The organism is Streptomyces sp. NPDC005070 (assembly GCF_053600395.1).
In genome coordinates, this window is record NZ_JBSFZS010000051.1 from 1 (window position 1) to 57,384 (window position 57,384).

A 57,384-nucleotide genomic window follows, 5' to 3' on the forward strand; every position below is an offset into this window, starting at 1 on the left:
GGAAGCCGTAGCGAAAGCGAGTCCAAATAGGGCGATTCAGTAGCGCGCTCAAGACCCGAAGCGGAGTGATCTAGCCATGGGCAGGTTGAACCGACGTCAGTGGACGTCGCCCATGAGCGCCTTGACCTTCTTGCGGTACATCCACACCGCGACACCGGCGATCACGGCGAGCGTGGCCTCCATGGCGACGATGCCCGTCTTGTTGAGGTCGACCTCGGCGATGGAGAGCAGACCGGTCGTGGCGTCACCGGCGGTGACGGCCAGGAACCAGACACCCATCATCTGGGAGGCGTACTTCGCCGGAGCCATCTTCGTGGTGACGGAGAGGCCGACCGGGGAGAGCATCAGCTCACCGACGGTCTGCACGAAGTAGATCGCCACCAGCCACATCGCGGCCGCCTTGTGACCGCCCTCGGCGATCGTCAGCGGGGCCAGGAAGAGGAAGAACGACGCGCCGATCAGGATCAGACCCGAGGCGAACTTCGTCGCCGTGCTCGGCTCCTTGCCGCGCTTGTTCAGCCACAGCCACGCGAAGGCGAAGACCGGGGCCAGCGCCATGATCATGACCGGGTTGACCGACTGGTACCAGGAGACCGGGAACTCCCAGCCGAAGATGGTGTTCTTCGCCGACTCGTCGGCGAAGATCGACATCGTCGAGCCGCCCTGGTCGTAGATCATCCAGAAGACGGCCGCGGCCACGAAGAACCAGATGTACGCGGACATCTTCGACTGGTCGGCACGGTCCAGGGACTTGTCGCGCTTGATGCGCCCGATGACCATGACCGGGATGACCAGGCCGGCGATGATGATCGGGACCAGCAGCCAGTTCAGCGTGTAGTGGCCCGAGAAGCCGACGATCGCGTAGAAGACGACGGCGACAGCGGCCCACAGCGCGGACTTGCGCAGCGTCGCGGACTTCTCCTCGGCCGTCAGAGGCGTGGGGACCTCGTGCGAGCGGGCGTTGAGGTGACGGCCGCCGAGCAGGTACTGGATGAGACCCAGCGCCATGCCGAGCGCGGCGAGGGCGAAGCCCAGGTGCCAGTTCACGCTCTCGCCGACGGTGCCGATGATCAGCGGAGCGGCGAAGGCGCCGAGGTTGATGCCGACGTAGAACAGCGTGAAGCCACCGTCACGGCGCGGGTCGTCCGGGCCGTCGTAGAGGTGGCCCACCATCGTGGAGATGTTGGCCTTCAGCAGACCGGAACCGATCGCCACGAGGCCGAGGCCCGCGTAGAAGGTGCCGGAGGAGGGCAGAGCCAGCGTGAGGTGGCCCAGCATGATGATCAGACCCGCGACGGCGACCGTCTTGCGGGGGCCGAGGACACGGTCCGCGAACCAGCCGCCGGGCAGGGCGAGCAGGTACACGAGGGAGAGGTACACCGAGTAGATCGCGGTCGCGGTGGCCGCGCTGAGGTGCAGACCGCCCGGTGCCACCAGGTACAGCGGGAGCAGTGCCTTCATCCCGTAGTAGGAGAAACGCTCCCACATCTCGGTCATGAAGAGAGTGGCCAGTCCGCGGGGGTGGCCGAAGAAGGTCTTCTCGGAGCCAGGGATTCCCGGGGTCACCGAGTCCTTCGTCAGGCTGGACGCCATGGTCGATCCTTGCTGGTCGGGACGCGCTGTTGGGGGGTCCCCTCACTCACGCCGACAGCGAGAGCTCGGGGGAATTGCGCGCCCATGGGGGGCGGCCGGCACCGGCGGGGTCCGGCGCCCCTCCCCACGCCCATGGGGAGTCCGCTCCGGCATTGCCGGAGCGGCGGACGGCGACCACCGGGATCCACGCCCGTCACGCATCAGCGTGTACGGGCCCGGCCACAGGTCTTTCCTTCGAGGCTGGCTGACACCAGCCCGCACACAGAAGAGACCTTCAGCATCAAGTTCGAGCCAAAGGTCCCGATGTGGTGCAACAGGCGTCTGGTCACCATACGACATCGCAATGCCCCATATGGAAGGACTTGAGATATGGATCACAGGCAATCATGGAACCGCGAGCGACCTTTCGAAGGTGTCAGTAACGATCGCATCCCACACCCACAGGTAAGAAACACCCGGACGGAGGGTGTGAATCCCACGGGCGGATCACTGCCCGGGCGTGCGGCACGGCGGACTACCATCACCCCATGACCCGTGTACTGCTCGCCGAGGACGACGCGTCCATCTCGGAGCCACTGGCCCGTGCCCTGCGCCGGGAGGGTTACGAGGTCGAAGTCCGCGAGGACGGCCCCACCGCGCTCGACGCCGGCATGCAGGGCGGTGTCGACCTCGTGGTCCTGGACCTCGGACTGCCCGGCATGGACGGCCTGGAAGTCGCCCGCCGGCTCCGCGCCGAGGGCCACACCGTGCCCATCCTCATCCTCACCGCACGCGCCGACGAGGTGGACACCGTCGTCGGCCTCGACGCGGGCGCCGACGACTACGTCACCAAGCCGTTCCGGCTCGCGGAACTGCTCGCCCGGGTACGGGCGCTGCTCCGGCGCGGCGCCGCCGAGCCCCAGCAGCCGCCCGCCACCCACGGCGTGCGCATCGACGTCGAGTCGCACCGCGCCTGGATGGGCGAAGAGGAACTCCAGCTCACGGCGAAGGAGTTCGACCTCCTGCGGGTCCTGGTGCGGGACGCGGGCCGCGTCGTCACACGCGACCAGCTCATGCGCGAGGTCTGGGACACCACGTGGTGGTCCTCCACCAAGACGCTCGACATGCACATCTCGTGGCTGCGCAAGAAGCTCGGCGACGACGCCGCGAACCCTCGCTACATCGCGACGGTACGAGGGGTCGGCTTCCGCTTCGAGAAGAGCTGAGGCTCCGCGGCGGCCGGGGTCCCGGGGCGGCCGATCTCCGGGACCACCCGAGGCCCGGCCGGTCCGGTCGGTGGGGAAACCCGCGCGCCCGGACCGGTGACCGGCTCGGGCCGGAGCGGCGAACGTGCACACTGGTCCCGGTACAGCCATCTGCCCGGAGGGCCCCGTGCGTCGCCGTCTGATCCAGTCCACCCTCGCCGTCGTCCTCGTGGTGATCGCCGTCTTCGGCGTCTCGCTCGTCATCGTCGAGACCCGCACGATCAGCAACAGTGCCCAGGAGCGCGTGGACTCCGAGGCGCTGCGCCTGGCCAGCATCGTGGACAGCCGCATCCTCGGCGACGAGAACATCACCGGCGACACGTTCAAGAACCAGGTCACCGACCGGCGCTACGCCGTGATCAGGATTCCGGGCCGCGACCCCATCGAGGTCGGCAGCCAGCCCACCGGCGACGTCATCCAGTACACCGCCAGGGGCGAGTCGGGGGAGAAGGTCACCGTCCAGGAGCCCCGCTCCTCGGTGACGAAGGAGGTCGGCCGCACGCTCCTGGTCATCGGAGCCGTCGCCCTCCTCGCGATCATCGCCGCCGTCCTGCTCGCCGTACGCCAGGCCAACCGCCTCGCCTCCCCGCTCACCGACCTCGCCGAGACGGCGGAACGGCTGGGCTCGGGCGACCCCCGCCCGCGGCACAAGCGCTACGGCGTCCCCGAGCTCGACCGGGTCGCCGACGTGCTGGACGGCAGCGCCGAGCGCATCGGCCGCATGCTCACCGCCGAGCGCCGCCTCGCAGCCGACGCCTCCCACCAACTGCGGACACCGCTGACGGCGCTCTCCATGCGCCTGGAGGAGATCACCCTCACCGACGACCCCGACACGGTGAAGGAGGAGGCGACCATCGCGCTGACGCAGGTGGAGCGCCTCACGGACGTGGTCGAACGGCTGCTCACCAACGCCCGCGACCCGCGGACCGGCTCCGCCGTCTCCTTCGACCTCGACGAGGTCATCAAGCAGCAGCTCGAGGAATGGCGCCCCGCCTACCGCAGCGCCGGCCGCGCGATCGTCAGCTCCGGCAAGCGTCATCTCCAGGCGGTGGGAACCCCGGGAGCGGTCGCCCAGGTCCTCGCGGCACTGATCGAGAACTCTCTGATGCACGGCGGCGGCACCGTCGCGCTGCGCACCCGCGTGATCGGCAACCAGGCCGTCATCGAGGTCACCGACGAGGGCCCCGGCGTTCCCACCGACCTCGGCGCCCGCATCTTCGAGCGCACCATCAGCGGCCGCAACTCCACCGGCATCGGTCTCGCCGTCGCCCGCGACCTCGCGGAGGCGGACGGCGGCCGTCTGGAGATGCTCCAGGCCCAGCCGCCGGTCTTCGGCCTGTTCCTGTCCCGCACCCCGCACAAGCGCCCGCCCCGGCTCGCCGAGGACGACGAGGGGCACACGGTCAGGTAGGGGAACGCGGGATCAGGCAGGGGAACGCGCGGGCAGGCGGAGGAACGCGCGTCAGTTCACGCGGGCCCGCGGGCGGCGCGTCCCGGGCTCGGGCTTCTCGTCCAGGAACGATTCGGCACTGGCCACCGCCTCCCGGGCCGGAAGCGCCCGGAACACCCAGGTGCGGTAGGACCAGAAGCGGAAGAGCGTCGCGACGCCGATGCCGAGGAACTTGAAGATGTTGCTCTGCAGCGGGCTGTCCCAGTCGAAGCCGTACGTCGCCACGTACAGGACGCCGTTCTCGATGACCAGGCCCACCGCGCTGAACAGCAGGAACAGCGTCAGTTCCTTCGTGCGCCCGCCCTTGTCGCGATCCCGGTAGGTGAAGTAGCGGAACCCGATGTAGTTGAAGACGATGGACACGACCGTGGCGATGACACTGGCCCGCACGACCTGGAGGTCCGTGAGGTGGCGCACCAGGTTGAACACGAGCAGGTTGACGAGCAGCCCCGCTCCGCCCACCACGCCGAACTTGGCGACCTCGCGGAAGAGCAGGTCGAAGCGGCGCCGAACCGCGCTGCGAGGCCCGGTATGAGGCCCCGGTGTAGCACTGCCCATGGTCTTGCCAGCCCCCGTCGGTGGGTCTTGATCGTGTGCGCGCGGGTGAACGCGCGGTGGAATACTCCAGCCAGCCCATGCTAACCAGCCCTCCCGCACGGTGCCTGTGCATGTGCTCACAGGTAAGAAAAGAGGCGGTCAGCGGAAGGGAAAATCGGGCGAATCGCCGCGGAAATCGGCCATGGTGGCGCGGCCGATACTCTTGGAGCGTGACGTTCCCGGTAGTCGGCATGGTCGGCGGTGGCCAGCTCGCTCGTATGACACACGAGGCGGGCATCCCGCTCGGCATCAAGTTCAAGCTCCTCAGTGACACTCCGCAGGATTCCGCGGCGCAGGTCGTCGGCGAAGTCGTCGTCGGCGACTACCGCGACCTCGACACGCTGCGTGACTTCGCGCGGGGCTGTGACGTGATCACCTTCGATCACGAGCACGTCCCGACCGAGCACCTGCGGGCCCTGGAGGCGGACGGCATCCCCGTCCGGCCGGGCCCCGACGCGCTCGTGCACGCCCAGGACAAGGGTGTGATGCGCGCCAAGCTCGACGCGATCGGTGTGCCGTGCCCCCGGCACCGCATCGTGACCGACGTCACGGACGTGGCCGCGTTCGCGGCGGAAGGCCTCGCCGAGGGGGAGGAGGGCGACGGCTTCCCGGTCATCCTCAAGACCGTCCGCGGCGGCTACGACGGCAAGGGCGTCTGGTTCGTCCGCTCCCTGGAGGAGGCCGCCGACCCGTTCCGCGCCGGCGTTCCCGTCCTCGCCGAGGAGAAGGTCGACTTCGCGCGGGAGCTCGCCGCGAACGTCGTCCGCTCCCCGCACGGCCAGGCCGTCGCGTACCCCGTCGTCGAGTCCCAGCAGGTCGGCGGCGTCTGCGACACCGTGATCGCCCCGGCGCCCGGCATCGCCGAGGAGCTGGCCCTGGAGGCGCAGGAACTGGCGCTGCGCATCGCCAAGGAACTCAGTGTCGTCGGCCACCTGGCCGTCGAGCTCTTCGAGACCCGCGACGGACGCATCCTCGTCAACGAACTGGCCATGCGCCCGCACAACTCGGGCCACTGGACCCAGGACGGCGCGGTCACCTCCCAGTTCGCCAACCACGTCCGCGCGGTCCTCGACCTCCCGCTCGGCGACCCGCGCCCGCGCGCCAGGTGGACGGTCATGGCGAACGTCCTCGGCGGCGACTACCCCGACATGTACTCCGCGTACCTGCACTGCATGGCCCGCGACCCGCAGCTCAAGATCCACATGTACGGCAAGGACGTGAAGCCCGGCCGTAAGGTCGGCCACGTCAACACCTACGGCGACGACCTGGACGACGTCCTCGATCGCGCCCGGCACGCAGCCGGCTACCTGAGAGGCACGATCACCGAATGAGCCCCGTTGTAGGCATCGTCATGGGTTCGGACTCCGACTGGCCGGTCATGGAGGCCGCCGCCCAGGCGCTGGACGAGTTCGAGATCCCCTACGAGGTGGATGTCGTCTCCGCGCACCGCATGCCGCACGAGATGATCGCGTACGGCGAGCAGGCCGCGGAACGCGGGCTCAAGGCGATCATCGCGGGCGCCGGCGGCGCCGCCCACCTGCCCGGGATGCTGGCGTCGGTCACCCCGCTGCCCGTCATCGGCGTGCCCGTCCCGCTCAAGTACCTCGACGGCATGGACTCGCTGCTCTCCATCGTGCAGATGCCGGCCGGCGTGCCGGTGGCGACCGTCTCCGTCGGCGGCGCCCGCAACGCCGGTCTGCTGGCCGCCCGGATGCTCGCCGCCCACGACCAGGAACTCCTCGGCCGGATGCGGGAGTTCCAGCAGGAGCTGAACGACCAGGCCACCGAGAAGGGCAAGCGGCTGCGTGCCAAGGTCGAGGGCGCCGCCGGCGGCTTCGGCTTCGGGAAGTGACGCGGATGTCCTCGTCCTCCCTGCCCTCGATCGACCGTGCCCGCGCCCTGCTCGACGAGTTCCCGGTCGTCGACGGACACAACGACCTGCCCTACGCGCTGCGGGAGCAGGTCCGCTACGACCTCGGCGCCCGTGACATCGCCACCGACCAGAGCGCCCACCTGCACACGGACTTGGCCCGGCTGCGCGCGGGCGGCGTCGGCGCGCAGTACTGGTCGGTGTACGTCCGCTCGGACCTGCCCGGCGCCCTCACCGCGACGCTGGAACAGATCGACTGCGTACGGCGGTTGATCGACCGGTATCCCGCCGACCTGCGGGCCGCGCTGACGTCCGCGGACATGGAGGCGGCCCGCGCCGAGGGCCGTATCGCCTCCCTCATGGGCGCGGAGGGCGGTCACTCGATCGACAACTCCCTCGCCGCGCTGCGCGGGCTGTACGCGCTCGGCGTCCGCTACATGACCCTCACCCACAACGACAACATCGCGTGGGCGGACTCGGCGACGGACTCTCCCGTCGTGGGCGGCCTGTCCGCGTTCGGCCGTGAGGTCGTACGGGAGATGAACCGCGAGGGCATGCTCGTGGACCTCTCGCACGTGGCCGCGACGACCATGCGCGACGCGCTCGACACCTCCGTCGCGCCGGTGATCTTCTCCCACTCCTCGGCCCGCGCCGTGTGCGACCACCCGCGCAACATCCCGGACGACGTGCTGGAGCGGCTGCCCGCCAACGGGGGAGTGGCGATGGTGACGTTCGTGCCGAAGTTCGTCCTCCAGGCGGCGGTCGACTGGACGGCCGCGGCCGACGACAACATGCGTGCGAACGGCTTCCACCACCTCGACACCACCGCCGAGGCCATGAAGGTCCACCGCGCCTTCGAGGAGGACAACCCGCGCCCCATCGCGACGGTGTCGACGGTCGCCGACCATCTCGACCACATGCGCGAGACCGCGGGCATCGACCACCTCGGCATCGGCGGCGACTACGACGGCACGGCGTTCACCCCGGCCGGACTGGACGACGTATCCGGCTATCCGAACCTGATCGCCGAGCTCCTGGACCGCGGCTGGTCGTCCACGGACGTGGCCAAGCTGACCTGGCAGAACGCCGTGCGCGTGCTGGGCGCGGCGGAGGACGTCGCCCGCGACCTCCAATCCCGCCGGGCGCCGTCGAACGCGACGCTGGAGCAGTTGGACGGCTGAGGGACGACGGCCCACCGAGTCACCGGGCCCCGGACTCCGGGACCCACGAAGGCGTCCGGGCTCCCCGCCCGGGCGCCTTCCGCGTGCGCCCGGCACGGGTGCCGGGCGGCTTCCGGACCGGGGGAGCGGTGCGCTCCCCCGAACGCCGCACCCACCAGGAAGCGCCCCGGGCCCCGTGCCACGGTGGCGGTAACACCGCTGGTGATCACCGCTGCCCACCTCCCGGAGCCCGTCATGGCAGACCTGCAGGACGAACTGCACACCACCGTCGAGGTGGGAGAGCTCGACCCGCCCGCTGCCTGGCCCGACACCGAAGCGCTGCCCTCCAGGACTCTCCTCGCAGGCGCCACCGGCCTTGCTGCCGGCTCCGGCGCCACAGGCCTCGTCGCCGGCTCCGGCGCCCCGGACCGTTCCCCGGCGGCCGCCGACGGCTCCGACCCGCTGGCACGGGCCCGTACGTTCCTGGCCGGCACCCCCGTCGCCGACGGCTACAGCGGGCTCCCCTGGGCCCTGCGCCATCTGCCCTGGTTCGATCTGGAGCTGGGCGAGAGCGCCGTGGACACGGACCTGCCGCGCCTGCGCGAAGGGCACGTGGGCGCCCTGTTCTGGTCGCTGCACCTGCCCGAAGGCCTCGCCGGGGACCGGGCCGTCGGCGCCACCCTGGAACAGCTCGACCTGGTGAAGACCGTGATCCACGCCCACCCCGAGGGCCTGCGGCTCGCGCGCGGCGCGGGCGAGGTCGCCGACGCCCGCAACTGCGGCCGCGTCGCCGTCGTCCTCGGCCCGGCCGGAGCCGCCGCGCTCGGCGACTCGCTCGGCATCCTGCGTGTCCTGCACGCGCTCGGCCTGCGCGTCCTCACCCTCACCGGCGCTTCATGGGCGGGTGAGACGGGCCTGACCCGGTTCGGCGAGGAGGTGCTGCGGGAGATGAACCGGCTCGGCGTCCTCGCCGACCTCTCGGGCACCTCGGACGCCACGACCGGCCGCGCTCTCGCCGCCTCCAAGGCCCCGGTCCTGTTCACCCGCTCGGCCGCCCGCGCCCTGCGCCCCCACCCGTCGAACCTGTCCGACGAGGTACTGGCCGAACTGGGCATCGCCAAGGGCCTGTGCATGGTGCCGCTCACCGCCGAACAGACCGGCCCGTCCGTCCGGGACGTCGCCGACCACCTCGACCACGTCCGGGCGCTCGCGGGAGCGGACTGCATCGGGCTCTCGGGCACGTACGACTCCGGGACCGCCCATCCGCAGGACCTCGCCGACGCCTCCTGCTATCCGCATCTGATCGCGGAGCTCATCACCCGGGGCTGGTCCGCCTCCGACCTCGCCCTGCTCACCTGGGGCAATGTCCAGCGCGTGCTGCGCGGCGCGGACTTCACCGCCCGCGCCGCGCAGCACCGCAGGCCGCCGTCCTCCGCGAGGATCGCCGACCTGGACGGCTGACCGCCGCCGGGTCCGTTCAGCAGGCGCAGAGGCAGAACGGGTGTCCGGCCGGGTCGGCGTACACCCGGAACGAACGCGACCTGTCCTCGGTGTCCAGCGGCGTCGCGCCGAGGGCCAGCACGCCCTTCTCCGCCACGTCCAGGTCCTCGACCTTCAGGTCCAGGTGGAGCTGCTGCGAGCCGTCGGGCGACGGCCAGCGCGGCGGTACGTACCCGGGCGCGGCCTGGAACGCCAGCTTCCGGCCGCCGGGCACCTCCAGGTCGAACCAGTCGGTCTCCTCCGTGATGGTGCCGCCCAGCACCCCCGCGTAGAACTCGGCGAGCGCGCGCGGGTCGGGACAGTCCAGGACGACGACGTCCAGTTCGGCGAGAGCCATGACTTCCTCCGTGGTATCTCCGGCAACACCGGCGGGTTACCTGCGCACCGCTTCAATCGGTAACGGTTACCCCATGCTCCCGTATGGAAGGCACCCTGGACCTCGAGTCGGGCGCCGACTCCCTGGACACACCCGAGGGGCCGGCGCGCTCCGGTCCGGCGGCGGGCGAGGCGGCGGGCGCCCGCGAGTTGCGCGAATCTCTGCGGGCGGTGTGCCTGGCGCACGCGGGGCATTCGGCGCGCCGGAAGGTGACCCCGGTCACGGTAAATCCTGCGGGCGGCGGGGCCGGGAGCCGGACGCGGTCCGGCGGTCTCCGGTCACGGCACAGCGAAGTGGTGCAGAATGCAACCGGCGACGGTCCGGCCGACTGAGCCTCGGCCGGACCGTCGTCCACCGCCGCGCCCTCGGCCGACGCCCTGCCCGCGGCACCCGCCGACGCTCCGCCCGAAGCCGAAGCCCGCGCCAAGATCGGCGCCTCGCCTCGGGGCCGGAATGGGACCCTGCCGCCCGAAGCCGAAGCCCGCGCTGAGACCGGCGCCCCGCCGCGGGACCGGAACCGGAACCTGCCGCCTGAAGCCTGAGCCCATACCCCGGCCGGCGGCAGTGTCCGCCCGTCGAGGGCTCAGGCCGTCGGGCGGCCCATCGCCCGGTACGTCCAGCCGGCCCGGCGCCATGTCTCCGGGTCCAGCGCGTTCCGCCCGTCCAGGACCACCCGGGACGTCGCCGCCTCGCCCAGCACCGCCGGGTCCAGCTCGCGGAACTCGCGCCACTCCGTCAGGTGCAGGACGACATCGGCACCCCGTACGGCGTCCACGGCGGAGCCGGCGTACCCGAGCGTCGGGAACAGCCGCTTGGCGTTCTCCATGCCCTTCGGGTCGTACACGGTGACCTGGCCGCCCTGGAGGTGGATCTGCCCGGCGACGTTCAGCGCCGGGGAGTCGCGCACGTCGTCCGAGTCCGGCTTGAACGTCGCGCCGAGCACGGCGACCCGCTTGCCGAGGAACGAACCGCCGCCGAGCGCGTCACGCGCCATTTCCACCATCTGCCCACGGCGCCGCATGTTGATGGAGTCGATCTCGCGCAGGAAGGTCAGCGCCTGGTCGGCGCCCAGCTCACCGGCGCGTGCCATGAAGGCGCGGATGTCCTTGGGCAGACAGCCGCCGCCGAAGCCGATCCCGGCCCGCAGGAACTTCTTCCCGATCCGCTCGTCGTGTCCTATGGCCTCGGCCAGCTTGGCGACATCGCCGCCGGCGGCCTCGCAGACCTCGGCCATCGCGTTGATGAAGGAGATCTTGGTGGCGAGGAAGGAGTTCGCGGACGTCTTCACCAGCTCGGCGGTCGGGAAGTCGGTCACGACGAACGGCGTGCCCTCGGAGACCGGTGTCACATAGACCTCGCGCAGCAGCTTCTCGGAGCGCTCGCCGCGCACGCCCACCACGATCCGGTCGGGGTGCAGCGTGTCGTTCACGGCGAAGCCCTCACGCAGGAACTCCGGGTTCCAGGCCAGCTCGGCGTCCTCGCCCGCGGGCGCCAGCTCCGCGAGCCGGGCGGCCAGCCGCTCCGCCGAGCCGACCGGCACGGTGGACTTGCCGACGACGAGGGCCGGACCGTGCAGATGCGGCGCCAGCGCCTCGAAGGCCGCGTCGACGTACGACATGTCGCAGGCGTACTCGCCATGCTTCTGCGGTGTGTTCACACACACGAAGTGGACGTCACCGAAGGCGCCGACCTCGGCCCAGTCCAAGGTGAAGCGGAGCCGGCCCGTGGAGCCCTCGATCCCGGCCACGTGCTTGCGCAGCAGCTCCTCGAGACCGGGTTCGAACATCGGGACCTCGCCTCGCTGGAGCATCTCGATCTTCTCCGGCACGACGTCGAGCCCGAGGACCTCGAAGCCGAGCTCGGCCATGGCCGCGGCGTGGGTGGCGCCGAGGTAGCCGGTGCCGATCACGGTGATCTTGAGGGCCATGGGTGCTCCTGAGGTGTGCGGCGCGTAGGTGCGCGCCTGAGCATAGTCGGGGCTTTGGGGAGCGCTTTCACGGGCAGTTTTCCCCCTGTCGCCAACCTCACGTATCCGTCCCGCGGGCGGGGGCCTAAAATTTGTGTTACTTAACGGTAGTTAGCGCCGCCAGTACAGCACCTTTTGGAGCGTGAGAGACCTTGGCCGGATCGGCTGATTTCGACCTGTACCGCCCGTCCGAGGAGCACGACATGCTCCGGGACGCGATCCGCTCGCTGGCCGAGGCGAAGATCGCGCCGTACGCCGCCGCGGTGGACGAGGAAGCCCGCTTCCCGCAGGAGGCGCTGGACGCCCTGGTCGCGAACGACCTGCACGCCGTGCACGTCCCCGAGGAGTTCGGCGGCGCCGGTGCCGACGCCCTCGCGACGGTCATCGTGATCGAGGAGGTGGCCCGCGTCTGCGTGTCCTCCTCCCTGATCCCCGCGGTGAACAAGCTGGGCTCGCTGCCGGTGATCCTCTCCGGCTCCGAGGACCTGAAGAAGAAGTACCTGAGCCCGCTCGCCAAGGGCGACGGCATGTTCTCGTACTGCCTCTCCGAGCCGGACGCCGGTTCGGACGCGGCCGGCATGAAGACGAAGGCCGTCCGCGACGGCGACTTCTGGGTGCTGAACGGCGTCAAGCGCTGGATCACCAACGCGGGCGTCTCCGAGTACTACACGGTCATGGCGGTGACCGACCCGACGAAGCGCTCCAAGGGCATCAGCGCCTTCGTCGTCGAGAAGTCCGACGAGGGCGTCTCCTTCGGCGCCCCGGAGCGCAAGCTCGGCATCAAGGGCAGCCCGACCCGCGAGGTCTACCTCGACAACGTCCGCATCCCCGCCGACCGCATGATCGGCGAGGAGGGCACCGGCTTCGCGACCGCCATGAAGACCCTGGACCACACCCGCGTCACCATCGCGGCCCAGGCCCTCGGTGTCGCCCAGGGCGCTCTCGACTACGCCAAGGGCTACGTCAAGGAGCGCAAGCAGTTCGGCAAGCCGATCGCCGACTTCCAGGGCATCCAGTTCATGCTCGCCGACATGGCCATGAAGATCGAGGCCGCCCGCCAGCTCACGTACGCGGCCGCCGCCAAGTCGGAGCGCGGCGACAAGGACCTCACCTTCCAGGGCGCCGCCGCCAAGTGCTTCGCCTCGGACGTCGCCATGGAGGTCACCACCGACGCCGTCCAGCTCCTCGGCGGCTACGGCTACACCCGCGACTACCCGGTCGAGCGCATGATGCGCGACGCGAAGATCACCCAGATTTACGAAGGCACGAACCAAGTCCAGCGGATCGTGATGGCGCGGAACCTGCCGTAAGGCGTTCTCGCAGGTCGAAGCAGTACAAGTCGAAGCACCACAAGGGGCACCCTCGCGGGTGCCCCTTGTCGTTGGCGTCACCCGAGCAGGCGGCGGCCCTCGGCGAGGAACCCGGCGATCGCCTCGGCGTCGCCGAGTTCCTGGACCGGCCGCGCCGCGCCGAACGGCGCGTTCCAGAACGAGCCCGCGGCGGGCACCGCCTCCGGTCCCACGTACGCGTAGGGCTCGTCCAGGAACCCGTCCCCGGGGGAGATGCCGTAGCTGACCTTGTCCCAGGTGATGCCGAGGTCGAAGTGCTCGGGCCACAGCACGGGGTTCTCCCGCGGGGCGAAGTCGCGCAGCGCCTGCCGGCCGAGGCCGAAGCTCCCGGTGATCCTCAGGGCGGCGTCGGGGTCGATCGTCAGCGGGTCCGACACGGTCAGCCCGCAACCGTCCTTGTACAGATCCCGCGGCGCTCCCGGCTCCACGCCGGCCGCCTCGCCGAGCTCGGCGAAGGTTCCGCGCAGCGGGAGCCGGCGCCCGTCGGCCACGAGCTCCAGGCCGTCCAGCCGCAGATCGGGCTCCTTCGTCGTGGCGAAGCCGGTGGACGTCACGCCGAGGCGGATCGTGCCGGAGCGACGGTACTGGGGCCCGGCCATCATCAGCTCGGCCAGCCCGTGCAGGCTCTGCCGCGTCCGGCTGAAGGCTGTCTCCATCATGTGGTCCTCTCGACGACGGACGTGGGGTCCGGAGCCGGACCAGGACGAGTCGGCGCACCCTCCTCCGGCAGGGGCCGCGGTACGGCGCGGTGGCCGGCCGGTGAACCGGGGCGTGCCGCCACTGTCCCGCAGGAAGGGGCGCGTCGCACCAGCAGAAGCCGTCGGCCGCCACTCGTCGCGGCCCGGGCCTGCGCCGACCTCACGGCGTCGGCGTCGCGAGCCGAACACCCGGATCGGTGATCAGTCCTTCCGCATCCGGACCCAGGTGAGACCGAACCCGTAGGCGCTGTCCATCTGCTCCTGGACCGAGCGCCGCAGGGTGCCGGTGAACCAGCGGACCTCGCGGCTGACGGTGAGGCCGCCCTCCGCGGGTGTGGCCAGGGCGATGGCACAGCCCGTCGCGCCCTCGGGGGAGTCGTCGAGCGCGATGCGGAAACCGCCGGACGGGGCGGTCACGGTGGCCGTGGCGCCCAGGCTCCGGAAATCCACGGCGCCGCTGTACACGTACACGTGGAAGAGCAGGTGGCGGAACAGTTCGCGCCGTTCCAGGTCCACCCGGAGCGTCTCCCCGTCCGCGGACGCCCCCGTGCGGTCGTCCTGGTCGAGTTCCATGTACGGCCACCGCGACAGCGAGCCGAAGGTGTTCCCCAGCGGCTGTACGGCCGCACACGTGCCGTCCGTGAACGCGGCCATGCAGCCGAGGTCGAGGTCGGCCCCGGTCCCCGGCGGCCGGTTGAGGTTCACCTGAAGGACGCCACGCCCCGTGATGCGGGCCCTCGGCGCCGACCTGGTCAGCATCGTCTCGGCCCGCGCGACGGGAACCCGCGGCACCTCACGGGCCGGCGGGTCCGCGCGCCGCGCGCCGGTCCCGGGCCCGACGCCGGGCGCGGGCCTCAGGCGGATGGTCGCCCGTCGGCGTTCGTCGTTGCTCAACTTGTCCCCCTCGCGCCGCCGTCGGGGAGTGTGGCGGGTGTCGCGAGTTTATGCGCGGAGCGTGTCTGCTGGAGTACTCTCTGTGCCCTCGGTCGCGCGTCTGGTGCGTGTGAACCGGCGGGGGACACGACGGCACGTGACACGGGTGGGGATCCAGGGTCGCCGTCGACGCGCCCCCGCGTCCGTCGTGTTGTGGGGGTGGGCATGCCGTCAGGCGCCCTGATGGACCGTCATGTGATCGCGCAGAGCATCGAGGAACTCGCGGAGCGGCCGGCGCTCGGAACCCGGAAGGAAGAACTGACCGCGCTCGCCGCGGCACTGCGGAACCGGAACGCCGACGAGCTGGACCCGTGGTCCGAACTCGATCTCCTCGCCGCCTACGCCCGCCCCGAGAGCCTCCGGGCACCCGGCGGCCGGGCCGCGGAGCACGCGCTCTGGTCCTACGCCGAAGGAGCGCTGGGCGCGCTGGTCTTCGTACCGCTGATGCTCACCTGGTACGGCCTGACCCGGGCGTCGAGCGCCTACGGAGCGCTCACGGGCGCGGATCCGAGGGCCGCCTCCCGGCCGTTCCTCCAGCTCTGGCAGTCCGGGTTCGAGGGGCACCTGACCGGCGCCTTCACGTTCGGCCACGTGGCGATGAGCGCCACCGTCGCCATCGCGCTGCTCTTCGCCCTGGTGCTCGTGCACGGCCTGCGGCGGTCCGCCGTCGCCCGCCGGGAGGAGGACGCCGACCGCGGCCGCGAGGAACTGATGGCGGCTCTCGTCCCCGCGCTGACCCGCGCCCAGCTCGTGCTGAACGGGCAGCGGTCGAGTTCCCCCCAGCGCTTCGCCGCCGAGCTCACCGAGTCCGCCGCGACACTCAGGCGGCTCGGCGACAAGGCGGTCCGGGTCCAGAAGGAGCTGACGGCGGCGGCCTCGACCGTCGGTGAGGCGGTGCGGGGCGCGGAACGCACGCTGGCCGGGGTCGACACCTCCGTCAGGCCCCTGGAGATCGCGGTCGGCCGTGTCGAGGCCGCCGTCAGCGACGGCGGGGCGCGGGTCGGCAAGGCGCTCGACGACGTGCGCGAGGCGAGCGGTGAGGTGCGGCTCGCCGTGCACGGCGCCGGAGACCGCGTCGAGGAGTCCGTCACCGTGCTGGCCGCGTCCCAGCGGGCCTACGCCACCGGTATCGAGGTGACGTCGGACATCTCGGCCCAACTCCTCGGCCGGTTCGGCGAGGTGGCCGAGGACACGGCCCGCGCGGTCGATCAGTCCCAGCACGCGGTGCGTGAACTGAACGCCCAGAGCGGTGCGTTGCGGGCGGTCGCCGACGAGTTCGCCCGGCTGGTGGCCGAGTTGAGGTCGGGCGGCCCCGCGCACTTCGGCCCTCCGGGCCAGGGGGGCCAGGCAGGCTACGGGGACCAGGCAGGCCACGCGGACCAGGCGGGGCAGACGGTCTGGTTGGCGGGTGGCCACACCCACGGGTATTTCCGGTCCCCGGACGCGGGCCGTGCCTCCTCCGCCGACGCGGGCCACGCTCCCTCCGACGACGTGGGCCACGCTCCCTCGGACCGGTTCGGGTCGCCCGTGGAGCAGGCCGACGCTCCCGCCGACCGATTCGGGCCCCCCTCCGGTGACCCGGGCCACCCCGGCGCCTCGCGGCCCGACCCCCGTCGTCAGCCCCCGCCGCCTCCCGCGCCGCCCCTGACCGAGGCCCGATGAAGCGCGGCGGAAGGTTCCAGCCCCTGCACATGGCGGGCTGGCTGTTCGCGGACATGCTGCTCGTCCTCGCCCTGGTGGCCATGGGCGACCAGGGCGACCCGCAGGCCGCCGAGAAGCGCCCCGCCTCCTCGTCCTCGGCCCCGGCCGCCGGGAAGAAATCCCGGCACACCGGCCCGCGGGCGGTGGTCCGCACACCGGTCAAGGTGGCCGTCGACGCCGCCGAAGGCGACGACGGAGGCATCGTGCGGGCACTGCGCGGTGCGACCGCCCGCTACCGGGGCCGGCAGGCCGCCTTCGTGCTGACCTTCGGACGCCACACCGACCCGGGCGCCGGAGGCCGCTACGCCCACGAGGTCAACGCCCTGCTGGAGAAGGCCCGTCCGGACATGTTCCGTGCCGCCACCACCCGCGACTTCTGGAAAGGCGGCGCCTCCCCGGGGCACGCCGACATCGAGATCTACTTCTACACGTACTGACCCGGAGGTACGAGACCTTGCAGATCCTGCCCTTCTACCTGCTCTGCGACGAGTCCGGGTCGATGATCGGCGAGCCGATCGACGCCATCAACGGCGCGCTCCCGGACCTGCACCACGAGATCAGCACCAATCCGACCGTCGCCGACAAGACGCGCTTCTGCCTCATCGGTTTCTCCGACAGCGCCACCGTGCTGCAGCCGCTCGTCGACCTCAGCGACATCGACTCGGTCCCCGCGCTCGCCGCGGGCGGACTCACCTCGTACGGCGACGCGTTCCGCACCCTGCTGCGCTGTGTCGAGGCCGACGTGGCGGGACTCAAGGCGGAGGGCCACGAGGTGTACCGCCCCGTGGTCTTCTTCCTCTCGGACGGGATTCCCACCGACCCGGACTGGGACCAGGCGTACAAGGAGGTCACCCAGTCACGGTTCTGCCCGAAGATCATCGCCTTCGGCATCGGCGAGGCGCAGGAGTCGACGATCGCCCGGGTCGCGAACTTCCGGGCCTTCATGCAGCAGGACTCCTCGGTGTCACCGGCGCAGGCGCTGCGCGAGTTCGCCTCCAGCCTCACCCGGTCGATCGTCCGGTCCGCCGGGAGCATCGGCGCGGACGGCGGCAACGGGTTCACGCTGGCCGTGGACGACACCGTGCCCGGCTTCTCCATCGTCTCTCTCGACAAGATGTGAGGTGCCATCCATGGGGAACGACATGAACGCCCCCGGACCGTCCCGGACCGGCCCGCACCAGACCGCCCAGCACCAGACCGGCCCGCACCGGCCAGGTCCGCGCGAGCCAGGTCCGCGCGAGTCCGGTCCGCACGACCCGGCCGCGGTCGAGCCGGACCGGGCCGGCCCGGAGCTCAGATGGCCGGACGCGCGGCAGCCCGACCCGCTGGAGGCGACCTGGCAGAGCGTCGACCAGGTCTTCAACGACCAGTCGGAGTCCGACGCGCCCTTCGCCGTGCCGGGCACCGGGCCCGGGACGTCCGCGAACCCGCCCGCCGGGCCGCTCCCGCCGTGCGCGTACGGGCCCACCCCGCAGTCACCGCCGCCCTCGACGTACGAGCCGACACCGCTGTACGTACCCGTGCCCGCCCCTGTCCCCGTGCCCGCCCCTGTCCCCGCGCCCACACCCACACCCGCATCCACCCCCACGGCCGCGTACGCGGCCGAGGAGTCCACCGCCCGGACCGGAGCCGTCCGGACGCTCGGCGCGCCGCCGCATTCCGGCCCCAAGCCCCCGCTGTACGCCCCCGAGCCCCGGGAGCTTCCCTCGGTCCGGGAGGACCCGACCGCGGCGCTGACGCCCGACATGGTCGTGGACGGCGCCGGGTACGGCGCCCTGACCGTGCGGGCGGCGTCGGTGCGCGGCGACTCGCACCGCTATCAGGGCGAGCCGCGCCAGGACTCGCTGGCCGTGGTGCGCCTCGGCGCGGCCGGCCCGGACGGACTGCTGCTGCTCGCGGTGGCGGACGGCGTGGGATCGGCGGCGCGCTCCCACGTCGGCTCCCAGGAGGCCTGCCGGCTCGCCGCGATGGAGCTGGACGCCGTGTCCGCGGACCTCGCGGAGACCCTGCGCACGGGCGATCAGCCGGGGTTCGCCGCCCTCGCGGACACCGCGGTGGGCCGGGTCGCGACCCTGCTCGCGCACCGCGCCCGTGAACACGGCGACGACCCCGCCGCGTACGCCACCACCCTGCGCGCCCTGCTCGTGCCGCTCGATCCCCGGGTGCGCACCCGGGGCTTCCTGGCCGTCGGCGACGGCGGCACGGCACTGCTGCGCGGCGGGGAGTGGAACCTGTCCCTGACCGACCCCGAGCACGACGGCGACGGAATGATCGACACCCGTACCGCCGCCCTGCCGCACGGCCACCGCGCCCGCGCCCTGCTCCTCGCCCCGGCCCTGCCCGGCGACGTCCTCGTGCTGTGCACGGACGGCCTGTCCACACCGCTCGCCGGCGACGCGGAGATGCGGGAGTTCCTCGGGTCGGGATGGGGGCGTGGAGCGGCGCCGGCGCCGGCCGACTTCCTGTGGCAGCTCCAGTACCGGGTGAAGTCGTACGACGACGACCGCACCGCCGTCGTCCTGTGGGAGGCCGTGCCGTGAGCGCCGACGACGGCGCCGACGTGACACTCGGCTCGCTCACCCTCGGCGCGCGCGTCGGCGACGGCGGCCAGGGCGAGGTGTACGACGTCGTCGGTCCCGGCCGGCTGCTGTACAAGAGCTATCGCGAGCCGGGGAAGGCCGACGGGCGGGAACTGGCGGCGCTCGTGGCGCTGCGGCAGGGGCTCGCCCCGGCCGACCGCGAGCGCCTGGACCGGGAGGCGGCGTGGCCGCTGTGCCGGGTCGTGGACGGCGGCAGGGCGACCGGCTTCCTGATGCGCCGCGCGCCGGACTCCATGACCTGGCCGACCTCGCGCGGCGAGACCCGGCTGACCGACCTGTCCTATCTGCTCCGGCCGCCGAGGCCGGCCTGGCAGGCCGTCGCGCAGCCGTCGCCCGCCGAGCGGTTCGCGCTGGTCGTGGCCGTTCTCGGGCTCTTCCGGTGGCTGCACGCCCTGGGTCTCGTCGTCGGTGACGTGTCCCACGCGAACGTGCTGTGGACGGTCCGGCCCGCACCGGCCCCGTATCTCCTGGACTGCGACGGCGTCCGCATGGCCGGGCGGCCCCCGGTCCTGGAACAGGCGGACACCCCCGACTGGCACGACCCGCTGGCCGCCGCCGGCACCGCCACGGTGGACAGCGACCGCTACAAGGCGGCTCTGCTGGTGGGCCGTGTCGTGAGCCAGGACCCGTACGTGACGCCGGGCAAGCCGCTGCGGCCGCTGTCCGGTGTCCTCGACGACCGGCGGGCCGACGCGGTCCGTGACCTCTGGGAGGAGGCGTCGGGCCCCCGGGGCACCCGACCTCACCTGGGCCAGTGGTGCACCGCCCTGGCGGGCCGCGACACCATCCGCCTGATGGCCGCGGAGCCGGCCCCGAGGCCCGTCGTCGACCGGTCCAAGTTCGACGGCCCCCGCACGCGGGGCCGGATCACGCTACGAAAATGACCCGCCGACAGCCGGCGAGCGGCGGTGTCGGCGGGTCGGTCGGCCGGCGGTGACCCCCGGTGACGTGGGCCTCGTAGGCGACGGCGGTCGGAGGCGGGTCAGTTGCCCGAGACCGTGACCTTCTCGTCGTTCTTGAGCTCGTCCACCAGCGTCTTCAGCTTCGTCTTGTCCCAGACGAGGTTGCCGCCGACGGAACCGGAGATCGGCATGTTCATGGACTTGCCGTCGCCGCTGGTGACGCCCTTCATGGCCCAGAACATGTCGGCCAGGTCCCACAGGCTCATGTCCTTGTCGACGACCAGCGAGTCCAGGCCCGCGCCCATCGTCGGGTACAGCTTGAAGGGGTTCAGGACCGTCGAGGGGGTCGCGACCTGGTGGGCCAGGGCGGCCAGGAACTTCTGCTGGTTCTTGGTGCGCTGGAGGTCCGAGGCGGCGAAGGCGTGCCGGGTACGGACGAAGGCGAGGGCCTGCTCGCCGTTCAGCGTCTGCTTGCCCGCCTTGAAGTCGGCGCCGGAGTACTTGTCCTTGAAGCCCTGGTCGAGGTTCATCTCGACACCGCCGACCGCGTCGACGATGCCCGCGAACCCGGCGAAGCCGATCTCCACGTAGTGGTCGATGTGCAGGCCGGTGTTGTACTCGATGGTCCTGACCAGAAGCGTGGGACCGTCGAACGCGTAGGCCGCGTTCAGCTTGTTCTGGCCCAGCGGGCCCTTGATCTTGCCGGACTCGGAGCCCTGGAACTTGGGGATCGTGACGTTCGAGTCACGCGGCAGCGACAGCAGCGTGGAGCCGTTGCTGCCGGTGTGCAGGATCATCATCGAGTCCGTGCGCTTGCCCTCGGCGGAGCCCGTGTGGAGCTTCTTCTTCTCCTCGGCGGACATGCCGGCGCGGCTGTCGGAGCCGACGATCAGGTAGTTCGTTCCCTCGCCGGTCTCCGGCCGGTCTATGACCTTGGAGAGATCCACGTCACGGTGGAGCTTGGAGTCGGCCCAGAAATACGTTCCGACGGAGACCACGACCAGCGCGGTGACCAGCGTGATCGCGGTCCACTTGATCCGGCGCCGCCAGTTCGGCGCGGGGCGCCGCGGGTACGCGCCGTCCCCGCCGGGGCCCTGCGGACCGCCGGGGCCGTTCCCGTACACCTGGCCGCTGTTGTAGCCGGAGTCGTACCCGTTGTCGTAGCCCTGGCCTTCGTCGTAGCCCTGGCCGTCGACGTACGAGGGCTGCCGGGGAACCCCGGTCCCGTACGGCGGCGCACCCTGGCCCGGGGCGGGTGCGGCGGGCCCACGACGGACCTGGCGCATGACGCGGGCGCTCTCAGGCTGTGCGCCTGCGCTGCCGCGTCCGTAGCGGTTGCTGCGGTTGTCGTCGGACCACCCGTCGGGCCAATCATTCATGCGGACCAGTGTGCCGCTCTCCACCAGGCCCCTTACAAGAGAGCAGGGAGATCTGGGTCACGCCTGTTGCAGAGCTGATGCAAATCGACTGCCGCGCGCCCGGCATAAGGTGGAGGACATGACAGACCAGGCCTCCAACCCGGAAAGCGACATCCCGGGCAAGCCGACCTCCGCGTCCAGGACCACCCTCAGCCACATCATGACCCACAACGACACGAACCTTCTGGGGTCCGTGCACGGTGGCGTGATCATGAAGCTCGTCGACGACGCGGCGGGCGCCGTGGCGGGGCGGCACTCCGGCGGGCCCGCGGTCACCGCCTCGATGGACGAGATGGCCTTCCTCGAACCCGTCCGCGTGGGCGACCTGGTCCATGTGAAGGCCCAGGTCAACTGGACCGGGCGGACCTCGATGGAGGTCGGCGTGCGGGTCCTGGCCGAGCGCTGGAACGAGTCCACCCCGCCTCAGCAGGTCGGTTCGGCCTACCTCGTCTTCGCCGCCGTCGACGCCGACGGCAAGCCCCGCCGGGTGCCCCCGGTCGTCACCGAGACCGAGCGTGACGAGCGCCGCTTCCAGGAGGCGCAGATCCGCCGCACCCACCGGCTGGCCCGCCGCCGCGCGATCATGGATCTCCGTGAGAGGCGCGCCGCGGAAGGCCTCGCCGACTGAGTACGCACCCTCCGGCGAGCGTCCGGGGCCGGGCGGGCGTCGGGGGTCAGGAGCACACCACCTGGTCGCCCGTCACGACCCCGGACTCCCCCTGGGCGGGATCGTCGGCCCGTACCCGGGTGACCTTCCTGTAGTCCGCGCCGGCGATCACCTTCAGCAGCGGCCCCTGCCCGGGGACCGCGCGCAGCTCGGCGCCGGGCAGCGCGGTCGCGAGGGACTTCGCAGAGCGGTCCCAGCGGGGGTCGTACGCGACGACGGTGCGCCGGACCCCGGAGTCGTGGCCCGTCGTGGGCCGGCCCGTCGTGCGGAACCCGGTGGCGGCGAGCGCGCCGTCGACCCGCTTGCCGAGACCCGTCGTGGAGGTCCCGTTCTCGATCTGGACCCGGATCTGCTGCGGGGCCACCGCGACCCGGACGGCCTTCGGCCGCGGCGCCCCGGGCGTCGCGAGCGGCTTGTCCTCGCGCAGCTCCTGGAACAGCTTCCGCGCCTTCGGCTCGTCCCATTTCAGGGTGGAGCCGATGCCCTTGACGGCATAGGCCATCTGCCCGATCGGCACGGTCGTGAACTCGGACGAGGACGGCGAGAAGTTCCGCATCGCGCGGCCCAGGTCCAGCAGCTCGTCCGTGCCGAACTCCTTGTCGGCCCGCACCGAGCCCAGCACCGCCCGGGTCACGTCCCGGAACTTCATCGGGTTCAGCAGCACCCCGGACGACGTGGCATGGGAGACGAGGGACGCCAGGAAGCGCTGCTGGCGCTTCATCCGGCCGAGGTCGGAGGAGCCGTCGGTGTGCCGGGACCGTACGTACTGGAGGGCCTGTCCGCCGCCCAGCAGATGCGGGCCGGCCGCCAGGTCGAGGCCGGTGTAGCGGTCCTTCAGCGGCTGCGCGGTGCAGATACGGACGCCTCCGAGCACGTCGACCGTCTTCATGAAGCTGGTGAAGTCGACCTCCAGATAGTGGTCGATCTTCACGTGGGTCATGTTCTCGACGGTCCGCACGGTCAGGGTCGGGCCGCCCTCCGCGTACGCGGCGTTGAGTTTGAGGGCGTGGGGGCCGTGCCGCTTCCCGGTGACCGCGTCGGTGTGCTCGGGCGCCTCGGCGTAGGAGTCGCGCGGCAGGCTGACGATGCTGGCGCGCTCCCGGTCCTCCGAGATGTGCACGATCATGACCGTGTCGGTGCAGTGGCAGGGCGTGCCGCCGAGCCGGTACTTCCGCCGCTCCGCCTCGGTGATCTTCTCCCGGCCGTCGGTGCCGACCATCAGCAGATTCATGCCGTGCCCGCCCTCGGGCCGGTTCTTCATGTCCTTGAACGGGTCGACCCGGGCGATGTCCGCGTCCAGGCTGTTCAGCACCGCGTGCCCGATGCCCGCCGAGGCGAGGACCACCACGGAGACGGTGGTCAGCGCCCGCATGGCCCAGCGTGGCCTCCTGCGCCGTACGGGGCGTACGGGGCGTCCGTCGGAGCGCCGGGCCGGGCGCCGTGCGGGAGACGGCCGTGGGGGGCGCTGAGGGCGGACGGGGGAGCGGGGCGGCGTGGGCAAAGGGAACACCTCCGCGAGGCGGGACGGGGGAGGGAAGCGTTCCGCGGGCCGGACGGAGCCGCGTTCCGCTGGCGTGGGGATCCGTGAGCACGGTAGGCCGATACGATCTGCGGCCCGGTCCTTACGCCGGGCGGCGCGCGACCGTGTCCCCCGTTCGCGGTAACGTGAGCGCCGATGAGCGAGAAGTCTGACGTGCGGTCCCCCGCCGTTTCTGTGATCATGCCCGTCCTCAACGAGGAGCGGCATCTGCGCGGGGCCGTCCAAGCGATCCTGGCGCAGGAGTACGACGGCGAGATGGAGGTCGTGATCGCCATCGGTCCCTCCACGGACCGGACGGACGAGATCGCCGCCGAACTCGTCCGTGAGGACCCGAGGGTCCATACGGTGCCGAACCCGACCGGCCGTACGCCCGCGGCGCTGAACGCCGCGATCAAGGCGTCCCGGCACCCCGTCGTCGTGCGGGTCGACGGGCACGGCATGCTCTCCCCGAACTACATCGCCACCGCGGTACGGCTCCTGGAGGAGACCGGCGCGCAGAACGTCGGCGGCATCATGCACGCCGAGGGCGAGAACGACTGGGAGCACGCCGTCGCGGCCGCCATGACGTCGAAGATCGGCGTGGGCAACGCGGCCTTCCACACGGGCGGTGAGGCGGGTCCGGCCGAGACCGTGTACCTCGGTGTGTTCCGGCGCGAGGCGCTGGAGCAGCAGGGCGGCTACAACGAGGAGTTCATCCGCGCCCAGGACTGGGAGCTGAACTTCCGTATCCGTGAGGCCGGCGGGCTCATCTGGTTCTCGCCCGAGCTGAAGGTGTCGTACCGTCCGAGGCCGTCCGTCAAGGCGCTGGCCAAGCAGTACAAGGACTACGGCCGCTGGCGGCACGTCGTCGCCCGCTACCACGAGGGCTCCATCAACCTGCGCTACCTCGCCCCGCCGACCGCCGTCTGCGCGATCGCCGCGGGCGTGGTCGTCGGCGCGGTGCTGACGCCGTGGGGTCTGGCCGTCCCGGCCGGTTATCTCGCGGCCATCGGGCTCGGCTCGCTGCCCGCGGGCAAGGGGCTGCCGGCGAAGGCCCGGCTGCAGATCCCCGTGGCCCTCGCGACGATGCACATGTCGTGGGGCTGGGGCTTCCTGACGAGCCCGAAGGCACTGGCCCGGAAGGTCATCGCGTCCCGGCGTCCCGCGGTCCTCAGCGGCGCCAACTGATCCTTTCCGTATACGCGTCGGGCCCCTCTCGAAATCGGGAGGGGCCCAACTCTCTTTCGCCGTCGGCCGGTTCTACGACCAGGAGTAGTTCGGGTCGACGTGCATGCAGGCGCCGGTGTCCGAACCCTTGTCGAGCTGCGCGGACTTGGGCGTCGAGTCGTCGTCCTCGGGTGCCTTGTACGCCGTGCCGTCCCGCCAGTCGGCGCCGACGACGAGCGTGACCCCGGAGACGTCCGCCGACTTCTCCACCGCGTGGGTCGAGATCCCGAGGGCCTTGGCGACCCGCAGGGCGTCACCCTCCAGATCGGCGCTCGGGTAGCGGATCACCGTGGCGTCCTCGGACGTCGACGTCGACGGGTCGGCCTTCGCCTGCGTGAACCCCTCGCCGACGAGCAGCTCGCTCACCGCGCTCGCGCGTCCGGGCACCGGGGCGAGCGTGGTGGTGCGGGTGCCGTTCTGCACCTGCACCGCGATCTTGTCGTCCGCCGCGGCCGGGTCCGAGGAGGTCCTCTCCGCGGTCTTCTTCTTGTCCTTGCCGTCCAGCGCGATGTCCTCGCGCAGCAGCCGCCAGACCTTGTCCGCGTCCGTCGGCTTGGGCAGCACGCGGTTGCCGTCGCTGGAGTACACCCACGGCATGGTGGTCATGGTGATGCGCTTGGTCGGGACCTTCTTCAGTTCCTTGCTGAGGTCGTAGAGATCGGTGACCGAGCCCAGGCCCTGGTCGACCGTCAGCGCGCTGGTGGCCGTCTCGGCGAGGCCGCGCAGCTTGCCCGGGTTGCTCAGCGTGGCGTTCTCCCGGAGCTGGCGCACCATCGAGTTCATGTACTGGTGCTGGGCCTTGGTCCGGCCGATGTCGCTGCCGTCCTCGAAGCCGTACCGCGTCCGCAGCCACTGCAGGGCCTGCTTGCCCTTGACGGACGTCGTGCCCTTCTCGAGCTTGAGCCCGGAGCCGTGACCGGTGGAGGTGTGCGAGTAGATGTTGGCGTCCACACAGACGGGGACGCCACCGATCGCGTCGGCCATCGACACGACACCCGCGAAGTCGACCATGACGAAGTGGTCGATGTGAATGTCGGTCAGCTTCTCCCAGGTGGCGACCGTGCAGCCGGGGCCGCCGCGGCCCAGCGAGTCGTTCGTCATCGTGAGCGAGGTGCTCGCGGCGTAGGTCGTCCCGGTTTTCGGGTCGGTGCACTTGGGTAGCTGGAGCAGGGTGTCGCGCGGCATGCTCACGACCGACATGTTGGTGCGGTCCGCGGACAGGTGCAGCAGCATCTGGACGTCCGCGCGGGCCGGTGTGTCGAAGGTGTCCTTCGCGCCGCCGAGCTTCTGGTTCTCGGTGGAGTTCCGGGCGTCCGAGCCGATCAGCAGGATGTTCAGCGGGGTCTGGCCCGCCGCGTTCGGTTTGGTCTTCGCGGCGCGGTCCTTCGCGTCGCCGATGTTCAGGTCGTCCCGCTTGAGGTTGTTGTTCAGGTGCCGGTAGTAGAGATAGCCGGCGCCCGCGGTGCCGAGTATCAGGACCGACAGCACCAGCGCCGACCAGCGAAGTATTCGGCGTCTGCGCCGGGGGCGGCCCGGGGTCCCGTGCCGTCCGTCGTCCCCGTCGTGCGGACCGCGCCGCTTCGGGCCGGGTGGCACGCTGCCGTCGGCGGGGCGTGTGCCGTCACCGTCGGGCCGGGTGCGGACGCCGTCCGCCGTTCGAACGGACTCGCCGCCCTCGTCGTACATGCTGTCGTCCCAGCCCAGTTCGCCGGCCTGCGGGACACGCGGTCGTGCTCCCTCCCCGCGCACACTGCTTTGCGCCATCTCCCAGCCTCTCCCCACCCTGCGCCTGACAAACGGGTCCGTCGGGCGTCCGGCCGGGCGTTTCCACACCCGGCCGGACAACCGCTCGCGCCCTGTAGGACGCCTGACGAACCCGTTAGGTCACTTCGCGCACACCGTTTTGTCCGCCGTGGACTTCTCCACGTCCGGCGCCTTCGTCGCAGCGGTCAAAGGCACACCGGCGCCCTTGAAGTCCTTGCCCAGGGTCAGCACGATCGCGGGCAGCCCCTGTGAGTTCTTCTCGCTCTTGCCGGGCTTCATCGCCGAGCCGGACAGCCCCATGAGATCCGCCAGCTTGCGTGCCTGGTCGGCCTGGTCGGGAGAGTACTCCAGGGTCGTCCTGCCGAGTGTTTCGTCGGCGTTGCCGAGCTGGCTGGACTTGAGCACGCCCTCATCATTCTGCAGCCAGTTAAGAGTTTCCTGTGCGGAGCCGGCCTCGGCCCCGCCGTTGTAGATGTCGACGCGGATGTCGGAGGCGGCGGAGCGGGAGCCCTTGAGGCGGGCGGCCACCGCGGCCTTCTCCTTCTTCTCCTTCTGCTTCACGGCGGTGAAGGAGACGTCGTTCTTGATCGCGTCGAAGACCGACTGGGCCGTGTTCGGGTTGACCACGACGGTGGCGTGCACCTTCTCGGCCGGGTTGTCTATCACCGGAACCGTGGTGAAGGTGATGTTCTTCGTCGGCACCTTCTTCAGCTCCAGGGCCATGTCCTTGAGCGTGCTGACCTTGCCGATGCCGGTGTCAACGGTCAGTGCCTTGGTGGCGGCCTCGGCCAGCTTGTACAGCTTGGTGGGACTGGTGAGGGTGTCGCTGGAGCTCATCTTGCGCATCAGGGAGCCGATGAACTGCTGCTGCACCTTGATGCGGTCGAGGTCGCCCTGGTTGCCGAAGCTGTGGCGGGTGCGTACGAACGCGAGGGCCTGCTCGCCCTCGATGGTGTGCTTGCCGGCCGAGAGCTTGAGGTGCGAGTCGGGGTCGTTGACGTCCTTGGCGACACAGACCTCGACACCGCCGACCGCGGTGGTCAGCGTCTTGACCGCGTTGAAGTCGGCCATCATGAAGTGGTCGACCGTGATACCGGTGACGGCCTTGACCGTGTCCATCGTGCAGCCGGGGTTGCGGCCTTCCTGGCCGAGGCTGGTGTTGAAGCGGACGTTCTCGGAAGGGTTGATGACCTTCTCGGTGCCGTCCTCCTGCTTCGACTTGCACTCGGGGATGTCGACGATGAGGTCGCGCGGAATGCTCATCGCGGTCGCGTTCGTCCGGTCCTTGGAGACGTGCAGCAGGATGTTCGTGTCGGCGTGCCCGACGCTGTTCTTGTCTCCGTAGCCCTCGTTGCCCGCACCGGTGCGCTTGTCGGTGCCGATGATGAGGATGTTGAAGGCCTCGTCCTTGCTGAAGCCGTTCTTGGCGGAACTGCCGACGTCCTCGGTCTGGACGTTGCCCTCGAGGTGCTTGAGGTAGGCGTACGCGGCGCCCGTGACGGCCACCAGGACCAGCGCCATGATGCCGCCGGTCCAGAGCAGCACCTTCTTCGCCTTCGACTTCCTGGGCTGCTTGGTGCGCCCGCGCCGCCGCCCGGGAAGGGGCTCCGGCGGCTCGGCGCGCCGTCGGCGCTGTCCCGGCACGTCGGGGCCGGGCGCCCCGCGTTCCTGTCCTGGTGCCTCACGGTCCCGTCCCGGTGCCGCGCGGTCCCGGCCCGGCGCGCTGCGGGTGCGCGTCGCCGCGGAGGGTGTACCCCTCCGCGGTCGCGGCACAGCCGATTGCGCTCCGGAAGGGGACAGTCGCAGTTCGTATTCACCGGTGTTCGGGTTGAGCACCCATTGGTCTGCGGGGTCGATGTCGTCCGCCCGCCCACGGCCTTGCGCGTCCACGGTTGTCTGAATCCTCCGTCGGGGCCACGCGGCGCCCTTTCCCCCTCAAAAGGCGCTCGGGTCTCGGTCAAGCAGTGCGCGATCCCCGAGGACGGACCTCGTGGCCGGGCGCACCGGATCGCTCACACTATCCGCCCAGTTCAGCGTCCAGCGACGGCCGTGACAAATTCGACGTTCATACAACCGGGCAATCCGCCCTATTTTCAGAGACTTCTTAGCTTGCCTGTTCCCCGCCTTGGCGCTCGCTTTACCCGCAGGCGTCCTGAGCGGCCGTGTTGCCGCGGAAAGTCGGAGCCGGATCGGGGGTGCCGGAGAGCCGGACAACCCCTATTGACGTCGACATTCCGTCGCCGGCCGACTCCCCTTCGTAGTCGCGGAAGGAGTTTCCGTACAGACTCACGGAATGCGGTGACTGCCCCTGGGCCGGCCTCGCGGGCGGCTCCTTCACGACCGCGACGGGCTCGTCCGCGCGCAGCCGCCGGAAGAGCCGGGCCGCGGCCGGCTTCACGAGCTGATCACGGTTGGCGTTGAGGACGTAGGATGTCCGGGGCACGGTCAGGAACTGGATGTCCTCGGTCGGGATGTCGCGCATGCCGCGCGCCAGGTCGTACAGACCGCGCAGACTCGCGAGTCCCGGGTCGGTGGTCAGCGACGAGGTGGCCGCGTCCAGCACCGGATACAGCTTCGCCGGGTTGAGCAGGACGTCGTCGCCGCGCACCTTGCTGATCAGCGCGCCGAGGAACTTCTGCTGGCGGTCCATGCGGTCGGTGTCGCTGCCGTTGCCGATGCTCTTGCGGGCGCGCACGTAGCCGAGCGCCTGCTCGCCGTTGAGCACGACCTTGCCCGCGGGCAGGTTCAGCTTCGCCGCCTTGTCGTGGATCGGCTTCCTCAGGCACACCTGGACGCCGTCCACCGCGTCGACCATGTCCTTGAAGCCGTGGAAGTCCACCACCATGTGATGGTCGACGCGGATGTTCGTGAGCTTCTCGACGGTCCGGATCGTGCAGGCCGAGCCGCCCACCTCGAAGGCGTAGTTGAACATCGCGAACATGGGGTCGGTGCGGGTGCCGTCGGGGCGCCGGCAGCTCGGCACGTCCACCATCAGATCGCGGGGCAGCGACATGGCGGTCGCGCTGTGCCGGTTCGCCGAGAGGTGCAGCAGGATCGTGGTGTCGGACCGTTCCGTCCCCGAGTCGCGGCCGTACTTCCTGTTCCCGGCCCCCGAGCGCGAGTCGGACCCGATCAGCAGGATGTTCTGCGCGCCGCGGACCAGCGCGGTGGGCCGTTCCTTCTCGTACCGGGCGAGCTCGGCGGCCGCGTCGTTGTCGGCCGTGATGTTCCCGTTCAGCTTCTCGTAGGCGGCCCAGCCGACCGCCACGGCGCCCAGGACCACCACGGCCGCCCCGGTCGCCGTCCAGCGCAGCCAGCGCCGCCGCCGGCGGCGCCCGGCCCCGGTGGGCGACGCTCCCGGCCCCTGGTCCTCCGGGCTTCCGGAGGGACTGCCCGCGGTGTCGGTCACGTCGGGACCACCACCCCTCATGGCGTACGAGCGTGTCTCGCTGCTCCTACGACCATGTCCCGACGCGGCAGGTGAGGGGTGCCGCTGATGGGCCGAACGGGGGACGCCCCGGCACGGAGGGTGCCCCGGAGCGGGGACGCCCCGGCACGGAGGGTGCCCCCGAGCGGCCCGCCGGGCACAGGGTTCTAGCGGGCCGTCGCGGTCACCCGCTCGCTCTCGATGCGCCGGGCGAGCGCGTCGTCGTCCAGCCGGTCGAGATGGCGGCACAGCACCACCGACCCGCCGGTCGCGAGCGGCGCGTACAGACCCGCGGTCACGCCCTCCCAGGTGTCGTACGGGAGCGCCGACAGGATGCGGGAACCGGGGCCCGTCAGATCCAGCCCGGGAGCGTCGCCGCGGGCCTGCTCCACGACCTCCGCGCCCGTGAGCGTGGCCCCGGCGACGATCAGGGCCCGGTCCTCCGGGTCGACCGGCGCGTACGGCGCGAAGCGGTCGCCCTGGCTCGGCACCTCGACGGCGTAGTCGGCGTAGCCCGCCGGCGGTGTCGGGAAGCGGCGGCCCAGCGGGGCGAGCGAGAGGGCGACACGCTCACCGGAACAGGCGAGCCCGGCGTCGAACAGGCCGGGGCCCGCGACGACGTGGTCGGCGGCCGCCGGGTCGCCGCCGAGATCCGCGACGACGCCCACCGAGGAACAGGCGAGCAGCCACACCGCCGTCTGCCAGTGCGCGGGCAGCAGCAGCGCGACCCGCTCGCCGGGCTCGGCGGCCATCTCGCCCTGGAGCAGGTTGGCGGTCTTGGCCACCCAATTGGCGAAGGTGGCCACGGACAATTCGACCCGTTCGCCCGTCGCGTCGTCGTAGAAGGTCACCAAGGGACGCGCGGGGTCCTCGGAGAGCGCGGATCGCAGCAGGTCGGCAGGGGTGCGGTCGGTGGCTTTCACGCGCGCAAGCGTACGCGGGGGCGCCGCGCGGCACGGGCCGAGCGCGCCACCGGTTCGGCGGAGCGCGGTCCGACGGTCCGTCAATTCCGCGATGGACAGATTTGTATGACTATGTCGAGGATCAGGAGCATGCGTGGATTCCTTGCTTCCTCGGTCGGCGTCACCTGCGCGGCCGCTCTCGCCCTGCCCCTCACTCTGCCCGCCACCCCGGCACAGGCCGGGCCGGCGACGCTGACATCGGAGGCCGCCGCTCCCGGCAGCACCCAGTCCCTGCCTCTGGTCCCCCTCACCCGCAGACGCTCGCTCGGCGCGACCGCCTCGACACAGGGCCTCACCCGCCGGAACGTACGGCCCTTCTCGCTGGTCGGCGTGGTCTGGGACGACCCGGCCACCGAACTGAACGGCCGTGTCCAGGTCCGCACCCGGGCGACCGGCACCGGCGACTGGTCGGACTGGCAGGACGTCGAGGCCCACAACGACGAGCACGCCGCCGACCCGGACACCGCCGAGAGCGCGTCGAGCCGGGTGCACGGCTCCACCGCACCCCTGTGGGTGGGGGACTCGGACGGCGTCGAAGTCCGCGTCGAGGCGGAGCGGACGACGCGGGACGCCGCGGACGGTCAGGAGCCCGAGGAGGGCTCCGCGGACGGCCCCGAGACCCGACGCGCGGACGACCCCGAGGCCGGACGCGCGGCCGCCCCCGCCGCCGCGTCGCTGCCCGGCGGCCTGCGCCTCGAACTGGTCGACCCCGGCGGGGACCCCCCGGGCCCGGACGTCCGGACGGCCGGACGGACCGGGGGCGCGCCCGCGGGCCTGCGCGCCAGGAGCGTGCACGGGAGCGTGCAGGCGGGCGTATCGGACGGCCTGCGTGCGGGAGCGACCGAGATCCCCGCGCTCTCCCGGGCGGCGACGCGGCATACGTACTTCCCCGGCGGCACGGCCCAGCGGCGCGTGACGCCGTACATCGGACCGCGCCCCCGGATCGTCACACGGCGCGGCTGGGGCGCGAACGAGAACCTGCGCGAGCGCGGCTTCCTCTACACGAAGACGGTCAAGGCGGCCTTCGTGCACCACACCGCGTCGGGCAACAAGTACACCTGCGCGCAGGTGCCTTCGGTCATCCGCAGTATCTACCGGTATCACGTGGTGAGCAGCGGCTGGCGTGACATCGGCTACAACTTCCTCGTCGACAAGTGCGGCAACATCTACGAGGGCCGTGCGGGAGGCGTCGCCAAGGCGGTCCAGGGCGCCCACACCCGCGGGTTCAACACGAACAGCATGGGGATCGCCGTGATCGGCACGTTCGGTGCCACGAAGCCCACCGATGCCGCGCTCAAGGCCATCGCCCGGCTCACGGCATGGAAACTCGGTCTGTACGGTGCCAATCCGCGTGGCAAGACATACCTGAAGTCGGCCGGTGGCAATCTCTACCGAAAAGGAAAGAACGTACGACTGAATGTGATCTCCGGCCATCGGGACGGGTTCGCCACGGAGTGCCCCGGACGGCTTCTCTACGGCAAGCTCGGCTCCGCCCGGACGACCGCGGCCCACTACCAGGGCCGGTAGACCGCCGTACGGCCGCCGGGAACGGCCCGGCCGGCGACGGACCGGCCGGGCCGCGCCGGCAGAGATCACCCGAAGTCACGGCAGAGGCCCGTCGAAGGACACCGCACGGCCATCGAGGGCGCCATCGAACGGTCTGCATACACTGGCCGGCCGAAAGACAGTTCGGCCGGTCCCGGCAGGAAGCAGAGACGACAGGTGACAGAAGCGATCCTCCTGGTCGGCGGCAGAGGCACCCGGCTGCGCCCGCTCACCGTGCGCACGCCCAAGCCGATGGTTCCGGCGGCCGGTGTCCCCTTCCTCACGCACCAGCTCGCGCGGGCGCGCGCGGCGGGCGTCGAGCACATCGTGCTGGCGACCTCCTACCTCGCCGAGGTCTTCGAGCCGTACTTCGGCGACGGGTCCTCGCTGGGCCTCCACCTCGAGTACGTCACCGAGGAGGAGCCGCTGGGCACCGGCGGCGCCATCCGCAACGTGGCCTCCCGGCTCAACTCGGGCCCCGACGACCCGGTCCTGATCTTCAACGGCGACATCCTCACGGGCCTCGACATCCCCGCGCTGGTCGCCGTCCACGAGACGACCGGCGCGGACGTCTCCCTGCACCTCACCCGCGTGGAGGACCCGCGCGCCTTCGGCCTGGTCCCCACCGACGCCACCGGGCGCGTCACCGCCTTCCTGGAGAAGCCGCAGAGCCCCGAGGAGATCGTCACCGACCAGATCAACGCGGGGGCCTACGTCTTCCGCCGCTCGGTCATCGACACGATCCCCGCGGGCCGCCCCGTCTCGGTCGAGCGCGAGACCTTCCCGGAGCTCCTGGCCACCGGCGCCCACCTCCAGGGCATGGTCGACTCCACCTACTGGCTGGACCTCGGCACCCCGCAGGCCTTCGTCCGCGGCTCCGCCGACCTGGTGCTCGGGCGCGCCCCGTCCCCGGCCGTCCCCGGCCGCTGCGGCGACCGCCTGGTCCTGCCCTCGGCCACGGTGGCGCCCGACGCCAAGCTCACCGGCGGCACGGTGGTCGGCGAGGACGCCCGCATCGGCGAGGGTGCCCGGATCACCGGCAGCACGATCCTCGCCGGAGCCGTCGTCGAACCCGGCGCGGTCGTCACCGACTCCTTCGTCGGCGCCGGCGCCCGCATCGGCGAACGCACCGTCCTGACCGGCACGGTCATCGGCGACGGCGCGGTCGTCGGCCCCGACAACGAACTCCGCGAAGGAGTCCGAGTCTGGTGCGACGCCCAACTCCCGGCAGCCACGCTGCGCTTCTCATCGGACCAGTAACCCGACGAACCCCCGCCGGAGGGGCGAAGAACTCAGCCCCTGAAGTTTCAGCCCCTCCGGCGTTTGAGGAGCGGGGTCCGGGGCGGAGCCCCAGGTTCGCCTAGAGCAGCCCGATGTCCGTACGCGGCATCTTCGGCGTACGCCGCGGCGGCGTACGCCCGGAGAGCAGAATCAACCGGGCCGCCCGATGCCGCTGCCCGGCATACGGCTCCAGCAACTCCAGCATGACGGAGTCGTCGGCGTCCCGGTCCCCCGCCAACGCCCACCCCACGATCCCCGGCAGATGCAGATCCCCCACGGTCACGGAATCCGCCGAACCGTGACTCCGCTGCACGACCTCCGCGGACGTCCACGGCCCGACACCCGGCACCAACTCCAGCCGCCGCCGCGCCCGCACGGGATCGAACCCGACGGCCTCCTCCAGCCGCGCGGCGACCCGTACGGCCCGCAGAATCGTCGCGGCCCGCTTGTCGTCGACCCCGGCCCGGTGCCACTCCCAGGACGGGATCAGCGCCCACGTCCGCGGCGCGGGCATGACGTACATCCGCTCGGGAGCGGGCCCCGGCGCGGGCTCCCCGAACTTCCGGACGAGCAACCGCCACGCCCGGTAGGCCTCGTCGGTGGTGACCTTCTGCTCCAGGACGGACGGGATCAGCGACTCCATCACGAGCCCGGTCCGCAGCAGTCTCAGACCGGGCCGACGATGCCGGGCGAGCGCGACCAGCCGGTGCCGCGGCTCGAAGGCTCCGGGATCGTCGGCGGCGCCGAGCAGGTCGGGGAGCCGGTCGAGGAGCCAGTCGGCCCCCGGTCCCCAGGCCGTGCCACGGGCCACCGCGCCGCGCAGGACGACCCGCAGCGTTCCCGGCCCGGCGGGCGTTCGGCTGGTCCGCCACACGGAGCCGTCGGGCGTCGTGCGGAACGTCGGATCGCCGGGTCCGCGTCGCAGCGGTCCGAGGACGAGCCCGAGATCCAGCGGCCCGTCGGGGGTCCAGGTGCGGACGCGTCCGGGCTCGGCCCCTTGGCGGGGCACTCCGCCCGGCACACCGCCGGGCACCACGACATGACCGCCGCGCACGGTCGTACGCGTCGGCCGGGGAGCGAAACGTCCAGACACGGATGAGGTCCTAGGGATACTCGGGCTGTCCTACGAGGGTAGGCGCTCACCCCCGCCAACGTGCCCAGACGCCCGAAGCACCCCCGGACCGCCGCAAACGACCGAAGGAGCACCCCACCCCGCCCGGAAACGCACCCCGCCGGGTCAAGGCCTCCCGCCAGTCACCGCACCTCGAAGAAAGCGGCAGCGTCCCGCTCCGGCCGGGCCCTCGGCTCCTCCGCCGCGTGTCCGACGGCCACGGCCCCCATCGGGTCCCAGTTCTCCGGCAGCTCCAGCACCTCACGGACGACGTCACGGCAGAACATCGTCGACGACACCCACGCGGAGCCCAGCCGCTCCCCGGCCAGCGCGACCAGGAAGTTCTGCACGCCCGCCCCGGTGGCGACCACGAACATCTCGCGCTCGGCGCCGTCGCGCCGCACGTCGCCGTAGGTGTGCGACCCATCCATGACCAGGCACGGCACCACGAGGTACGGCGCCCTGCGCAGCACGTCGCCTCGCCGGACCCGCTTGGCGATGGACTCCTCGCTCTTCCCGTCGCCCCGCAGATCCGCGATCCACGCGTCCCGCATGGCGTCGAGCAGCCGCGTCCGAGACGCCTCCGACTCCAGGAGCACGAACCGCCAGGGTGTGGTGTGGTGCGGCGCGGGAGCGGTCACCGCCGCCGCGACCGCACGGCGCACGGCACCGGGGTCGACGGGCTCGTCGGTGAAGGCCCGTACCGTACGCCGCTGGGTCACGGCCTCCCGTACGGCCTCCGAGGTGCCCAGGCGGAACATGTCGTCCCGCGCGTCGCGCACCATCGCCCGCGCCCCCGTGCCGTCCCCCTCGGCCACCAGGTGCGCCAGCCCGCGCACGACGGCGACGGGCAGCCCGGAGGCCTTGCCCTTGACCAGGTCACCGGCGGCGGCCAGCTCGTCGGCGAGGGCCACGACGGTCGCGTTCAGGGGGTTGCCGTGCGCGTCGGTGCGGCCGCGCAGGTCGTCCAGCACCCGGACGCCCGCGGCGCCGATGGCGACGTCGGTGAGGCCGGTGCGCCAGGGCCGCCCGAAGGTGTCCGTGATCACCACACCGACGTCGACGCCGAGCGTGTCCCGCAGTCCCTCACGGATGGCCCGCGCGGAGGCGTCGGGGTCCTCGGGCAGCAACAGCACGGTCCCGGCGGGGGTGTTGGAGGCGTCGACCCCGGCGGCGGCCATCACGAGGCCCTGCCGGTTCTCGACGATCCGCAGCATGCCGCGCCGTGCCACGACCCGGACGGTCTCGGCGTCGATGGCGTCCTCACGGTCGGCGGCCTCGACCATCCGCCCCTCGGCCTTCGACACGATCTTGGAGGTGACGAGCAGCACGTCCCCGTCCGCGAGTCCGGGCCCGGCCGTCGCGATGAGTTTCGCCAGGTCGTCCCCCTGGCGCACCTCGGGAAGTCCGGCCGGCGCCCAGACCCGGTAGCCCGCGTCGGCGGGCCGCTCCTGGTGGTCCCCGCCGGTGTGCGTTCCGGCGCGCCCGGCCTCGCCGGGAACCGCCGCGTCCATGGTGCTCACGGCGTCCGTACCTCCTCCGCCAGTGCCAGCGCCTCTCGAGCCATCCGCGCGGTCGCTTCGAGGTCGGACATCATCAGCGGTACGGCGCGGCAGCGGATGCCGGCCGCTTCGACGCGCTCCACGGCGGAGGCGTCGACCGTGTCGACGAGCCAGCCGTCCAGGAGGCCCGAGCCGTAGTGTTCGGCGACCGCGGCGGCGGTGGACTCGACGCCCACCGCGGCCAGCACCTTGTCGGCCATGCCGCGCACGGGCGCGTCACCGACGATGGGGGAGAGGCCGACGACCGGCACGCTCGCCTCGGCGATGGCCTCGCGGATGCCGGGCACGGCGAGGATCGTGCCGACGGAGACCACGGGGTTGGACGGAGGGAAGAGGATGACGTCCGCCTCGGCGATGGCCTCCAGCACCCCGGGAGCGGGCTTCGCCTGTTCGGCGCCGACCGGCACGATCGCCTCGGCCGGGACGGAGGCCCGCAGCCGGACCCAGTACTCCTGGAAATGGATCACCTTGCGCTCGCCCGCGGCCCCGGCCGGGTCGCCCTCCGGCAGCGTGACGGCGACATGGGTCTCGACCCGGTCGTCGGACATGGGGATGAGACGCACTCCCGGCTTCCACCGGTCGCACAGCGCTTCCGTGACGGCGCTGAGCGGATAGCCGGCGCCCAGCATCTGCGTCCGCACGATGTGCGTCGCGAAGTCCCGGTCGCCGAGCCCGAACCACTCGGGTCCGAGCCCGTACGCCGCGAGTTCCCCCTTCAGATGGAAGGTCTCGTCGGCCCGCCCCCAGCCCTGCTCCTCGTTGATGCCCCCGCCGAGCGTGTACATCACCGTGTCGAGGTCCGGGCAGACCTTCAGCCCGAAGAGGTGGATGTCGTCGCCGGTGTTGCCGATGACCGTGATGTCCGCGTCCGGCACGGCCCGCTGGAGACCACGCAGGAACCGTGCACCACCGATACCGCCTGCCAGAACCACAATGCGCATGGGGTTCAGTCTCGCAGGCGGGTACGACAACGCGTCAGCCGGTTGCCGGACCTCGGCGACGGCGGGCCGCTGTCCGGCGCGAACGCGTCACACCGTTTCGGCGACCGCGCAACGCGCCGCGTGCATCGGCATCTCGGTGAGGCCCGGGTAGTAAACGTGCAGGCTGACGGCCGGTTCGAGCGTGTCGTTGACGACCTCGTGGACGTAGCCGGGCGCGAACACGCGCTGCGCGCCGGAGCCCAGGGCGTGCGTGCCCCGCTCGGTGTGCTCGGTCAGCGCGCCGTCGAGGACGGTCAGCACGCCGGAGGAGCCGCCGTGGTCGTGCAGCCCGCTGCCCTGTCCGGGCACCCAGGACAGGAGCCACACCTCGTAGCCGGGCCCCGTGCGCAGCCGGTGGTACCAGCGCGAGGCGGCGTCGTAGCGGACGAGGTGTTCCCACTGGGAGCGGTCGGCGGCGATGGAGCGCGCCAGGCCGGCGAACTCGGCCACGGTGGAGGGGTGTTCGCGCGGCGGCTGGAGCAGGTGCGGGACTTCGAGGATGTCGCCGGCGATCTGGACGTCACTGTCGCTGTTCATGGGTGCGGTGGTTCCTCGGCGGGAGAGTGCTGGGCTGTCGCTTGCCGTTTCCGCCCGGGTCGCGGGCGGGGGTTCCGCCCTGGTCAGGAGCGGGAGGAGCCCTGGTGCGGGCAGTGGCCCCGGTGGGGCGGGATTCGCCTCAGTGGCGGCGAGGCAGCCGGAGCGCGGTAGGGCTCAACAGCTGAAACAGCAACAACAGCTACAGCGCGCGCGGGCAGCACCGAGGAACCCGGCGGTGCGGGTCGAGGTGATTGCTGAGTGCGCGAACATGCCCACAAGGACACCGGTTCACACCTCGACTGTCAACTGCATGTCCGGTATGTGGGAGATGTTTCACCTCATCCGGTTCATCTGGCAGGCGAAAGGTTTGTTCAGGCGGCTCCCCGGACACATGGCGCACAACCGGGTGAACAAACCTCGCCGCGGACCCGTGATCCAAATGTGATCCGTTTCGCTTCGGGGTCCATGTCGGAACGAGATCGAACGCCTGGACGTCCTCCTCTGTGAGGGGGCGGGCGCCTGACCTGGCCTCTTGGGCTGTCAGGGTTTATGCCGATTTGAACACTTTCCGCATAGCCTTGGTTCCGCAGAGTGAATAAGGGGCCCAATAGCAGATCTCGGCTTGACTGGCCCGGATCGGCACACTTGTAATTTCACTCGTGTCGTTCAGCCGAAATCGGTGACGGCAGCATCACGGGGACGCGAAAGACAGACGAGGGGCGCACATGACCGAGCTGGTGCAGCAACTGCTGGTCGACGACGCGGACGAGGAACTCGGCTGGCAGGAGCGCGCGCTGTGCGCCCAGACCGACCCCGAGTCCTTCTTTCCCGAGAAGGGCGGCTCCACCCGCGAGGCCAAGAAGGTCTGCCTCGCCTGTGAAGTCCGCTCCGAGTGCCTCGAATACGCGCTCGCCAACGACGAGCGGTTCGGCATCTGGGGCGGTCTGTCCGAGCGGGAACGTCGTCGTCTGAAGAAGGCCGCCGTCTGAAAAAGGTCGCACGGACCAGCGGACGCGGAACACCGGTTCCCACCCGCGGGTGGGCGCGACCAAACGGCACACACGCTTACGTAAGGAACGGCCCGGCGCACGTGGGTTATCCACAGGCGGCGGGCCGCCGTCTTTCCCAGCCGTTAGTGTGGGCCCTCGTCCGAGACGTCGCGCTGTCCCCGCCGGACACAGACGTCCACCGCAGTCCATCGAACCGGGGCCCGTACCTCGATGTCCGTGCACAGCCTTTCGGCAGCCAGTAACGACGCCGCTGCCGCTCCTGAGTTCCCGCGCCACGTGGTGACCGCGGTGCTCGTCTCCCACGACGGCGCCCGCTGGCTGCCACAGGCGCTCGCCGGGCTGCTCGGCCAGGACCGCCCCGTGCAGAACGCGATGGCGGCCGACACCGGCAGCGCGGACGCATCCGCCGAGCTGCTCACCGAGGCGCTCGGCGCCGACCGCGTGCTGCACCTGGCGCGGCGCACCGGCTTCGGCCAGGCCGTCGAGGAGGTGTCCCGCACCGCCCCCGAACTGACCCCGGACGACCTGCCCTACCTCAAGCGTCCGAGCGGCTGGGACCCCGTCACCCGTAGCTGGCGCGACGACACCTACGACCTGCCGGAGCTCCCGCACGGCGAGCCCGAGCAGTGGTTCTGGCTGCTGCACGACGACAGCGCCCCGGAGCCCGACGCCCTGGCCCAGCTCCTGCGCGTCGTGGAGAACGAGCGGGAGCTCGGCCAGGACGTGGCCGTCGTCGGTCCCAAGCTCCGCGGCTGGTACGACCGCCGGCAGCTCCTCGAGGTCGGCGTCACCATCGCCAACTCGGGCCGCCGCTGGACCGGTCTGGACCGGCGCGAGCAGGACCAGGGGCAGCACGACCACGTCCACCCGGTGCTGTCCGTGTCCACTGCGGGCATGCTCATCCGCCGCGACGTCTTCGAGGAACTCGGCGGCTTCGACCGTCGGCTGCCCCTCATGCGCGACGACGTCGACCTGTGCTGGCGTGCCCAGGCCGCCGGACACCGGGTGCTCGTCGCCCCGGAAGCCGTCGTCCGGCACGCCGAGGCGGCCTCCCGCGAGCGCCGCGCCGTCGACTGCGTGGGCCGCACCGCAGCGTCCCCGCACAAGGTCGACAAAGCGGGCGCCGTCTACACCCTCCTCGTCAATGCCCGCACGGCGCAGCTCCCATGGATCCTGATCCGCCTCGTCCTCGGCACCCTGCTGCGCACCCTCGCCTACCTCGTGGGCAAGGTCCCCGGACAGGCCGTCGACGAGATCCGCGGCCTCCTGGGCACCCTGCTGCGCCCCGAGCGGATCATCGCCGGCCGGCGCAGGCGCGGCCGCCCGCAGGTCGACAAGGGTGAACTGCGGCCCCTGTTCCCGCCCCCGGGAGCCACCGTGCGGGCCACCTTCGAGCAGGTCGCCGGCAACCTGACGAGCGACTCCGACCCCGATGCCGTCACCGGCGCCGGCCGGCACGGCGGCGCCGTCGAGTCCGGACCGGGTGGCGACGACGGCGACTTCCTGGAGATCGAGCAGTTCGCCCGGATCAAGCGCATCGCGCGCAACCCCGGCCCGATGCTGTTCCTGGTGCTCCTGTTCGTCTCGCTCCTCGCGTGCCGCGAGCTGCTCGGCGGCGGGGCCCTCTCGGGCGGTGCGCTGCTGCCCGCCCCCTCCGACGCCTCCGACCTGTGGGCGCGCTACCTCGACGGCTGGCATCCGGTCGGCGCGGGCTCCACCGGGTCCGCCCCGCCCTACCTCGCGATCGTCGCGCTGCTGGCCTCCGCGCTCCTCGGCTCCACGGGGCTCGCGGTCACCGTCCTCCTCGTGGGATCCGTGCCGCTGGCCGGCTTCGCCGCCTACTTCGCCTCGCGCCCCCTCGTCGAGTCCCGTCTCCTGCGCGCCTGGGCGTCCGTCGTCTACGCCTTCCTGCCCGCCGCCACCGGCGCGCTCGCCGGAGGCCGCATCGGCACCGCCGTCCTCGCGATCCTGCTGCCGCTCATCGCGCGCGCGGGCATCGCGGCGAGTGGCCTCGCCCACGGCTCCCGGGCCCGCGGAAGCTGGCGCGCCACCTGGGCGTACGCCCTGCTGCTGACGTTCACCACCGCGTTCACCCCGATCGTGTGGCCCATCGCGCTGGTCCTCGGCCTCGCCCTCCTCGTGGTGCGCCGCAAGGAGATCCCCGCCTACGGACTGCGTTTCCTGGCCCAGCTCGGCACCCCGCTGCTGGTCCTCGCCCCCTGGTCGCTGACCCTGCTGCCGTTCGGCTTCTTCCAGCAGGCCGGCCTGGACTACGGCACCGGCGCCGCCTCCGCGCTCGACCTGCTCAGCGCCAGTCCCGGCGGGCCGGGCACCGTCAGCGGACTGATGCTCTTCGGCATCGTGCTCGCCGCGCTGGCCGCGCTGCTGCGCTCCGAGCGCCAGGCGGGGATCCGGACCGCCTGGGTCGTCGCCGTCGTCGCACTCGTCTTCGCGGCGCTGTCCAACCGCTCCACCTGGGCGGGACCCGCGACCCTCGTGTACGGCCTCGCGCTGCTCGCCGCCGCCGCCGTCGGCTCCGACGGGGCACGCGCGCGGGTCGCCGAGCAGAGCTTCGGCTGGCGCCAGCCGGTGGCCGCGCTCATCGCCTTCGCCTGCGCCGCGGGCCCGCTGCTCGTCGCCGCCGGATGGATCATCCGCGGCGCCGACGGACCCGTCGAGCGCCGCGACCCGGTGCAGGTGCCCGCGTTCGTCGCCGAGGAGAGCAACACCCGCGACCAGGCCCGCACGCTCGTCCTCGACAGCCGCTCCGCCGCCGACGTCGGCTACGTCCTCGTCCGCGGCTCCGGCGCCCGTCTCGGTGACGCCGAACTCGCCGCGGCCGGCGGCGAGAACAAGAAGCTCGACAAGGTCGTCGCCAACCTCGTGGCGGGCTCCGGCGCCGACCAGGCCGACCAGCTCGGCGGCTTCGCCGTGCGCTACGTCCTGGTCCGCAAGGGCGCGCCGCGCGAGGTGAGCCGCGTCCTGGACGCCACCCCGGGCCTGTCCCGGCTGAGCCAGCAGGACGGCAGCGCCCTGTGGCGCGTCGACCAGCAGGTCTCACGCGCCGCGATCGTTCCCGCGTCCGGCGACCCGGAGTCCATCGCGGCCGGTCCCGTCGAGGTGCACACCACGGTTCCCACCGGGGACGAGGGCCGCGTCCTGCGCCTGGCCGACAGCGCCGACGGGGGCTGGACGGCGACCCTGGACGGCAAGCAGCTCAGCCGCACCACGGTCGACGGCTGGGCCCAGGGCTTCCAACTGCCCTCCACCGGCGGCAGGCTGGACGTCACGTTCGAGGCACCGCTGAGCCACACGGCCTGGCTGTGGGCCCAGGGCGCCCTCGCCCTGGTCCTCGTGGTGCTCGCCCTCCCCGGGCGGCGCCGGGACATCGACGACGACCTTCCCGAGGAGCAGCAGCCCGTACCCGCCCAGGACATGACGGGCGACGGCCGCCGTGCCCGCCGTCTGCGCGCCCAGGCCGAGGCCGAGGCGGAGTCCGGGCAGCCGGACGGGGACCCGGAGTTCGACGAGGACTTCCCCGCGGACCCCGGCGCGGACGATGGCGAGGACCAGGAGGCCCCGGCCGTCGCCGTCCCGCATCAGCAGGCGTACGGCGAATGGGACTCCCCGAGCTACGCGAACGCCGAGTACGACACCTACGGCGGCGAGCGGTACGAGGGGCAGCAGGGGTACCCGGCGGGCACCTACGACCAGCAGCCGTACCCTGCGGATCCGTACCAGGGCGGCCAGGGCGGCCAGTACGACCCGTACGCCTACGGCGGCACGGCGGCGTACGACCAGAACTACGGCCAGGGCTACGACGCGAACGGCGGGCCCTTCGATCCCCAGGGCCAGGGCTACGACCAGGGCGGGCAGGGTTACGACCCGGCCTACGACCCCACGCAGCCCCCGCACGGCAACGACAGTGAGCGCCCCGACGGGAGCCGGCAGTGAACCGCACCACCCTGTCCCTGATCGCCGCGGCGACCGCGCTCGCCGCCGTCACCGGCTTCGCGACCCTCAAGTCGCCCGGCGCCGGCGGCGACAGCGCGTCCGCCACGGCCGCGCGGCTGCCCGTGGAGCGCACCAGCCTGCTCTGCCCGCAGCCGAGCACGTCCGACATCGCGGACACCGCGTACACGTCCTTCACGCCCGTCGTGGAGGGCGCGAGCGGCAGCGGCAAGGCTCAACTCCAGGCCGCGGCCGAGGAGTCGGCCGAAGGGTCCGACTCGGCCGACGGCAAGAAGAGCGGGGCCAAGACCGCCAAGCCCGTCGTCCAGCCCAAGGAGCCCGGCAAGCCGGCGACCGGCGACACCTCGGGCGCCGACGCGCCCGCCCTCGTCGGCGTCGCCTCGGGCAAGTTCGCGCCCGGCTGGACGGTCCAGGAGACCACCGAGGTCGCCGCGGGCGCCGGGCGCGGTCTGCTCGGCACCAACTGCGCCGCGCCCGACACCGAGTTCTGGTTCCCGGGCGCCAGCACCGCCGAGCAGCGCACCGATTACGTCCATCTGACGAACCCGGACGACGCCGCGGCGGTCGTCGACATCGATCTGTACGGCAAGGACGGCACGCTCAAGTCCACGGTGGCGGACGGGATCACGGTCCAGGCGCACGCCAGCGAACCGATCCTGCTGAACACGCTGACCAGCGATCCGCAGGCCGACCTCACCGTGCATGTGAAGGTCCGCAGCGGCCGGGTCGGCGCCGCCGTGCAGGCACTCGACGCGAAGAACGGCGGCGACTGGCTGGCCGCCTCCGCCGACCCCGCGGGCACTCTCGTCATGCCGGGCATCCCCAAGGACGCCACCTCCGTGCGCCTGGTCGCCTTCGCGCCCGGTGACACGGACGCCGACCTGAAGGTCCGCCTCGCCTCGCCCTCGGGGACGATCACCCCGGCGGGGAACGAGACGCTGCACGTGAAGGCCGGCATGACCGCCGCCGTCGACCTCGGGGACGTCACCCGCGGCGAGGCGGGCTCCCTGGTGCTCAGCCCCACCGGATCGTCCGCGCCGGTCGTCGCCGCGCTGCGGGTGGTGCGGGGCAAGGGCGCCGGTCAGGAGACCGCGTTCATTCCGGCCACCGCTCCGGTCGGGGCGCGCGCGACGGTCGCCGACAACACCGCCAAGGGGTCCACGCTCGCCGTGACCGCCCCCGGCGCGGGAGCCACGGTCAAGGTCACCGCTTCCGCGGGCAGCGGGGGCGGTACGGCGGTCTCGAAGACGTTCACCATCAAGGGCGGGACCACCCAGAACGTCGTGGCACCCGTCCCGAGCGGTCTCAAGGGCACGTACGCCCTGACCGTCGAGACGGTCTCCGGAGGCCCGGTGTATGCCTCCCGGATGCTCTCGGCGAGCCAGGACGGCGTTCCGGCCTTCACCATCCAGAACCTTCCGGACGACCGCGGGACGGTCTCGGTGCCGGACGCCGAACAGGACCTCTCGGTGCTGCTCGGGCCGTGACCGGACCGGCGATCCGCCCGGGAACGGCCGCTCAGGCCCTGGGCGGGTCTCAGTCCTCGCCGTAGCGCGGGTCGACCGTCTCCGGTGTCAGGCCCAGCACTTCCGCGACCTGTTCCACGACGACCTCGTGCACCAGGGCGGCGCGTTCGTCGCGCCCCTTGGTGCGGATCTCGATCGGGCGGCGGTAGACGACCACGCGCGCGGGACGCCCCTCGCGCGCCGCGACCGTGCCGCCCAGCGGCACCGCCTCGTCGCTCCAGCCCTCGCCCGAGCGTTCGAGGCGGGGGACTTCGAGGACCATGAAGTCGATGTCCGCGAGCTGCGGCCAGCGTCGCTCCAGCCGTTCCACGGAGTCCTGCACGAGGTCGGCGAAGACCTCGGAACGGCTTGCCGCGAGCGGTACCTGGGGCGGCGCCACGGGGCCGCGCATGCCCCTGCCGTGGCGGTCGCGACGACGGGGACCGGGCGCTGCGGCACGGGGTGGTACGGGGCTGTCCATCACTGACGAAGAGTAGTCCCCGCCCGGCCCGGCCGCCCGGCCCCACGCGCCGGTCGTCGTCGTCCCGGCCGACGGCCGGGAGAGCGGACGTCCCCCGCCCGTCCTCGGTCCGTCCCCGGCCCGTCCTGTCTCCCGGATGACGCCCGATGACCATTCGCGTCAAGATTCAGCTCGATTCCGTATCTCTCCAAGACCGTCTCTGACATGGCAATTGGCATGATTCGCACCAAGTGGTGACCGGATTCAGGTCTGTTCGGTATCTCGACACCTGATGTCGCCCCAGGTCAGGGTCTGATGCTCCGGAAGCGGTGTGGGACGTCTCACAACACGACACGGTGGGGTGACCTGGGGGAGAGTCGTCGCGGCCCGCTCAAGAGTGCGGTACCGTCCAACCTCGTGAGCCTTGTACGTCGCTGTTCGCGCACCGCTTGCGGCCGTCCCGCCGTCGCGACGCTGACGTACGTCTACGCCGACTCGACCGCGGTTCTCGGCCCGCTCGCCACCTACGCCGAACCCCACTGCTACGACCTGTGCGCCGAGCACTCCGAGCGCCTCACCGCGCCGCGCGGCTGGGAGGTCGTCCGCCTCGCCGACTCCTCCGGTCCCGCGCGCCCCAGCGGCGACGATCTGGAGGCGCTGGCGAACGCGGTGCGCGAGGCGGCCCGTCCGCAGAAGCGCGCGGCGGAGGCCGGCGGCAGCGCCCGCTCGGTCGACCCGATGGAGGTCGCGCGCCGCGGCCATCTGCGGATTCTGCGCTCGCCCGAGAACTGACCGCCGCCCTCCCGGACGCGGCGCCACGTCTCCGGGCAACTCGCCGACATCGGCGCCTCCTTGGCCGGCTCCACCCCCCTGATCTCCCTGCCGCACGCGCGCGTGCCCGCCGCCGGGTCCGTACGGGCCTCGGTCCTGACCGGCGCGCGCGGCGACGAGCTCGACGAACGGCACCCGCGCCGTGAAGTCGTGCGCGCCATCGGCCACTTCGTGGCGGCGGCCGGCTCCGACACCTCGTCGAACGTCCTCTTCGGCACGTTCCAGGTGAGCTCCGCCCGGGAGTCGGGGCCGTCGCCCGAACTCCTCGCCGCCGCCAACAGTTCGGGCGGTGTCCTCGGCAAGAGGATCTCGCCGCGGAACCTGACGATCGCCTGCGCCGCCGTCGGGCTCGAGGGCCGAGGGCGACCTGCTGCGCAAGGTGCTGCCCGGTCTCGGACCGCTGCTCATCATGTGCCTGATCGTGGTGGGACAGAGCTCGCCGGTCCCCTCCTGGATGCCGCCCTGACCTCGGACGCACGACGTTCGAGCCGGGCTCCGCCCGCAGTCGGCCCGGACGGGTAGTTTGGGGCGACCGAAGTGGACTCCTGGAGGGTTGGCCGTGACTGCTGATCTGTCGCAGCTCGTGAAGGCGTACGACGTACGCGGGGTGGTCCCGGATCAGTGGGACGAGCCGCTCGCCGAGCTGTTCGGTGCCGCCTTCGTCCAAGTGACCGGCGCGGACGCCATCGTGATCGGGCACGACATGCGGCCGTCGTCGCCGGGCCTCTCCCGCGCCTTCGCGCGCGGCGCCGCGGCACGCGGGGTCGACGTGACCGAGATCGGCCTGTGCTCCACGGACCAGCTCTACTACGCGTCGGGCGCGCTCGGCCTGCCGGGCGCCATGTTCACCGCCTCGCACAACCCGGCCCAGTACAACGGCATCAAGATGTGCCGGGCGGGCGCGGCCCCCGTCGGCCAGGACACCGGGCTCTCCGAGATCCGCCGGCTCGCCGAGGCCTGGCTCGACTCCGGCGCCCCGGCCTCGGACGCCACGCCCGGAACGATCACCCGGCGTGACACGTTGGAGGATTACGCGGCCTACCTCCGCTCGCTCGTCGACCTGACCTCGATCCGCCCCCTGAAGGTCGTCGTCGACGCGGGCAACGGCATGGGCGGACACACCGTGCCGACGGTGTTCACCGGTCTGCCGCTCGAACTCGTCCCGATGTACTTCGAACTGGACGGCACCTTCCCGAACCACGAGGCCAACCCGCTCGACCCGGCGAACATCGTCGACCTCCAGAAGCGCGTCCGCGAGGACGGCGCCGATCTCGGCCTGGCCTTCGACGGCGACGCCGACCGCTGCTTCGTCGTCGACGAGCGGGGCGAGCCGGTCTCCCCGTCCGCGATCACCGCGCTGGTCGCCGCCCGCGAACTGGACAAGCACGGCGGCGGCATGGTCATCCACAACCTCATCACCTCCTGGTCGGTCCCGGAGGTCGTCCGCGAGCACGGCGGCACCCCGGTCCGCACCCGCGTCGGCCATTCCTTCATCAAGGCCGAGATGGCCGCCGTGGGCGCGATCTTCGGCGGCGAGCACTCCGCGCACTACTACTTCCGCGACTTCTGGAACGCCGACACCGGCATGCTGGCCGCCCTCCACGTCCTCGCCGCCCTCGGCGGCCAGGACGGCCCGCTCTCCGGGCTCGTCGCGGAGTACGACCGCTACGCCGGCTCCGGCGAGATCAACTCCACGGTGGACGACCAGGCGGCCCGCCTCGCCGCCGTCAGGGCCGCCTACGAGGGCCGCGAGGGCGTCGAGTTCGACGAGCTCGACGGCCTGACGGTCACCCTCGGGGACACGTGGTTCAACGTCCGCCCCTCGAATACCGAGCCCCTCCTCCGCCTCAACGCAGAGGCCCCCGACGAGGCCACGATGGCAAAGCTCCGCGACGAGGTCCTCAAACTCATCAGATCCTGACCCGGTACAAGCCTCCTCCGGCACCCAGGCACCCTCACCCGGGTCAGGCGCCCCGCCGGGTGGACCGCCGCCCGCGTACCGGCCCTGCGCCGGGCCGACGGCAGGTCGGCGAGGCCGGGCACCGGGGTGCGCCGCGTCCGTGGTGCCGGGCCCGGCACCGGCGGGGTCCGCCCGGGCCAGTGCCGGTGCCGGCCCGGACGCCGGGTGCGGGGGCCCGTACACCTGCTCGGCGCGCCTCACGAACCATGGGCGCGCCCCGGCACCGGGCTTCCCGCAGCGGTACCCTGACCAGGCCGCATCCACCGTTTCGGAAGGACACCCCATGCCGCTCGAAGCCGGCCTCCTGGAGATCCTCGCCTGCCCGGCCTGCCATGCCCCGATCAAGGAGCAGGAGACCGAGCTGATCTGCACGGGAGCGGACTGCGGGCTCGCCTACCCGGTCCGCGACGGCATCCCCGTACTCCTGGTCGACGAGGCCCGGCGCCCCGCGTAACCGACGCATCCGCCTCGCGCACAGCGGCGCCGCGACCGCCGCACGCGAGGCGACAGCGGCGCCGTCCCCGCGCGCGGGCCGACGGCGCGGCAGGTACGACGAGCCACGACACCCGACGACGAGCGACGGCACCGCCGCCCGCACGGCCGACGGCGACGCGGCCGTCCCGATCGGCGGCCGGCGCACGCCCGGCCGGCACTCCGGTCCGACCCAGCGCCGCTCGGCCCCTCCCGCGAGCGACCCCGTGCAAGCGACCCCGGCGGCTCACGCGCAAGCGCCCCCCGGCGATCGGAGGCTACCGACCCCATGCTCGACGAATCGCTCCTCGACGATCCCGACGCGCTCACCCGGGCCGACCGGCGGGCCCTGCTCCGCGGCGCAGCCGAGGCCGGCGCCCGCGTACGCACCGCGGTCCGGCACGCCAACGAGGCCGGCATCTCCGAGCTGAAGCCCGACGGCCGCCCGCGCGCCGTCCTCATCGCGGGCCCCGGCATGGCCGCCACCGGCGTCGCCGAACTGCTCGGCACCCTCGCCGGAGCGAGCTGCCCCCTCACCCGGCTCTCCCCCACGGGCGTCGCCCCCGCCGGAGGCGCCCTGCGCTGGGACCTGCCCGGCTGGGCCGGCCCCGTCGACCTCCTGCTGATCGCCACCCCCGACGGCAGCGAACCCGGCCTGGAACTGCTCATCGAGCAGGCCTACCGGCGCGGCAGCACCGTCGCCGCCGTCGCCCCCGCAGGCTCCCCGCTGGCCGAGTGGGTGGAAGGCAGCCACGGCCTCTTCGTACCGATGGCGTCCGCCCCGTACGACCAGGAGGAGCCCCTGGGGGCTTCGGCCCCCGGCGTGCTCTGGGCGCTACTCACCCCGCTGCTCGCCCTCCTCGACCGCACGGGCCTGGTCACCGCCCCGCCGCAGGCCCTGCAGAGGGTCGCCGACCGCCTCGACCGCGTCGCCGAGCGCTGCGGCCCCGCCATCGCGGCCTACAGCAACCCCGCCAAGACACTCGCCGTCGAACTGGCCGAGGCGCTCCCGGTGATCTGGACGGAGGGCACCTCCGCGGGCCCGGCCGGCCGCCGCTTCACCGCGGCGCTCGCCGAACTCGCCGGCCGCCCCGCGCTCACCGCCGAACTGCCCGAGGCCCTCGCCTCGCACAGCGTGCTGCTCGCGGGCGCGCTCGCCGCGGGCGCGGACCCCGACGACTTCTTCCGGGACCGCGTCACGGAGGCACAGGCACTGCACGCGCGCGTGGTGCTGCTCCGCGACCGTCCCATCGGCGGGATCAGCGCCGCCCCCGCCGCCCGCGAACTCGCCCTCAGCCACGACACCGCGATCAGTGAGCTCGAACCCGAGGAGGGCGGCGAACTGGAAACCCTCGCCGAGCTGATCGCCATCACGGATTTCGCCGCCGTTTACCTGGCGCTCGCTTCGGGGGCCTGATCTTGGGCAGGACCTCGCGCCCGGCGCGCCGCACCGCCGGACCCCGCGCCAGGCTCCCCTGACACCACGCTTCCGATCGACGCCCGCCCCGGCGGGCCGCGCAGCGCACGTATGGAGAAGAAGACACCGATGGACCGCCTCGACAACACCGTCCGCCCCTACGCCTGGGGCTCGACCACCGCCATCCCCCTGCTCCTCGGCGTGGAGCCGACCGGCGAACCGCAGGCGGAGATGTGGATGGGCGCCCACCCGGGCGCACCCTCGCGCACCGAGCGCGGTCCGCTCAACGAGGTCGTCGCCGAGGACCCGGAGCGGGAACTCGGCCGCGCCGCCGTCGCCAAGTTCGGCCCCCGGCTCCCGTTCCTGCTGAAGCTCCTCGCCGCCGGCGCCCCCCTCTCCCTCCAGGTGCACCCCGACCTCGAACAGGCCCGGGAGGGCTACGAGGACGAGGAGCGCCGGGGCGTCCCGATCGACGCCCCGCACCGCAACTACAAGGACGCCAACCACAAGCCCGAACTCATCTGCGCCCTCACCGAGTTCGACGGCCTGTGCGGCTTCCGCGCCCCCGAGGAGGCCGCCCGACTCCTCGCCGCCCTCGACGTCGACTCCCTCAAGCCGTACGTCGACCTGCTGCGCGCCCACCCGGAGGAGGCGGCGCTGCGCGAGGTCCTCACGGCGGTGCTGAGCGCCGACCCGGACGACATGGCCCGTACGGTCACCGAGACCACGGCCGCCTGCGCCCGCCTCGGCGGCGACTACACCCCGTACGCCGGTCTCGCCCACCACTACCCGGGCGACCCCGGAGTCATCGCCGCGATGCTCCTCAACCACGTCCGGCTCCAGCCCGGCGAGGCCCTCTACCTCGGCGCCGGCATCCCGCACGCCTACCTGAACGGCCTCGGCGTCGAGATCATGGCCAACAGCGACAACGTCCTGCGCTGCGGTCTGACCCCCAAGCACGTCGACGTCCCCGAACTCCTGCGCGTGGTCCGCTTCGAGGCGGCAGACCCCGGCGTCCTGCGCCCGGAGGCGTCCCCCGACGGCGAGGAGGTCTACGCGACCCCCATCGACGAGTTCCGCCTCTCCCGGTACGTCGTCGCCGAGGGCGCCGATCCGCGCGACCTCACCCGCGAGACCCCCCAGATCCTGCTCTGCACCTCGGGTTCCGTGCGCGCCGACGGCATCGACCTGACCCCCGGCACCTCGGTCTTCGTACCGGCCGGCGAAAAGGCCGAAGTGTCCGGGTCCGGCACGATCTTCCGTGCGACAGTTGTCGCCTGACGGGACGACGGCAGGGACCTGAGGCGCGTCCCCGGCGGACCGGGCTGCAAGAATGGCCCACCGCAAAGGGTGGGCAAAGCCGGGACCGGACGGGGTACGAGGGTACGGACGGGTCCGGACGCGTACGAAGGGACAGCAGGAGCAGATGAGCGCTTCAGGCGGCACCAAAGCGATCGTGGCGGCACTCGGCGCCAACCTCGCGATCGCGGTATCGAAGTTCGTGGCGTTCGCCTTCAGCGGCTCCTCCTCGATGCTCGCCGAGGGCGTCCACTCGCTCGCCGACTCCGGCAACCAGGCGCTGCTCCTGATCGGCGGCAAGAAGGCCCAGCGCGAGGCCACCCCGCAGCACCCCTTCGGCTACGGCCGCGAGCGCTACATCTACGCCTTCCTCGTCTCCATCGTCCTGTTCTCCGTCGGCGGCATGTTCGCCGTCTACGAGGGCTTCGAGAAGATCAAGCACCCGCACGAGATCGACCACTGGTACTGGCCGGTCGGCGTCCTGGTGTTCGCGATCATCGCCGAGGGCTTCTCCTTCCGTACGGCCATCAAGGAGTCCAACGAGCTGCGCGGCTCGCACTCCTGGTCCCAGTTCATCCGCCGCGCGAAGGCCCCCGAGCTGCCGGTCGTCCTCCTGGAGGACTTCGGCGCGCTCATCGGTCTGGTCCTCGCGCTCGGCGGCGTCGGTCTCGCCCTGCTCACGGGCGACGGTGTCTGGGACGGCATCGGCACGGTCTGCATCGGTGTCCTGCTCATCCTGATCGCCCTGGTGCTCGCCGCCGAGACCAAGTCGCTCCTGCTGGGCGAGTCGGCGGGCCCGGAGGAGACCGCGAAGATCGAGGCGGCGATGGTCGACGGCGCCACCGTCACCGGCATCATCCACATGCGCACGCTCCACCTCGGCCCGGAGGAACTGCTGGTCGCCGCGAAGATCGCCGTCAAGCACGACGACACCGCCGCCCAGGTCGCCACCGCCATCGACGCCGCCGAGTCCCGCATCCGCGCCGCCGTCCCGATCGCCCGGGTGATCTACCTGGAGCCGGACATCTACAGCGACACCGCGGCGGCCAAGGGCCCGGACCCCGCCGCGACCCCCGGCGGACCCACGCCGGCCGGTCACTGACGCCACCCGCTCGTACGCCGCCGGGGCCCGCCGACAACTCGGACGGGCCCCGGCGGCGTACCCGCGTCCGGCATCCGTCCACGCCGTCCACCACCCCGGCCGAGCCCCTCGGTTCCGGCCCGCGGGGGCCGCTTTGTCCGGAGGTGGACTGGGGAGCAGGAGCTCCACCGGTGTAGCTTGGTGACCGAGCCAGACGTCGCTGCTGATGGCGGTCGGGCGGTCCCACCGCGGACCGGCCGAGGGAGAGAGGGCCTCCGACGGACTGCGCTGCGCGCACCGGGCACAGCTGTGCCCTGCCGGTGCACGTCCGTGCCCCGGTCGGGTACGCGTACGTGCCGCCGCCGCGCAGAAGAGCCCTACCCACCTCGCCCCGATTCCGAGGAGCAGCTCGCATGACGACTGTCGACAACCGACAGGACTTCAAGGTCGCCGATCTCTCTCTGGCCGAGTTCGGCCGCAAGGAGATCACCCTCGCCGAGCACGAGATGCCCGGCCTGATGTCGATCCGCAGGGAGTACGCCGAGGCGCAGCCCCTCGCGGGCGCCCGCGTCACCGGCTCCCTGCACATGACGGTGCAGACCGCCGTCCTCATCGAGACCCTGGTCGCCCTCGGCGCCGAGGTCCGCTGGGCCTCCTGCAACATCTTCTCCACCCAGGACCACGCCGCCGCCGCCATCGCGGTCGGCCCGGACGGCACGCCCGAGAACCCGCAGGGCGTCCCGGTCTTCGCCTGGAAGGGCGAGACCCTGGAGGAGTACTGGTGGTGCACGGAGCAGGCGCTGACCTGGCCGAACACCCCCACCGGCGGCCCGAACATGATCCTGGACGACGGTGGTGACGCCACCCTCCTCGTCCACAACGGTGTCCAGTACGAGAAGGACGGCAAGGTCCCCTCGGTCGACACCGCCGAGAACGACGAGCACCGCGTCATCCTCGAACTCCTCAACCGCACGATCACCAACGGTTCGCAGAAGTGGACCCGGCTCGCCTCGGAGATCCGCGGCGTGACCGAGGAGACCACCACCGGTGTCCACCGCCTGTACGAGATGTACCGCGACGGCACGCTGCTGTTCCCGGCGATCAACGTGAACGACGCCGTCACCAAGTCGAAGTTCGACAACAAGTACGGCTGCCGCCACTCCCTGATCGACGGCATCAACCGCGCCACCGACACCCTGATCGGCGGCAAGACCGCCGTCGTCTGCGGCTACGGCGACGTGGGCAAGGGCTGCGCGGAGTCCCTGCGCGGCCAGGGCGCCCGGGTGATCATCACCGAGATCGACCCGATCTGCGCCCTGCAGGCGGCGATGGACGGCTACCAGGTCACGACCCTCGACGAGGTCATCGACAAGGCCGACATCTTCGTCACCACGACGGGCAACAAGGACATCATCATGGCCGCGGACATGGCCAAGATGAAGCACCAGGCGATCGTCGGCAACATCGGTCACTTCGACAACGAGATCGACATGGCCGGCCTCGCGAAGATCCCCGGCATCGTCAAGGACGAGGTCAAGCCCCAGGTCCACACCTGGAAGTTCTCCGACGGCAAGGTCATCATCGTGCTGTCCGAGGGCCGCCTGCTGAACCTGGGCAACGCGACCGGCCACCCGTCGTTCGTGATGTCCAACTCGTTCGCGGACCAGACCCTGGCCCAGATCGAGCTGTTCACCAAGCCCGAGGAGTACCCGACCGACGTCTACGTGCTGCCCAAGCACCTCGACGAGAAGGTCGCCCGTCTCCACCTCGACGCGCTCGGCGTGAAGCTCACGACGCTCCGCCCCGAGCAGGCCTCGTACATCGGTGTCGAGGTCGAGGGCCCGTACAAGTCGGACCACTACCGCTACTGAGCACGCCCGCCGAGCAGCGGTACCACCGCTCGGCGTCCGGATGTCAGCAGGCCCTCGCCGTCCCGGCGGGGGCCTGTCCCCGATGAGGACCTGAACGCCCATGCCCCGCGGCCGCTATTCGCTCCATGACCCGCACGATCACACCCCTCTCGCCGACGAACACTTCCACTGCGCGCCCGGCCCCTCCGGCTGGCGCTACGTCTCCCAGCTCACGACGCCCCCCGGCACGACGCCGGACGGCCTCCCCGAGCCCGCGACGGCGACAGTCACCGGCTCCGTCGACCTCGCCCTCGACGATCTCGGCCGCCCCATCCGTCTCGAACTGCACGCGGCCGGCTGGCAGGTGCGGGGCGCCGCTCTCGACGGCGTGACCTGGGTCCGCACCGACCCCACCGGGACCGAGGCCACCGAAGGCAACGTGCCCGCCCACGCCTTCACCGGCACCTCTCCCGCCTTCCTCGTCGCCACCGCCCGTCTCCTTCGCCTCACCCCTTCCGCCACCCCCTCGGCGACCCGTGTCCGCCTCGTCGCCTTCACCGACCCGGTCCTCGCCCCGCGCACCCTCGACCAGTCCTGGGCCTTGATCGCAAGCGAAACACACGCCACTGACAACGGACCGCTGACCGTGGACGAATACCAGGTCACAGCGCTGGACACCGGGGAACAGCACGCCGTGCACATCGCCGGCGACGTGGTGCTCGCGGCCTCCGGCATCGAACTGGAACACCTCGAATCACCGCCGTCGGTGTTCACCTGACGGCGGTGCGGTGCCGAACCGGCGGTGCCGAAGCGGCGGTGAGGGCGGCTACGCGGGCGGCGCGAAGCCGGTCGACCGACCCTCGTCCCGGTCGGCGTGCTCGACCGGGGTGGCCGGGTCGGCCGCACCGACCGGAGCCGGGGACGGTCGCGCCGGCGCGACCGGATACCCGGCGGGGACCGGCGGCGTGGGGCGGGCACCGGGATCCGGATAGAGGGGCCGGCCGGAAGGAGAACCGGGCTGAAGGGGACCTCCGACGGGAGCTCCGGGAGGGAAGGGGTAGCCCGCGGGTGCCCCGGGAGGGAAGGGGTAGCCGGTGGGTACGCCGGGCTGGTGGGGGTAGCCCGCGGGTGCGGCGGGCTGGAAGGGATAGCCCGCCGGCGCGGAGGGCGGGAAAGGGCGGCCGGCAGGTCCGCCGGGCTGCTGGTAGGGATAACCGGCGGGCGCGGGGGACAGGAAGCCGTTCGGCGCGGCACCGAATGTCCGCCGGGCCTCGCGGGTCTGCCGCTCCTGCACGACAGCCGCCAGATACGCGCCCGCCGGCACACCCTGCGGCGCCGGAGTCCCGGTACGAGCGGCGAGATCCACGGCGAGCCGCTCCGCCATCGCCCCACCGATCTGCGGATCCAGTTGCTGCATCCGCGTCAGGTACTGACGGATCGCCAGCCACAGCTCGTCCGGGACGGCGGACAGATCGAGCTCCGCGAACCGTCCCGCCAGCCAGGGCGGCGGCGCGGGAACGTACGGCAGGCGCCCCACCGGAATCCGCTCCCGCACGACAAGAGTCCCCGCGAACACGTCACCGAGACGCCGCCCGCGCTCCGACACCAGCGAAGCGATGCAGGCGACGATCCCGAACGTCATCAGGATCTCGACCACCCCGACGGCACCGCGCACCAGCGCGTGCCGGAACCGGATCGGCCCGCCGTCGTCCCGCACCACCCGCAGTCCGCACGCCATCTTCCCCAGCGAGCGTCCGTGACTGAGCGTCTCCACGGCGATCGGACCACCGACCAGCACCAGCAGGAAGCTCGCGATCGAGACGGCGATCTGCGCCGCGTCGTCCAGCGTGGAGGTCGCCGCGACCAGACCGATGGTCACGACGACGTAGACCACCACCGCCACGACCAGGTCGAGCACCACGGCGAGCGCCCGGCTCGGCAGTTTCGCGGGCCGCAGCTCCAGTGCCACTGCCTCGCCCGTCACCAACTCGCTCACGCGCGCCGTCCTTCCCCTGACCTGCCCCGACAACCGCCAGTCTGCCAAGCTGAGGGCGCATCGCGCCCCAGTAGGACAAGCTGACATCCACGACGAGCCTCAGATGCGCAGCGAGGAGCAGGCAAAACGATGGACCTCGACGTCTTCGTCTCCGCCCACCGAACCGAGTGGGACAGACTCGACGCCCTGCTGCGCCGCCAGCGCCGCCTGACCGGGGCCGAGGCCGACGAACTCGTCACCCTCTATCAGCGAACGGCCACCCACCTCTCGCTGATCCAGTCCAGCGCGCCGGACCCTCAGCTCACCGGGCGCCTCAGCCAACTCGTCGCCCGCGCGCGCAGTGCCGTGACAGGCACCCGTCGGGCCTCGTGGCGCGATGTCACCCGCTTCCTGACACAGGGTTTTCCCGCAGCCGTCTACCGCGCCCGCCACTGGTGGGTGCCCACGGCGCTCCTGTCCACGGTCATAGCCGCCCTCCTGGGGTGGTGGATCGGCACGCACCCCGAGGTCCAGGCCGCCATCGCCGCGCCCGACGAACTGCGTTCCCTCACCCGCCCCGGCGGTGAGTACGAGACCTACTACTCCAGCCATCCCGCAGCCGCCTTCGCCGCCCAGGTGTGGACGAACAACGCCGAGGCCGCAGCGATGTGCCTGGTGCTGGGCGTCTTCCTGGGTCTCCCGGTCCTCTGGATCCTCTTCGAGAACATGCTCAACCTGGGCGTCGGCATCGGCCTGATGTCCTCCGCCGGCCGGCTCGACACCTTCCTCGGGCTCGTCCTTCCGCACGGACTGCTGGAACTGACCGCCGTCTTCGTCGCCGCGGGGACAGGGCTGAAACTGGGCTGGACCGTGATCGACCCGGGTCCGCGATCCCGTCGTACGGCGCTCGCCGAGGAGGGGCGCGCCGCGCTCGGCATGGCAATAGGACTGGCGCTGATCCTCTTCGTCTCGGGTGCCATCGAAGGCTTCGTCACGCCGTCGGGCCTGCCGACCTGGGCCCGCATCGGCATCGGAATCGCTGCTGAACTGGCCTTCCTCACGTACGTCTATGTCCTCGGCGGTCGCGCGGCACACTCCGGCGAGACAGGAGACGTCACAGCGTCCGAGCGAAGCGCCACTCTGCCGACGGCCGCCTGATGTGCGTGGGCCCCTGTTGACCTGCTAGCCTTCTCGTCACCCCAGAAAACCTGTTGACACGGGTCGATCGGGGAGGTAGATTCGAACAGTTGCCTAGAACTGGACACATCCGGTGGCAGCAGTTAGAGTCTGCTGGCTTCTCAAAGTAATCGACACGTCGATCCAGAAGAAGCCCCTCCTGATGATTCAGAAATGGCTGCCGGTCAATCCGGCCCCCAGATTCTGATAAAGTCGGAGTCGCTGAAAAGGAAAACGCGAGAGCGGATTACCTTGAAAGCACCGAAGAAATCAGGCCCGAAAGGATCTGATAGAGTCGGACTCGCCGGAAAGGGAAACGCGAAAGCGAAAACCTGGAAAGCACCGAGGAAATCGGATACGGAAACGGTCTGATAGAGTCGGAAACGCAAGACCGAAGGGAAGCGCCCGGAGGAAAGCCCGAGAGGGTGAGTACAAAGG

Annotated in this window: 47 protein-coding genes and 1 pseudogene; 29 read left to right on the forward strand and 19 right to left on the reverse strand. The window is 71.7% G+C overall.

Features of this window, described 5'->3' with window-relative positions; genetic code table 11:
- Nucleotides 1-96 precede the first annotated feature (96 nt).
- Nucleotides 97-1,593: an oligopeptide:H+ symporter gene (locus ACWEBX_RS19015; RefSeq protein ID WP_451885987.1), complete on the reverse strand. Its 1,497-nt coding sequence runs from the start codon at nt 1,591-1,593 to the stop codon at nt 97-99.
- Between the two features lie 527 nt (nt 1,594-2,120).
- Between ACWEBX_RS19015 and ACWEBX_RS19020 the strand changes: the two genes are divergently transcribed.
- The gene (locus ACWEBX_RS19020) at nt 2,121-2,798 is read left to right on the forward strand and encodes a response regulator transcription factor (RefSeq protein WP_235457590.1); all 678 of its coding nucleotides are present in this window, start codon (nt 2,121-2,123) and stop codon (nt 2,796-2,798) included.
- A 166-nt stretch (nt 2,799-2,964) separates the two neighbouring features.
- Complete coding sequence (locus ACWEBX_RS19025) at nt 2,965-4,248, forward strand: ATP-binding protein (RefSeq protein WP_451885988.1); 1,284 nt, start codon at nt 2,965-2,967, stop codon at nt 4,246-4,248.
- A gap of 51 nt (nt 4,249-4,299) precedes the next feature.
- Here ACWEBX_RS19025 and ACWEBX_RS19030 read toward each other — a convergent pair whose 3' ends face one another.
- Nucleotides 4,300-4,845, reverse strand: coding sequence for a GtrA family protein (locus ACWEBX_RS19030; RefSeq protein ID WP_451885989.1), 546 nt, complete (start codon nt 4,843-4,845; stop codon nt 4,300-4,302).
- Between the two features lie 209 nt (nt 4,846-5,054).
- Between ACWEBX_RS19030 and ACWEBX_RS19035 the strand changes: the two genes are divergently transcribed.
- The 4 genes from ACWEBX_RS19035 (at nt 5,055) to ACWEBX_RS19050 (ending at nt 9,375) form a co-directional block, all read left to right on the forward strand.
- Nucleotides 5,055-6,215: a 5-(carboxyamino)imidazole ribonucleotide synthase gene (locus tag ACWEBX_RS19035; RefSeq protein ID WP_451885990.1), complete on the forward strand. Its 1,161-nt coding sequence runs from the start codon at nt 5,055-5,057 to the stop codon at nt 6,213-6,215.
- The gene (gene purE, locus ACWEBX_RS19040) at nt 6,212-6,736 is read left to right on the forward strand and encodes a 5-(carboxyamino)imidazole ribonucleotide mutase (RefSeq protein WP_451885991.1); all 525 of its coding nucleotides are present in this window, start codon (nt 6,212-6,214) and stop codon (nt 6,734-6,736) included. Before ACWEBX_RS19035 ends, purE begins: the two co-directional genes overlap by 4 nt.
- 5 nt (nt 6,737-6,741) lie before the next feature.
- Nucleotides 6,742-7,935, forward strand: a complete 1,194-nt coding sequence (locus ACWEBX_RS19045; protein ID WP_451885992.1) for a dipeptidase — start codon at nt 6,742-6,744, stop codon at nt 7,933-7,935.
- Between the two features lie 234 nt (nt 7,936-8,169).
- A complete protein-coding gene (locus ACWEBX_RS19050; protein WP_451885993.1) occupies nt 8,170-9,375 on the forward strand; it encodes a dipeptidase in 1,206 nt (401 codons plus the stop codon).
- A 16-nt stretch (nt 9,376-9,391) separates the two neighbouring features.
- Here the strand turns inward: ACWEBX_RS19050 and ACWEBX_RS19055 are convergent, their stop codons facing one another.
- Nucleotides 9,392-9,751: a VOC family protein gene (locus ACWEBX_RS19055; protein WP_451885994.1), complete on the reverse strand. Its 360-nt coding sequence runs from the start codon at nt 9,749-9,751 to the stop codon at nt 9,392-9,394.
- A gap of 622 nt (nt 9,752-10,373) precedes the next feature.
- Nucleotides 10,374-11,717, reverse strand: coding sequence for a UDP-glucose dehydrogenase family protein (locus ACWEBX_RS19060; protein WP_451885995.1), 1,344 nt, complete (start codon nt 11,715-11,717; stop codon nt 10,374-10,376).
- A 191-nt stretch (nt 11,718-11,908) separates the two neighbouring features.
- Here ACWEBX_RS19060 and ACWEBX_RS19065 point away from each other — a divergent pair, with 191 nt between their 5' ends.
- Nucleotides 11,909-13,066 carry an acyl-CoA dehydrogenase gene (locus ACWEBX_RS19065; protein WP_384795626.1) on the forward strand — a complete coding sequence of 386 codons (1,158 nt, stop codon included), beginning with the start codon at nt 11,909-11,911 and terminating at the stop codon, nt 13,064-13,066.
- 77 nt (nt 13,067-13,143) lie between these two features.
- Here the strand turns inward: ACWEBX_RS19065 and ACWEBX_RS19070 are convergent, their stop codons facing one another.
- Together ACWEBX_RS19070 and ACWEBX_RS19075 are read right to left on the reverse strand one after the other, a co-directional pair.
- On the reverse strand, nt 13,144-13,764 hold the full coding sequence (locus tag ACWEBX_RS19070; RefSeq protein ID WP_451885996.1) for a hypothetical protein: 621 nt from the start codon (nt 13,762-13,764) through the stop codon (nt 13,144-13,146).
- A gap of 240 nt (nt 13,765-14,004) precedes the next feature.
- Nucleotides 14,005-14,697, reverse strand: coding sequence for a tellurium resistance protein (locus ACWEBX_RS19075; RefSeq protein ID WP_451885997.1), 693 nt, complete (start codon nt 14,695-14,697; stop codon nt 14,005-14,007).
- Nucleotides 14,698-14,901: 204 nt separating this feature from the next.
- Between ACWEBX_RS19075 and ACWEBX_RS19080 the strand changes: the two genes are divergently transcribed.
- Genes ACWEBX_RS19080 through ACWEBX_RS19100 form a run of 5 tightly spaced genes read left to right on the forward strand, consistent with a single transcriptional unit; the run spans nt 14,902 to nt 19,921 of the window.
- Nucleotides 14,902-16,398 carry a methyl-accepting chemotaxis protein gene (locus ACWEBX_RS19080; protein ID WP_451885998.1) on the forward strand — a complete coding sequence of 499 codons (1,497 nt, stop codon included), beginning with the start codon at nt 14,902-14,904 and terminating at the stop codon, nt 16,396-16,398.
- Entirely contained in the window at nt 16,395-16,874 is a 480-nt protein-coding gene (locus tag ACWEBX_RS19085) for a hypothetical protein (RefSeq protein WP_451885999.1), read from the forward strand. Before ACWEBX_RS19080 ends, ACWEBX_RS19085 begins: the two co-directional genes overlap by 4 nt.
- Before the next feature lie 17 nt (nt 16,875-16,891).
- Nucleotides 16,892-17,557, forward strand: a complete 666-nt coding sequence (locus ACWEBX_RS19090; protein ID WP_384795634.1) for a vWA domain-containing protein — start codon at nt 16,892-16,894, stop codon at nt 17,555-17,557.
- Between the two features lie 10 nt (nt 17,558-17,567).
- Nucleotides 17,568-18,977 carry a protein phosphatase 2C domain-containing protein gene (locus ACWEBX_RS19095; protein WP_451886000.1) on the forward strand — a complete coding sequence of 470 codons (1,410 nt, stop codon included), beginning with the start codon at nt 17,568-17,570 and terminating at the stop codon, nt 18,975-18,977.
- The gene (locus ACWEBX_RS19100) at nt 18,974-19,921 is read left to right on the forward strand and encodes a hypothetical protein (RefSeq protein WP_451886001.1); all 948 of its coding nucleotides are present in this window, start codon (nt 18,974-18,976) and stop codon (nt 19,919-19,921) included. The genes ACWEBX_RS19095 and ACWEBX_RS19100 overlap by 4 nt, the downstream gene beginning before the upstream one ends.
- 98 nt (nt 19,922-20,019) lie before the next feature.
- Here the strand turns inward: ACWEBX_RS19100 and ACWEBX_RS19105 are convergent, their stop codons facing one another.
- Nucleotides 20,020-21,318, reverse strand: coding sequence for an LCP family protein (locus tag ACWEBX_RS19105; protein WP_451886002.1), 1,299 nt, complete (start codon nt 21,316-21,318; stop codon nt 20,020-20,022).
- A gap of 118 nt (nt 21,319-21,436) precedes the next feature.
- Between ACWEBX_RS19105 and ACWEBX_RS19110 the strand changes: the two genes are divergently transcribed.
- Nucleotides 21,437-21,985 carry an acyl-CoA thioesterase gene (locus ACWEBX_RS19110; RefSeq protein ID WP_451886003.1) on the forward strand — a complete coding sequence of 183 codons (549 nt, stop codon included), beginning with the start codon at nt 21,437-21,439 and terminating at the stop codon, nt 21,983-21,985.
- Nucleotides 21,986-22,031: 46 nt separating this feature from the next.
- On the opposite strand, the gene ACWEBX_RS19115 is transcribed toward ACWEBX_RS19110, so the two are convergent.
- Nucleotides 22,032-23,525, reverse strand: a complete 1,494-nt coding sequence (locus ACWEBX_RS19115) for an LCP family protein (protein WP_451886004.1) — start codon at nt 23,523-23,525, stop codon at nt 22,032-22,034.
- A gap of 174 nt (nt 23,526-23,699) precedes the next feature.
- Here ACWEBX_RS19115 and ACWEBX_RS19120 point away from each other — a divergent pair, with 174 nt between their 5' ends.
- Nucleotides 23,700-24,731, forward strand: a complete 1,032-nt coding sequence (locus ACWEBX_RS19120; protein WP_451886005.1) for a glycosyltransferase family 2 protein — start codon at nt 23,700-23,702, stop codon at nt 24,729-24,731.
- Nucleotides 24,732-24,803: 72 nt separating this feature from the next.
- Here ACWEBX_RS19120 and ACWEBX_RS19125 read toward each other — a convergent pair whose 3' ends face one another.
- The 4 genes from ACWEBX_RS19125 to ACWEBX_RS19140 all read right to left on the reverse strand — a co-directional run bounded on the left by ACWEBX_RS19125 (nt 24,804) and on the right by ACWEBX_RS19140 (nt 30,884).
- Complete coding sequence (locus ACWEBX_RS19125; RefSeq protein WP_451886006.1) at nt 24,804-26,534, reverse strand: LCP family protein; 1,731 nt, start codon at nt 26,532-26,534, stop codon at nt 24,804-24,806.
- A 120-nt stretch (nt 26,535-26,654) separates the two neighbouring features.
- Nucleotides 26,655-28,424, reverse strand: a complete 1,770-nt coding sequence (locus ACWEBX_RS19130; RefSeq protein WP_451886007.1) for an LCP family glycopolymer transferase — start codon at nt 28,422-28,424, stop codon at nt 26,655-26,657.
- A 247-nt stretch (nt 28,425-28,671) separates the two neighbouring features.
- The gene (locus ACWEBX_RS19135; RefSeq protein WP_451886008.1) at nt 28,672-29,943 is read right to left on the reverse strand and encodes an LCP family protein; all 1,272 of its coding nucleotides are present in this window, start codon (nt 29,941-29,943) and stop codon (nt 28,672-28,674) included.
- 185 nt (nt 29,944-30,128) lie between these two features.
- Complete coding sequence (locus tag ACWEBX_RS19140) at nt 30,129-30,884, reverse strand: TIGR03089 family protein (protein WP_451886009.1); 756 nt, start codon at nt 30,882-30,884, stop codon at nt 30,129-30,131.
- 129 nt (nt 30,885-31,013) lie between these two features.
- On the opposite strand from ACWEBX_RS19140, the gene ACWEBX_RS19145 reads away from it, so the two are divergent.
- Together ACWEBX_RS19145 and ACWEBX_RS19150 are read left to right on the forward strand one after the other, a co-directional pair.
- On the forward strand, nt 31,014-32,450 hold the full coding sequence (locus tag ACWEBX_RS19145; RefSeq protein ID WP_451886010.1) for a peptidoglycan recognition protein family protein: 1,437 nt from the start codon (nt 31,014-31,016) through the stop codon (nt 32,448-32,450).
- Between the two features lie 195 nt (nt 32,451-32,645).
- Complete coding sequence (locus ACWEBX_RS19150) at nt 32,646-33,728, forward strand: sugar phosphate nucleotidyltransferase (protein ID WP_451886011.1); 1,083 nt, start codon at nt 32,646-32,648, stop codon at nt 33,726-33,728.
- A gap of 100 nt (nt 33,729-33,828) precedes the next feature.
- On the opposite strand, the gene ACWEBX_RS19155 is transcribed toward ACWEBX_RS19150, so the two are convergent.
- The 4 genes from ACWEBX_RS19155 to ACWEBX_RS19170 all read right to left on the reverse strand — a co-directional run bounded on the left by ACWEBX_RS19155 (nt 33,829) and on the right by ACWEBX_RS19170 (nt 37,939).
- Nucleotides 33,829-34,842 carry a DNA-3-methyladenine glycosylase family protein gene (locus ACWEBX_RS19155; protein ID WP_451886012.1) on the reverse strand — a complete coding sequence of 338 codons (1,014 nt, stop codon included), beginning with the start codon at nt 34,840-34,842 and terminating at the stop codon, nt 33,829-33,831.
- A gap of 161 nt (nt 34,843-35,003) precedes the next feature.
- Nucleotides 35,004-36,374, reverse strand: coding sequence for a coenzyme F420-0:L-glutamate ligase (locus ACWEBX_RS19160; protein ID WP_451886027.1), 1,371 nt, complete (start codon nt 36,372-36,374; stop codon nt 35,004-35,006).
- Nucleotides 36,375-36,379: 5 nt separating this feature from the next.
- The gene (gene cofD / locus ACWEBX_RS19165) at nt 36,380-37,363 is read right to left on the reverse strand and encodes a 2-phospho-L-lactate transferase (protein ID WP_451886013.1); all 984 of its coding nucleotides are present in this window, start codon (nt 37,361-37,363) and stop codon (nt 36,380-36,382) included.
- A gap of 87 nt (nt 37,364-37,450) precedes the next feature.
- Nucleotides 37,451-37,939 (reverse strand): cysteine dioxygenase, encoded by a 489-nt coding sequence (locus ACWEBX_RS19170; RefSeq protein ID WP_451886014.1) that lies wholly within the window; start codon nt 37,937-37,939, stop codon nt 37,451-37,453.
- 725 nt (nt 37,940-38,664) lie between these two features.
- On the opposite strand from ACWEBX_RS19170, the gene ACWEBX_RS19175 reads away from it, so the two are divergent.
- From ACWEBX_RS19175 to ACWEBX_RS19185, 3 genes are all read left to right on the forward strand, one after another.
- Nucleotides 38,665-38,928, forward strand: a complete 264-nt coding sequence (locus ACWEBX_RS19175; protein WP_003975777.1) for a WhiB family transcriptional regulator — start codon at nt 38,665-38,667, stop codon at nt 38,926-38,928.
- A 231-nt stretch (nt 38,929-39,159) separates the two neighbouring features.
- Nucleotides 39,160-42,903 (forward strand): glycosyltransferase, encoded by a 3,744-nt coding sequence (locus ACWEBX_RS19180; RefSeq protein ID WP_451886015.1) that lies wholly within the window; start codon nt 39,160-39,162, stop codon nt 42,901-42,903.
- On the forward strand, nt 42,900-44,408 hold the full coding sequence (locus ACWEBX_RS19185; protein ID WP_451886016.1) for a DUF5719 family protein: 1,509 nt from the start codon (nt 42,900-42,902) through the stop codon (nt 44,406-44,408). The genes ACWEBX_RS19180 and ACWEBX_RS19185 overlap by 4 nt, the downstream gene beginning before the upstream one ends.
- Nucleotides 44,409-44,457: 49 nt before the next feature.
- Here ACWEBX_RS19185 and ACWEBX_RS19190 read toward each other — a convergent pair whose 3' ends face one another.
- Complete coding sequence (locus tag ACWEBX_RS19190) at nt 44,458-44,907, reverse strand: metallopeptidase family protein (protein ID WP_451886028.1); 450 nt, start codon at nt 44,905-44,907, stop codon at nt 44,458-44,460.
- Between the two features lie 294 nt (nt 44,908-45,201).
- Here ACWEBX_RS19190 and ACWEBX_RS19195 point away from each other — a divergent pair, with 294 nt between their 5' ends.
- The 9 genes and pseudogenes from ACWEBX_RS19195 to ACWEBX_RS19235 all read left to right on the forward strand — a co-directional run bounded on the left by ACWEBX_RS19195 (nt 45,202) and on the right by ACWEBX_RS19235 (nt 54,573).
- Nucleotides 45,202-45,678 carry a DUF3499 domain-containing protein gene (locus ACWEBX_RS19195; protein WP_451886017.1) on the forward strand — a complete coding sequence of 159 codons (477 nt, stop codon included), beginning with the start codon at nt 45,202-45,204 and terminating at the stop codon, nt 45,676-45,678.
- Between the two features lie 24 nt (nt 45,679-45,702).
- Nucleotides 45,703-46,183 (forward strand): annotated as a pseudogene (locus ACWEBX_RS19200) (L-lactate permease); the annotation flags it as partial.
- Between the two features lie 93 nt (nt 46,184-46,276).
- Nucleotides 46,277-47,638, forward strand: a complete 1,362-nt coding sequence (locus ACWEBX_RS19205) for a phosphomannomutase/phosphoglucomutase (protein ID WP_451886018.1) — start codon at nt 46,277-46,279, stop codon at nt 47,636-47,638.
- A gap of 322 nt (nt 47,639-47,960) precedes the next feature.
- A complete protein-coding gene (locus tag ACWEBX_RS19210) occupies nt 47,961-48,131 on the forward strand; it encodes a Trm112 family protein (protein WP_355767387.1) in 171 nt (56 codons plus the stop codon).
- A 306-nt stretch (nt 48,132-48,437) separates the two neighbouring features.
- Nucleotides 48,438-49,565: an SIS domain-containing protein gene (locus ACWEBX_RS19215; RefSeq protein ID WP_451886019.1), complete on the forward strand. Its 1,128-nt coding sequence runs from the start codon at nt 48,438-48,440 to the stop codon at nt 49,563-49,565.
- 129 nt (nt 49,566-49,694) lie between these two features.
- Nucleotides 49,695-50,846 (forward strand): mannose-6-phosphate isomerase, class I, encoded by a 1,152-nt coding sequence (gene manA, locus ACWEBX_RS19220; protein WP_451886020.1) that lies wholly within the window; start codon nt 49,695-49,697, stop codon nt 50,844-50,846.
- A gap of 145 nt (nt 50,847-50,991) precedes the next feature.
- Nucleotides 50,992-51,966: a cation diffusion facilitator family transporter gene (locus tag ACWEBX_RS19225; RefSeq protein ID WP_451886021.1), complete on the forward strand. Its 975-nt coding sequence runs from the start codon at nt 50,992-50,994 to the stop codon at nt 51,964-51,966.
- Nucleotides 51,967-52,358: 392 nt separating this feature from the next.
- The gene (gene ahcY / locus ACWEBX_RS19230; RefSeq protein WP_451886022.1) at nt 52,359-53,816 is read left to right on the forward strand and encodes an adenosylhomocysteinase; all 1,458 of its coding nucleotides are present in this window, start codon (nt 52,359-52,361) and stop codon (nt 53,814-53,816) included.
- A 100-nt stretch (nt 53,817-53,916) separates the two neighbouring features.
- Nucleotides 53,917-54,573 (forward strand): hypothetical protein, encoded by a 657-nt coding sequence (locus ACWEBX_RS19235; protein ID WP_451886023.1) that lies wholly within the window; start codon nt 53,917-53,919, stop codon nt 54,571-54,573.
- A 48-nt stretch (nt 54,574-54,621) separates the two neighbouring features.
- Here ACWEBX_RS19235 and ACWEBX_RS19240 read toward each other — a convergent pair whose 3' ends face one another.
- Nucleotides 54,622-55,791 (reverse strand): RDD family protein, encoded by a 1,170-nt coding sequence (locus ACWEBX_RS19240; RefSeq protein WP_451886024.1) that lies wholly within the window; start codon nt 55,789-55,791, stop codon nt 54,622-54,624.
- A gap of 129 nt (nt 55,792-55,920) precedes the next feature.
- Between ACWEBX_RS19240 and ACWEBX_RS19245 the strand changes: the two genes are divergently transcribed.
- Nucleotides 55,921-56,928, forward strand: a complete 1,008-nt coding sequence (locus ACWEBX_RS19245; protein WP_451886025.1) for a stage II sporulation protein M — start codon at nt 55,921-55,923, stop codon at nt 56,926-56,928.
- A gap of 203 nt (nt 56,929-57,131) precedes the next feature.
- Here ACWEBX_RS19245 and ACWEBX_RS19250 read toward each other — a convergent pair.
- Nucleotides 57,132-57,384, reverse strand: a 253-nt coding sequence (locus ACWEBX_RS19250; RefSeq protein WP_451886026.1) for a hypothetical protein, incomplete at its 5' end; no start/stop codon positions are given.

What these genes read in the sequence shown, in the direction of transcription:
- ACWEBX_RS19080 (WP_451885998.1), top strand. Translation starts at nt 14,902, where the DNA reads ATGCCGTCAGGCGCCCTGATGGACCGTCATGTGATCGCGCAGAGCATC.
- ACWEBX_RS19095 (WP_451886000.1), top strand. Translation starts at nt 17,568, where the DNA reads ATGGGGAACGACATGAACGCCCCCGGACCGTCCCGGACCGGCCCGCAC.
- ACWEBX_RS19020 (WP_235457590.1), top strand. Translation starts at nt 2,121, where the DNA reads ATGACCCGTGTACTGCTCGCCGAGGACGACGCGTCCATCTCGGAGCCA.
- ACWEBX_RS19120 (WP_451886005.1), top strand. Translation starts at nt 23,700, where the DNA reads ATGAGCGAGAAGTCTGACGTGCGGTCCCCCGCCGTTTCTGTGATCATG.
- ACWEBX_RS19190 (WP_451886028.1), bottom strand. Translation starts at nt 44,907, where the DNA reads ATGGACAGCCCCGTACCACCCCGTGCCGCAGCGCCCGGTCCCCGTCGT.
- ACWEBX_RS19210 (WP_355767387.1), top strand. Translation starts at nt 47,961, where the DNA reads ATGCCGCTCGAAGCCGGCCTCCTGGAGATCCTCGCCTGCCCGGCCTGC.
- cofD (WP_451886013.1), bottom strand. Translation starts at nt 37,363, where the DNA reads ATGCGCATTGTGGTTCTGGCAGGCGGTATCGGTGGTGCACGGTTCCTG.
- ACWEBX_RS19105 (WP_451886002.1), bottom strand. Translation starts at nt 21,318, where the DNA reads ATGAATGATTGGCCCGACGGGTGGTCCGACGACAACCGCAGCAACCGC.
- purE (WP_451885991.1), top strand. Translation starts at nt 6,212, where the DNA reads ATGAGCCCCGTTGTAGGCATCGTCATGGGTTCGGACTCCGACTGGCCG.
- ACWEBX_RS19160 (WP_451886027.1), bottom strand. Translation starts at nt 36,374, where the DNA reads ATGGACGCGGCGGTTCCCGGCGAGGCCGGGCGCGCCGGAACGCACACC.
- ACWEBX_RS19125 (WP_451886006.1), bottom strand. Translation starts at nt 26,534, where the DNA reads ATGGCGCAAAGCAGTGTGCGCGGGGAGGGAGCACGACCGCGTGTCCCG.
- ACWEBX_RS19180 (WP_451886015.1), top strand. Translation starts at nt 39,160, where the DNA reads ATGTCCGTGCACAGCCTTTCGGCAGCCAGTAACGACGCCGCTGCCGCT.
- ACWEBX_RS19030 (WP_451885989.1), bottom strand. Translation starts at nt 4,845, where the DNA reads ATGGGCAGTGCTACACCGGGGCCTCATACCGGGCCTCGCAGCGCGGTT.
- ACWEBX_RS19145 (WP_451886010.1), top strand. Translation starts at nt 31,014, where the DNA reads ATGCGTGGATTCCTTGCTTCCTCGGTCGGCGTCACCTGCGCGGCCGCT.
- ACWEBX_RS19245 (WP_451886025.1), top strand. Translation starts at nt 55,921, where the DNA reads ATGGACCTCGACGTCTTCGTCTCCGCCCACCGAACCGAGTGGGACAGA.
- ACWEBX_RS19235 (WP_451886023.1), top strand. Translation starts at nt 53,917, where the DNA reads ATGCCCCGCGGCCGCTATTCGCTCCATGACCCGCACGATCACACCCCT.
- ACWEBX_RS19175 (WP_003975777.1), top strand. Translation starts at nt 38,665, where the DNA reads ATGACCGAGCTGGTGCAGCAACTGCTGGTCGACGACGCGGACGAGGAA.
- ACWEBX_RS19015 (WP_451885987.1), bottom strand. Translation starts at nt 1,593, where the DNA reads ATGGCGTCCAGCCTGACGAAGGACTCGGTGACCCCGGGAATCCCTGGC.
- ACWEBX_RS19215 (WP_451886019.1), top strand. Translation starts at nt 48,438, where the DNA reads ATGCTCGACGAATCGCTCCTCGACGATCCCGACGCGCTCACCCGGGCC.
- ACWEBX_RS19050 (WP_451885993.1), top strand. Translation starts at nt 8,170, where the DNA reads ATGGCAGACCTGCAGGACGAACTGCACACCACCGTCGAGGTGGGAGAG.
- manA (WP_451886020.1), top strand. Translation starts at nt 49,695, where the DNA reads ATGGACCGCCTCGACAACACCGTCCGCCCCTACGCCTGGGGCTCGACC.
- ACWEBX_RS19060 (WP_451885995.1), bottom strand. Translation starts at nt 11,717, where the DNA reads ATGGCCCTCAAGATCACCGTGATCGGCACCGGCTACCTCGGCGCCACC.
- ACWEBX_RS19045 (WP_451885992.1), top strand. Translation starts at nt 6,742, where the DNA reads ATGTCCTCGTCCTCCCTGCCCTCGATCGACCGTGCCCGCGCCCTGCTC.
- ACWEBX_RS19070 (WP_451885996.1), bottom strand. Translation starts at nt 13,764, where the DNA reads ATGATGGAGACAGCCTTCAGCCGGACGCGGCAGAGCCTGCACGGGCTG.
- ACWEBX_RS19110 (WP_451886003.1), top strand. Translation starts at nt 21,437, where the DNA reads ATGACAGACCAGGCCTCCAACCCGGAAAGCGACATCCCGGGCAAGCCG.
- ACWEBX_RS19055 (WP_451885994.1), bottom strand. Translation starts at nt 9,751, where the DNA reads ATGGCTCTCGCCGAACTGGACGTCGTCGTCCTGGACTGTCCCGACCCG.
- ACWEBX_RS19085 (WP_451885999.1), top strand. Translation starts at nt 16,395, where the DNA reads ATGAAGCGCGGCGGAAGGTTCCAGCCCCTGCACATGGCGGGCTGGCTG.
- ahcY (WP_451886022.1), top strand. Translation starts at nt 52,359, where the DNA reads ATGACGACTGTCGACAACCGACAGGACTTCAAGGTCGCCGATCTCTCT.
- ACWEBX_RS19170 (WP_451886014.1), bottom strand. Translation starts at nt 37,939, where the DNA reads ATGAACAGCGACAGTGACGTCCAGATCGCCGGCGACATCCTCGAAGTC.
- ACWEBX_RS19225 (WP_451886021.1), top strand. Translation starts at nt 50,992, where the DNA reads ATGAGCGCTTCAGGCGGCACCAAAGCGATCGTGGCGGCACTCGGCGCC.
- ACWEBX_RS19195 (WP_451886017.1), top strand. Translation starts at nt 45,202, where the DNA reads ATGCTCCGGAAGCGGTGTGGGACGTCTCACAACACGACACGGTGGGGT.